Origin of the sequence: Cellvibrio sp. ARAG 10.3, assembly GCF_051846955.1 — a bacterium.
Lineage (GTDB): Bacteria > Pseudomonadota > Gammaproteobacteria > Pseudomonadales > Cellvibrionaceae > Cellvibrio.
In genome coordinates, this window is sequence record NZ_JBPYCU010000003.1 from 1 (window position 1) to 57,671 (window position 57,671).

At 45.7% G+C, this 57,671-nt stretch carries 45 protein-coding genes and 2 pseudogenes (1 of these 47 running past the window's edge); 16 read left to right on the forward strand and 31 right to left on the reverse strand.

Going from position 1 to position 57,671, the window contains the following annotated elements; genetic code table 11:
• Positions 1-180 precede the first annotated feature (180 nt).
• Complete coding sequence (gene ychF / locus ACSV5M_RS04735) at positions 181-1,272, forward strand: redox-regulated ATPase YchF (RefSeq protein ID WP_439174446.1); 1,092 nt, start codon at positions 181-183, stop codon at positions 1,270-1,272.
• 79 nt (positions 1,273-1,351) lie between these two features.
• Here the strand turns inward: ychF and ACSV5M_RS04740 are convergent, their stop codons facing one another.
• The 5 genes from ACSV5M_RS04740 to ACSV5M_RS04760 all read right to left on the reverse strand — a co-directional run bounded on the left by ACSV5M_RS04740 (position 1,352) and on the right by ACSV5M_RS04760 (position 5,268).
• Positions 1,352-1,960, reverse strand: coding sequence for a nucleotidyltransferase (locus ACSV5M_RS04740; protein WP_439174447.1), 609 nt, complete (start codon positions 1,958-1,960; stop codon positions 1,352-1,354).
• Positions 1,957-2,334 carry a winged helix-turn-helix domain-containing protein gene (locus tag ACSV5M_RS04745; protein ID WP_439174448.1) on the reverse strand — a complete coding sequence of 126 codons (378 nt, stop codon included), beginning with the start codon at positions 2,332-2,334 and terminating at the stop codon, positions 1,957-1,959. The genes ACSV5M_RS04740 and ACSV5M_RS04745 overlap by 4 nt, the downstream gene beginning before the upstream one ends.
• 170 nt (positions 2,335-2,504) lie before the next feature.
• Positions 2,505-4,343, reverse strand: a complete 1,839-nt coding sequence (locus tag ACSV5M_RS04750) for a 3'-5' exonuclease (RefSeq protein ID WP_439174449.1) — start codon at positions 4,341-4,343, stop codon at positions 2,505-2,507.
• A gap of 190 nt (positions 4,344-4,533) precedes the next feature.
• Positions 4,534-4,851 (reverse strand): hypothetical protein, encoded by a 318-nt coding sequence (locus tag ACSV5M_RS04755; protein ID WP_439174450.1) that lies wholly within the window; start codon positions 4,849-4,851, stop codon positions 4,534-4,536.
• Between the two features lie 102 nt (positions 4,852-4,953).
• Positions 4,954-5,268 (reverse strand): DUF1016 N-terminal domain-containing protein, encoded by a 315-nt coding sequence (locus tag ACSV5M_RS04760; protein WP_439174451.1) that lies wholly within the window; start codon positions 5,266-5,268, stop codon positions 4,954-4,956.
• 338 nt (positions 5,269-5,606) lie between these two features.
• Between ACSV5M_RS04760 and ACSV5M_RS04765 the strand changes: the two genes are divergently transcribed.
• Positions 5,607-6,881, forward strand: coding sequence for a DUF2254 domain-containing protein (locus tag ACSV5M_RS04765; protein WP_439174452.1), 1,275 nt, complete (start codon positions 5,607-5,609; stop codon positions 6,879-6,881).
• Positions 6,882-6,896: 15 nt separating this feature from the next.
• On the opposite strand, the gene ACSV5M_RS04770 is transcribed toward ACSV5M_RS04765, so the two are convergent.
• Genes ACSV5M_RS04770 through aroA form a run of 3 tightly spaced genes read right to left on the reverse strand, consistent with a single transcriptional unit; the run spans position 6,897 to position 10,486 of the window.
• Positions 6,897-8,663, reverse strand: coding sequence for a TIGR03545 family protein (locus ACSV5M_RS04770; RefSeq protein WP_439174453.1), 1,767 nt, complete (start codon positions 8,661-8,663; stop codon positions 6,897-6,899).
• Between the two features lie 10 nt (positions 8,664-8,673).
• Positions 8,674-9,165, reverse strand: a complete 492-nt coding sequence (locus ACSV5M_RS04775) for a TIGR03546 family protein (RefSeq protein ID WP_439174454.1) — start codon at positions 9,163-9,165, stop codon at positions 8,674-8,676.
• A gap of 31 nt (positions 9,166-9,196) precedes the next feature.
• A complete protein-coding gene (gene aroA, locus ACSV5M_RS04780) occupies positions 9,197-10,486 on the reverse strand; it encodes a 3-phosphoshikimate 1-carboxyvinyltransferase (protein ID WP_439174455.1) in 1,290 nt (429 codons plus the stop codon).
• A 288-nt stretch (positions 10,487-10,774) separates the two neighbouring features.
• On the opposite strand from aroA, the gene ACSV5M_RS04785 reads away from it, so the two are divergent.
• From ACSV5M_RS04785 to ACSV5M_RS04795, 3 genes and pseudogenes are all read left to right on the forward strand, one after another.
• Positions 10,775-11,530 carry a translesion DNA synthesis-associated protein ImuA gene (locus ACSV5M_RS04785; protein WP_439174456.1) on the forward strand — a complete coding sequence of 252 codons (756 nt, stop codon included), beginning with the start codon at positions 10,775-10,777 and terminating at the stop codon, positions 11,528-11,530.
• Entirely contained in the window at positions 11,530-13,044 is a 1,515-nt protein-coding gene (locus ACSV5M_RS04790; RefSeq protein WP_439174457.1) for a Y-family DNA polymerase, read from the forward strand. Before ACSV5M_RS04785 ends, ACSV5M_RS04790 begins: the two co-directional genes overlap by 1 nt.
• Positions 13,044-14,645, forward strand: a pseudogene (locus ACSV5M_RS04795) (PHP domain-containing protein); the annotation flags it as partial. The gene ACSV5M_RS04790 and the pseudogene ACSV5M_RS04795, both read left to right, overlap by 1 nt.
• A gap of 672 nt (positions 14,646-15,317) precedes the next feature.
• Here the strand turns inward: ACSV5M_RS04795 and ACSV5M_RS04800 are convergent.
• The 9 genes from ACSV5M_RS04800 to ACSV5M_RS04840 all read right to left on the reverse strand — a co-directional run bounded on the left by ACSV5M_RS04800 (position 15,318) and on the right by ACSV5M_RS04840 (position 25,678).
• Positions 15,318-15,755, reverse strand: coding sequence for a DUF6194 family protein (locus ACSV5M_RS04800; protein ID WP_439174458.1), 438 nt, complete (start codon positions 15,753-15,755; stop codon positions 15,318-15,320).
• A gap of 140 nt (positions 15,756-15,895) precedes the next feature.
• Positions 15,896-17,332, reverse strand: coding sequence for a vanadium-dependent haloperoxidase (locus ACSV5M_RS04805; protein ID WP_439174459.1), 1,437 nt, complete (start codon positions 17,330-17,332; stop codon positions 15,896-15,898).
• A gap of 163 nt (positions 17,333-17,495) precedes the next feature.
• Positions 17,496-18,908 carry a pyridoxal phosphate-dependent decarboxylase family protein gene (locus ACSV5M_RS04810; RefSeq protein ID WP_439174460.1) on the reverse strand — a complete coding sequence of 471 codons (1,413 nt, stop codon included), beginning with the start codon at positions 18,906-18,908 and terminating at the stop codon, positions 17,496-17,498.
• A gap of 7 nt (positions 18,909-18,915) precedes the next feature.
• Complete coding sequence (locus tag ACSV5M_RS04815) at positions 18,916-20,184, reverse strand: ATP-grasp domain-containing protein (RefSeq protein ID WP_439174461.1); 1,269 nt, start codon at positions 20,182-20,184, stop codon at positions 18,916-18,918.
• Positions 20,184-21,527, reverse strand: coding sequence for a coproporphyrinogen-III oxidase family protein (locus ACSV5M_RS04820; protein ID WP_439174462.1), 1,344 nt, complete (start codon positions 21,525-21,527; stop codon positions 20,184-20,186). The genes ACSV5M_RS04815 and ACSV5M_RS04820 overlap by 1 nt, the downstream gene beginning before the upstream one ends.
• Before the next feature lie 10 nt (positions 21,528-21,537).
• The gene (locus ACSV5M_RS04825) at positions 21,538-22,395 is read right to left on the reverse strand and encodes an amidohydrolase family protein (RefSeq protein ID WP_439174463.1); all 858 of its coding nucleotides are present in this window, start codon (positions 22,393-22,395) and stop codon (positions 21,538-21,540) included.
• The gene (locus ACSV5M_RS04830; RefSeq protein ID WP_439174464.1) at positions 22,396-23,985 is read right to left on the reverse strand and encodes an NAD(P)-binding domain-containing protein; all 1,590 of its coding nucleotides are present in this window, start codon (positions 23,983-23,985) and stop codon (positions 22,396-22,398) included.
• 21 nt (positions 23,986-24,006) lie between these two features.
• Positions 24,007-25,065 carry a methyltransferase gene (locus ACSV5M_RS04835; protein ID WP_439174465.1) on the reverse strand — a complete coding sequence of 353 codons (1,059 nt, stop codon included), beginning with the start codon at positions 25,063-25,065 and terminating at the stop codon, positions 24,007-24,009.
• A 163-nt stretch (positions 25,066-25,228) separates the two neighbouring features.
• A complete protein-coding gene (locus tag ACSV5M_RS04840) occupies positions 25,229-25,678 on the reverse strand; it encodes a MarR family winged helix-turn-helix transcriptional regulator (protein WP_439174466.1) in 450 nt (149 codons plus the stop codon).
• Between the two features lie 149 nt (positions 25,679-25,827).
• Between ACSV5M_RS04840 and ACSV5M_RS04845 the strand changes: the two genes are divergently transcribed.
• The 4 genes from ACSV5M_RS04845 to ACSV5M_RS04860 all read left to right on the forward strand — a co-directional run bounded on the left by ACSV5M_RS04845 (position 25,828) and on the right by ACSV5M_RS04860 (position 28,363).
• On the forward strand, positions 25,828-26,403 hold the full coding sequence (locus tag ACSV5M_RS04845) for a hypothetical protein (RefSeq protein WP_439174467.1): 576 nt from the start codon (positions 25,828-25,830) through the stop codon (positions 26,401-26,403).
• A gap of 27 nt (positions 26,404-26,430) precedes the next feature.
• Entirely contained in the window at positions 26,431-27,318 is an 888-nt protein-coding gene (locus ACSV5M_RS04850) for a hypothetical protein (protein WP_439174468.1), read from the forward strand.
• An 11-nt stretch (positions 27,319-27,329) separates the two neighbouring features.
• The gene (locus tag ACSV5M_RS04855; protein WP_439174469.1) at positions 27,330-27,623 is read left to right on the forward strand and encodes a hypothetical protein; all 294 of its coding nucleotides are present in this window, start codon (positions 27,330-27,332) and stop codon (positions 27,621-27,623) included.
• A 551-nt stretch (positions 27,624-28,174) separates the two neighbouring features.
• A complete protein-coding gene (locus ACSV5M_RS04860) occupies positions 28,175-28,363 on the forward strand; it encodes a carbon storage regulator (RefSeq protein ID WP_439174470.1) in 189 nt (62 codons plus the stop codon).
• 487 nt (positions 28,364-28,850) lie between these two features.
• Here ACSV5M_RS04860 and ACSV5M_RS04865 read toward each other — a convergent pair whose 3' ends face one another.
• The 8 genes from ACSV5M_RS04865 to ACSV5M_RS04900 all read right to left on the reverse strand — a co-directional run bounded on the left by ACSV5M_RS04865 (position 28,851) and on the right by ACSV5M_RS04900 (position 42,689).
• Positions 28,851-30,836, reverse strand: a complete 1,986-nt coding sequence (locus tag ACSV5M_RS04865; RefSeq protein ID WP_439174471.1) for an AAA family ATPase — start codon at positions 30,834-30,836, stop codon at positions 28,851-28,853.
• Between the two features lie 128 nt (positions 30,837-30,964).
• Complete coding sequence (locus tag ACSV5M_RS04870; protein ID WP_439174472.1) at positions 30,965-32,110, reverse strand: FRG domain-containing protein; 1,146 nt, start codon at positions 32,108-32,110, stop codon at positions 30,965-30,967.
• Between the two features lie 380 nt (positions 32,111-32,490).
• A complete protein-coding gene (locus tag ACSV5M_RS04875; RefSeq protein ID WP_439174473.1) occupies positions 32,491-33,615 on the reverse strand; it encodes a Shedu anti-phage system protein SduA domain-containing protein in 1,125 nt (374 codons plus the stop codon).
• A gap of 103 nt (positions 33,616-33,718) precedes the next feature.
• Positions 33,719-35,761 (reverse strand): P-loop ATPase, Sll1717 family, encoded by a 2,043-nt coding sequence (locus ACSV5M_RS04880; protein WP_439174474.1) that lies wholly within the window; start codon positions 35,759-35,761, stop codon positions 33,719-33,721.
• A 143-nt stretch (positions 35,762-35,904) separates the two neighbouring features.
• Positions 35,905-37,317, reverse strand: a complete 1,413-nt coding sequence (locus tag ACSV5M_RS04885; RefSeq protein WP_439174475.1) for an exonuclease domain-containing protein — start codon at positions 37,315-37,317, stop codon at positions 35,905-35,907.
• A gap of 13 nt (positions 37,318-37,330) precedes the next feature.
• A complete protein-coding gene (locus tag ACSV5M_RS04890) occupies positions 37,331-40,417 on the reverse strand; it encodes an error-prone DNA polymerase (RefSeq protein ID WP_439174476.1) in 3,087 nt (1,028 codons plus the stop codon).
• Entirely contained in the window at positions 40,417-41,934 is a 1,518-nt protein-coding gene (locus ACSV5M_RS04895) for a Y-family DNA polymerase (protein ID WP_439174477.1), read from the reverse strand. Before ACSV5M_RS04895 ends, ACSV5M_RS04890 begins: the two co-directional genes overlap by 1 nt.
• Positions 41,931-42,689, reverse strand: a complete 759-nt coding sequence (locus ACSV5M_RS04900; RefSeq protein ID WP_439174478.1) for a translesion DNA synthesis-associated protein ImuA — start codon at positions 42,687-42,689, stop codon at positions 41,931-41,933. Before ACSV5M_RS04900 ends, ACSV5M_RS04895 begins: the two co-directional genes overlap by 4 nt.
• A gap of 208 nt (positions 42,690-42,897) precedes the next feature.
• On the opposite strand from ACSV5M_RS04900, the gene ACSV5M_RS04905 reads away from it, so the two are divergent.
• The gene (locus ACSV5M_RS04905; protein ID WP_439174479.1) at positions 42,898-43,512 is read left to right on the forward strand and encodes an SOS response-associated peptidase family protein; all 615 of its coding nucleotides are present in this window, start codon (positions 42,898-42,900) and stop codon (positions 43,510-43,512) included.
• A gap of 130 nt (positions 43,513-43,642) precedes the next feature.
• Here ACSV5M_RS04905 and ACSV5M_RS04910 read toward each other — a convergent pair whose 3' ends face one another.
• A complete protein-coding gene (locus tag ACSV5M_RS04910; protein ID WP_439174480.1) occupies positions 43,643-43,873 on the reverse strand; it encodes a helix-turn-helix domain-containing protein in 231 nt (76 codons plus the stop codon).
• Between the two features lie 162 nt (positions 43,874-44,035).
• On the opposite strand from ACSV5M_RS04910, the gene ACSV5M_RS04915 reads away from it, so the two are divergent.
• The gene (locus ACSV5M_RS04915) at positions 44,036-44,914 is read left to right on the forward strand and encodes a tetratricopeptide repeat protein (RefSeq protein WP_439174481.1); all 879 of its coding nucleotides are present in this window, start codon (positions 44,036-44,038) and stop codon (positions 44,912-44,914) included.
• 72 nt (positions 44,915-44,986) lie between these two features.
• Here ACSV5M_RS04915 and ACSV5M_RS04920 read toward each other — a convergent pair whose 3' ends face one another.
• A complete protein-coding gene (locus tag ACSV5M_RS04920) occupies positions 44,987-46,501 on the reverse strand; it encodes a hypothetical protein (protein WP_439174482.1) in 1,515 nt (504 codons plus the stop codon).
• Between the two features lie 39 nt (positions 46,502-46,540).
• Positions 46,541-47,485 (reverse strand): hypothetical protein, encoded by a 945-nt coding sequence (locus tag ACSV5M_RS04925; RefSeq protein WP_439174483.1) that lies wholly within the window; start codon positions 47,483-47,485, stop codon positions 46,541-46,543.
• Between the two features lie 585 nt (positions 47,486-48,070).
• On the opposite strand from ACSV5M_RS04925, the gene ACSV5M_RS04930 reads away from it, so the two are divergent.
• The 5 genes and pseudogenes from ACSV5M_RS04930 to ACSV5M_RS04950 all read left to right on the forward strand — a co-directional run.
• Complete coding sequence (locus ACSV5M_RS04930) at positions 48,071-48,742, forward strand: hypothetical protein (protein WP_439174484.1); 672 nt, start codon at positions 48,071-48,073, stop codon at positions 48,740-48,742.
• Between the two features lies 1 nt (position 48,743).
• Complete coding sequence (locus ACSV5M_RS04935; RefSeq protein ID WP_439174485.1) at positions 48,744-50,591, forward strand: Mu transposase C-terminal domain-containing protein; 1,848 nt, start codon at positions 48,744-48,746, stop codon at positions 50,589-50,591.
• A 4-nt stretch (positions 50,592-50,595) separates the two neighbouring features.
• Positions 50,596-51,555, forward strand: a complete 960-nt coding sequence (locus tag ACSV5M_RS04940) for a TniB family NTP-binding protein (RefSeq protein WP_439174486.1) — start codon at positions 50,596-50,598, stop codon at positions 51,553-51,555.
• A complete protein-coding gene (locus ACSV5M_RS04945) occupies positions 51,552-53,501 on the forward strand; it encodes a TniQ family protein (RefSeq protein ID WP_439174487.1) in 1,950 nt (649 codons plus the stop codon). Before ACSV5M_RS04940 ends, ACSV5M_RS04945 begins: the two co-directional genes overlap by 4 nt.
• Positions 53,502-54,110: 609 nt before the next feature.
• Positions 54,111-55,628: pseudogene (locus tag ACSV5M_RS04950) on the forward strand (OB-fold nucleic acid binding domain-containing protein); the annotation flags it as partial.
• 53 nt (positions 55,629-55,681) lie between these two features.
• Here the strand turns inward: ACSV5M_RS04950 and ACSV5M_RS04955 are convergent.
• The 3 genes from ACSV5M_RS04955 to ACSV5M_RS04965 form a co-directional block, all read right to left on the reverse strand.
• Positions 55,682-56,392, reverse strand: coding sequence for a metallophosphoesterase (locus ACSV5M_RS04955; RefSeq protein WP_439174488.1), 711 nt, complete (start codon positions 56,390-56,392; stop codon positions 55,682-55,684).
• A 169-nt stretch (positions 56,393-56,561) separates the two neighbouring features.
• Positions 56,562-57,101, reverse strand: a complete 540-nt coding sequence (locus ACSV5M_RS04960) for an ADP-ribosylglycohydrolase family protein (RefSeq protein ID WP_439174797.1) — start codon at positions 57,099-57,101, stop codon at positions 56,562-56,564.
• A protein-coding gene (locus ACSV5M_RS04965; protein WP_439174489.1) for an ADP-ribosylglycohydrolase family protein crosses the window boundary here: on the reverse strand, positions 57,077-57,671 show its 3' portion. 14 nt of this gene lie beyond the right edge of the window; 595 of the gene's 609 nt are visible here — the last part of the coding sequence; its start codon lies beyond the right edge, outside the window; its stop codon occupies positions 57,077-57,079. Before ACSV5M_RS04965 ends, ACSV5M_RS04960 begins: the two co-directional genes overlap by 25 nt.

The window sequence follows — 57,671 nt, forward strand, 5'->3', positions numbered from 1 at the left end:
AAGCATCAAACAGCATACTCACCACAAGCGGCCTGATGGGTTGCTTGTGGTGGTATCGGAGAGATGGTATCTACAGGTAAAGCCAAACCTAGTGACACGCCGCCTGCGCCTGTATAATCCCGCCCCTGTCATTCTTGCGGCGCACGTCGCGCTGCCCTTATCTTCATACGGAATCACACCATGGGTTTTAACTGCGGCATCGTCGGCCTACCCAACGTCGGCAAATCCACCCTGTTTAATGCGCTGACCAACGCCGGTATCGGCGCCGAAAACTTCCCTTTCTGCACCATCGAGCCCAACGCGGGGGTTGTGGCCGTACCCGATCCGCGCCAGGACAAACTGGCCGAAATCGTCAAACCCGAACGGGTCGTCGCCACCACCATGGAGTTCGTAGATATCGCCGGTCTGGTGGCGGGCGCCTCCAAAGGTGAAGGCCTGGGCAATAAATTTCTCGCCAACATTCGCGAAACTGACGCTATCGCCCACGTCGTACGCTGCTTTGACGACGACAATGTTATCCACGTCGCCAACGGCGTGAATCCGGCGGCGGATATCGAGGTGATCAACACCGAACTGGCTCTGGCCGACCTGGAAGCGGTAGACAAAGCCCTTAACCGCTACGCCAAAGCCGCCAAAGGCCAGGACAAGCACGCCATGGCCATGAAAGCCGTGCTGGAAAAAATCCAGCCACACCTCAACGAAGCCAAGCCGCTGCGCTCGTTTGACCTGGATAAAGAAGAACTGGCGCTGCTGAAAGAAATCAACCTGCTCACCCTGAAACCCACCATGTACATCGCCAACGTGGCGGAAGACGGGTTTGAAAACAACCCGCACCTGGACCTGGTGCGCAAGATCGCCGCCGAAGAAAAAGCCGTTGTCGTCCCCATCTGCAACAAACTGGAAGCCGACATCGCCGAACTGGAGGGTGAAGACAAAGCCGAGTTCCTCGCCGAGATGGGCATGGAAGAACCCGGCCTCAACCGCGTAATTCGCGCCGGTTATCAGTTACTGGGTTTACAAACTTACTTCACAGCAGGTGTTAAAGAAGTACGCGCCTGGACCATCCCCATCGGCGCTACCGCACCGCAAGCCGCCGGTGTCATCCACACCGATTTTGAAAAAGGCTTTATCCGCGCCGAAACCATTTCCTACAACGATTTTGTGGAATACAAAGGCGAACAGGGCGCAAAAAATGCCGGTAAGGCTCGCAAGGAAGGTAAGGATTATATTGTGCAGGATGGGGATGTTATGCACTTTTTGTTTAATGTGTAATGTAGAAAAATCTTTTCTCAACTCCCTAAGATGTTAAATCACGGGGAATTTAATTAAGCCACTGACATCAGTGGCTTTTTTATTTCATCGCATCGAGTAACACCCTCGCAAGCTCAGTTTGTAATTGCTCCATGGTTGTCAGTTGTTTTTGATTTGCGCATTGATAGAGTGTTTCCAGCATTTGATATTCACTACGTGCCTCGTCGTTGAGGCAAAAATCCTGAAATGCTGCTGGTGCGAGCTGGTGTGTAAGCAATATCGCGGTGGCTTGCACAAGGGACTGCCTGTCTCCCCAATGAATAAATGCCGCCAACCGGTCTTTAATTACATCCTCTACCCGCAGTATCGGAATGCTACCGTGGGCCATTTGTGCCACGGTAGTTGTTCGAATTAATTCATTTCCCACTGAGAGTGGCCCCGGAGGAAACTCAACGGTAATGTCGGTGGTGGCATTTACGTAAACACGGCCCTGCTTGCTGAACCCCAGCTCGGCCATAGCCTTGTGCAGTGTTTGGGGTCGCTGGTAATTGGTGTTTACCATATCGATGTCTTTGGTTAGGTAGAGGTTGTGGGTATAAATCTCTACCGCCAAACCACCCACTAACACTACATCGATGCCCTGTTGCTGAAGATGCTCGGCCACAATGGCAGCCAATTCGGTTATAGAAATATCGCTAAAATCTATCACTTCTTTGTTCCGCTATTTATAGCGTTGTCGTGAACTGGTAGCAGCGGTTTACCTGCTTGACGAGGCCGGGTGCGCTGCACCAGCAGAGCGTTAATAATTTTCGCCGGATAGGCTTGGGCAGCAGACTTCAGCAAAGCTTTAAGCGGCTCCAGAAATGGATAGCGCGGATTAAGCTCATAGTTTCGTACTTTGCCAATCAGATGACTGACGATCACACCATCCTCTTCCAGTCGAGCCAACTGCTTCTGTATCGGGTTTTGCGGTACGGCATAAAACTCGGCAATACTCGCACCGTAACCCGGGCCGCATAGCAACAGATAAAGTAGAATCTTTTCCTGGCTTTCGGCTCGTAGAACTCCTTTAAGTACAAACATAAAAGCGCCCCAATTAACCAAACAGGGTTTAATATAAACCATTATTTGGTTAATGAATACCACTAGTTGTTTGACTCCACCCCCTGGGCAGATGAGGCTTAACGCTTAAAAAGTGTGATTACGGCCGATGCACTACACTCTCGAAAATAGCATCATCTTGCCCACTCCCACTACTTCGCCACCAGCCTCTGCACGTAATGATTGTCCCCCGAGGCCGTCAATAACAGATACTCCTGCGCGCGCGTCATCGCAACATATAGCAGGCGCGCCTCTTCCGGCATGGTTTCCTGCGCGCTTTTTAATCCCCCCAACCCTGCTACGATCACGCGTGGAAACTCCAGACCTTTACTGCTTTGACGTGTCACCAGCAACACCTTGTCCGCAACAGGATCGTATTGGCGACGATTCTTTGCATCGCCCATCCACACATTCGGAATAGCGTGTTGGTTTAGTTCATGCATCAGCGCTTCACCGAAACGGTGATAACAATAAATGACCGCCATCTCTGACCAGGCTACGCCAGCGTCATGCCATTTTTGTAAACACGAGCGAATAAACGCTAACTCCTGTGCGCGATTAGGCAACAAACGAAATACCGGAATCTGACCTGACTTTCCGCCAATTTCCGGTTTAACCAGCGGTACCGAATCTTCATCGGCCTCTTTTTCTTGTAGAAACTCTTTGGCGAAGTCGAAGGCGAAATGCAAAATTTCACGGGTGTTGCGGTAATTCAGTTTGAGAATACTGGTGCGTCCACGGGCCTGGATGCCGACACTGGACAAGGTAAAGTTCAAGCTGGATTTTTTCTTATAAATGGATTGTGCATCATCGTAGAGCAACAGTAGCGAATTGGTTTCCGGGTCGATCATCTGCACAATCAGCTTCAACCATTCCGCTTCAAAATCGTGACCTTCGTCGATCAACACCGCGCCATACTGCGCGTGCGGAATAAGCCCCTGCTCTACGCCCTGAATAACACTTAATACCTGCCGCTCCCAGACCGGCGCATCACCTGCTACCAAATCCATGTTGTAGCTGCGCAACTGTTGGCCGCACCAATCGTGAAAGTGGTATACCTGCACCTGTTGCTCAATACCTTTTTCACGAATAAATGCGCGCAACTTGGCTGCCAGAGATATGTTGTAGCACAGCACAAGAATCGGTTTGGATTGGGTTTGCGCGAGATACCAACAACGAAAACCGAGAATCAATGTTTTGCCGGAACCGGCCACGCCATGTACCACGCGATGCCCTTCACCAAAACTGCGCGCCAACTGCTCCTGCTGCATGTCCATGACTTTGATAATGTCGGGTACATCAACCGGCTGTGCATCGCCATCGGCAGGCTCTGCAAACAAATCGCCAGCCACACCGCCGATGCGAATTTCGGGAAATAAATGCGCACGAATTCGATCAATCTGCGGCAGGCTTAATTTTTGCGGAAACTGGTAATTAAACATCGCCCACAAACGCTGCTGGAATTCTTCCTGCTCAACCTTCTCCAGCATTTCGTCCTGGCAAATCACAAGGTGAGCCGGCAACACCGACTCGCCCTCCTCACCCAACGCACTTTGCAATTGCTTGCGCGAGATGTTGGTAAACACCACACCATACCCATAAGGGCACACCAATCCTCCCCGATGCTTGCCCTCAGGTTGCGCCAAGGCTTTATCGCGTTTCAGCTTATTCACAACCTGATAAGCGCACTGGCGCGCTTGCTCAATAGGATTGGGTTTATTCACCACACCATGGGCAGTCAGCAGTGTAAATGTCTGGTGATTCATGGATTGAATCGTCGACAACTTCCAATCCTTCACCTCCAAAAACAACAGGCCACGGCCAGGATGAAGAATAATAAAATCCGGATAACGCCGCGCAACCCCCACTGGCACATCAAACCAACAGAGGTAGTCGTCCTCCAGAAATTTCTCCAACCGCTGACCAAACCGGCGCTCACCGGTAGTCATTTTGGTGGAGCTGGAATTAATGTTGGGGAGGATTGTAGCCATGTTTTAGTCCAGACGAATTACTTTCCATTTGCCACCCTTTTTCGGGCCTCATAGGTCAAGCGGTTTTGGGTCTTGAGCTTGGCAACGGCGCGTTCAACAGCGCTCATAGAGCGTCCAATAGTCGCAGCCACATCAGCCAAACTCAGCTCCGCATGTGTACTTAATAAAGCCAAGATCTGATCTTCAGTTTTTACCCGCGTTTTTGAGGTTTGTGCAGCGTGTTGTTGGGTAATAGCCTCCTCCACTTGTTGAGGCTGCCATTGCTCCAGCTTTTCATAAGCCGCAAACGCATTGCGGACTTCCTGATCTCGCGCGGTAACCCCAATACTGCCTTTCCCTCCAATACCGCTGTCACTTGTTCCAGGCTCAATGTGTTTTGCTCAACAGCAAGTGATGCCTGACTCGTCCTGATTCGATTACCACGCCGCAACTCAGGTACCAGATCTCCGTGATTCACCGCTTTCCATGCACCAATCAATTCAGAAATTTCCGCCACCCGTTTAGTCATGGTGTGAGTAAGCTGAAATGAGGGCTCGTAGGTCATAAATATGCCAATTTATTTCTGTTTGGATTAAGAAAATTTAACTCGCAAAGCATGCCGATTTAGCGCCTAAAGAGCGCGAGCGATCCAATACTGGTTAGCAGACTCGGCGATATACCATTCCCGAGCCACTGAATTTTCTAAATGTATTAAAGTGCGATAGTGAGTCCAATTCAATTCGGGACGCAGTGCGTCGCATTTTTGAAAGGAGGGATAAAACTGGCGCAGGCCATGTAGGTTCGTAACGTCGAAACCTCTACCAAATTCGCGCTGTAGTCGGCTGGAGAGCTGTCGGAGTTGTTGTTTGCCGTATTCGGCGCGCTTCTGACCTTGTTGCTCTTGTTCCCCAATCAATCGGCCAATATGCCAGCAAGCTTGCACCATTTGAGGTTGACCACCCGCTTAACCTGACCACGCGCTTGCTCAATAATCGCAGCAATAGCGCTATAGGGACTATCAGATATGGGCGGCTTATCGGCCATATGAAGATTTACTTTTAATAAGCCGCTTACCTGTCACGCCAGCTAACCTATTGAGCTTGTTGCTATCTGTCTGCTCCATGGTTCATCCATTTAGGTATATCCGTAGATGATAGTAACCGTTTTGCGAGCTGGCGCAAGTATCTGAGCATTACAACTCTCCGCACAATGTGTAATCACAACAGATCACAACCAGCGCCTTGGCTATACTGCGGGTAACTTCATTCCCCCACGGAGCAGGATATGATTTCCAAATGGCGCTGGATCATTGTGCAGTTCAGCCGCAAGTTATGGGTACGTGCGCTGCTTTTTGCCATCCTGGCCGTTATCACTGCGCTGGCGGCGATCTTTCTTAAACATCTGATTCCTGATGATCTGTCGACCAAGATCGGGGCGGATGCGGTCGACAATATCCTGAATATCCTGGCGTCCAGTATGCTGGCGGTCACCACCTTTTCCCTTAGCGTGATGGTCGCGGCCTATACCGCCGCTACCAGCAGTGTTTCGCCGCGCGCGACCCGCCTGCTGATGGAGGACACCACGACACAGAATGTGTTGGGCACTTTTGTCGGTTCCTTTCTATTCAGTCTCGTGGGAATTACTGCGCTGAGCACCGGTGTGTACGGCAACGAAGGCCGGGTGATTTTGTTTGTGGTGACGCTTGCCGTTATTGCTTTAATTGTCGCTACTGTGTTGCTGTGGATTGAACACTTGTCGCATCTGGGACGCGTTGGTGAAACCAGTGAGCGGGTTGAGGAAGCAACGTTGAAAGCGGTACAGCAGCGCATTCAATACCCTTGGCTCGGCGCTGCGCCACTGGCAGACGCGGAACAAATACCCGCCGATGCACTGCCCTTGTATACAGAAAAAATAGGTTACATCCAGCATATTGATGTGGCTGCTATTTCCCAGTGGGCAGAAAAAGCGAAGGCCAGGGTTTACATCACCAGTTTACCCGGCGCTTTTGTTCACCCTAAACGGGTGCTGGCCCGGGTGGCAGGTATACACGAACTCGATCAGGAAAAACTGCAATCCGCATTCTCTATTGCCAACGAACGCTCTTTTGATCAAGACCCGCGTTTTGGATTATCAGTATTAAGCGAAATTGCTTCACGCGCCTTATCGCCAGCGGTTAATGATCCGGGTACGGCGATTGAAATTATCGGGCGGGGCCTGCGTATTTTGTGTCATTGGAAAGAGCCGAACATGGGGGACAGCGAATGCCACATTGAGTATCCGCAGGTATTTGTGCCGCCATTAAAGCTTGAAGAATTTTTTGATGATTTTTTTACGCCCATTGCACGCGACGGGGTAAACATGCTGGAAGTGCAGATCCGTTTGCACAAGGCATTGGATGCGCTCGCGCAATTAGGCGCGCCCTTCCAGCAGATTGCTCGACGTCATGCCCAGCAAGCGCTGCAACGAACCAATACGGTTATGGAATTTGATGGGGACAAACAGCTATTACAGAAACTGGTTGAGAATCTGACGCAGCCGTCAGATTCTCGTGCGCATTGATAAGAGCAGGATTAATTATTCTTCCTTGGCCTTATCGCCACCCAAGCGGTCACGCAAACTGTCTTTCAACCGATCTTTAGCGTTGTCTTTTACGCTGGCGAGTTTCGCATTGAGCATATTATCAATGCTGCCTTGCAGTGCATCTGCTTCGCCGTCCTGCTGATTCAGCATCGCCAGCCATTCGGATTGCGCACCCAGTTCTTCCTGCAGCTTGCTGTCCAGTTGGTTGCGCAATGTGGTTTCGAGTTCGGCGATTTTTGCTTTGGCCTCGCCCAATAGTGCATCACCGAGCAAACGATCCAGAGGTGAACGCACACTGACTTGCGGATCGCTTAGTAAACCTGTCGCGCCCAAGGTCAAGGGAATTTGCGCTTGCTGATTCAATAAGCCTGCAAGTTGCTGAATATATTTATTGCCGCTGCTACTGAATTCTGGCTGCTGCAGCACGACCTGCGCCTGCTGCTCAATTTGATTATCCACCAACTTCAATGAGCCGGTTGAGTTGAGCAAACTTGCTGCGAGGTTGAGTGCATTATCCCCCCCACCGATCTCCATGCTGTCGAGCGCAAAGCCATCCATATCCCACTTCATGTTGGTGACCATGTGTTCGCGAATGGCAAAATCACCATTCAATGCAAACGCGGCCAATTTCGGCAGGCCTTGCACATCCAGGTTAAAGCGTGTGGGGTTATTGATGATGTTGTGTTGCGCGGTAATATCCTGCGCACTGATGGTCGCTTCACCGCCGCCAATCAGCCAGTTAATGCGTGCATTCCGCACCAGAAAATCCGGGTAAGGCTGGCTGGGTAAAGGCAAAATGCGATTGGGCAAGGTGGGTTCCGGTTCGGCCTCAGCAGCATCACCTTTGCCAAAATCTTCAGGAATGTAGGGCTTTACCAAGCGATAAATACTTTCCAATTGCGCGATTCGATCCCCCCACACATCGCCCAGTAAAATCTGGCTGATCGGGGCCAAACCACCTTCACCAATATTGGCTAATTGTTGCAGCTGTTGCCAATCCGCCGCACTGGCATCGCGCAATGCGGTGACGGCATTTTCCAGTTGATCGCGGCTTTCGGTTAATTGTTGCTTCACCTGCCGAACTTTATCGCGTTCGGCCTTTAAAGTGTCTTGCAGTTTTTTCAGTTGCTCGGTTTTGGCGGCGAGGTCTGCTGCATTTTCAATTTTACTGTCGGTGAGCGCTTTGATGTCGGCCTGGATTTTTTCCAGATTGTCTTTATTCGGCAATTGCGACTTCAGCGATTCCAGCTGCTTTTTCTGCGTGCTGGCCTGTTCCTGTAACGCCTCACCCTTGGCTTCGGTTTGCAGGTTCGCGCGTGCCATTAATTCATCGGCACCGGGCAAATCCAGCTGCAGGACTTCTGCCAGATCAACGCGTTCGCTCTCTTCAGCCAATTCACCGCGATACACTTTTCCCGGTGAACGGCGCTCAGTGCCGTAAGCCAAACCGTCAATTGATAAATCATTCACCACGTAATAACCCAGCAAGGCTGGCCAGACTTCCAGCGCGGCATTGGCTTTCGCGAAACTGATAGTGTTGTGGGTGGGCTTGTCTTTGTTGGTGATTTGCAAATCGTCAATCGTGAGCGCCAAGGGTGACAGGCTCAGTGACACATCATCGATATTGACTTCTGCGCCCACCGCTTTTTCCAGCGTGTACACCATACCAATGCGAATAGCCGTACCAGCGAAGACATAGACCAGCAATAAAACCGTCGCCAGCAGTGCAAGAAAAACTAACCATCCCGATTTCCGGATCATCGGCGGCTCCTTAATGTAATTTCTGATACAGCTGAACTAATTTGGTCGCATTGAGCATTTGCACAATCCGTAATTTTTGCAATTTGCTCATCACCCGTAATCGGTACTGGGCCACCAGCAACGAACCAAGCCAGGCTATCGGCAAGAGTAAGAGTAATCCCAGCACAAACGCACCCAGCACCAGGGTGTGATGCAAATGCAATAGCTGCAATGTTTCTGTGGAGGCTAACAACTGCAATAAACCAGGCTGCTGTGCGTATTGCCAGGTCAGGGCTTCCAGTGCGCCACCGAAGATAAACATCAAGCCACTGCACAAGCCCCACATCAACAAAAAGGTGGAAAGGTTGATGGTAAACAGGCACACAATCAGCAGGATCAATAACGTGAGAAAGCCGAAGGGTAACATGCCGGCCAGCAGGCCGAGGCCGATGGCCCAACCGATCTGCCAGGGCGAGGCTTCCGAGTTCAGCACTTTGAGGATTTTAGCTATCAGGGTCAGCATAAGGTCTCACTCCAGTGAAGTCATGTCCTAACTATTTTTCACTCACCACATCAATAAACACATCAAAATACGTGGGGAATGTTTTTGCCGTACACTTGGGATCATTGATACGCACCGGCACACCGCCAAAGGTTGCCAATGAAAAACACATGGCCATGCGATGGTCGTCATAGGTATCGATCGCTGCGTTGGGAATAAGTTTTTCGACCGGCGTCACACGCAGCCAATCCTCTCCCTCTTCCACCTTCGCACCCAGCTTACGCAATTCGGTTGCCATCGCGGCGATACGATCCGTTTCCTTGACGCGCCAGCTGGCGATATTGGTAAGGCGCGACGGGCCGTCGCAGAAGAGTGCGACCACTGCCAGCGTCATGGCCGCATCGGGAATATGATTGAAGTCGCGGTCAAATGCTTTTAACGGCAACGCCGGTGCTGATGCTTCAATCCAGTTCTCGCCTTTGGTGATGTTTACACCAATCGCTGCCAGTGCATCTGCAAAGGCGACATCGCCCTGGATACTGTTCTGACCCACGCCCTGTACGCGCACAGGACCGCGACCCAGCGCGCCCGCTGCCAGGAAATAGGACGCGGAGGACGCATCACCTTCAACAAACATCGTACCCGGCGAGGTGTAGCCATTCGCCGCTGGTACAGTGAAACGCTCCCAGCCATCGCGCTTTACCACCACACCGAATTGCGCCATCAGCTTCAGGGTAATTTCAATATAGGGTTTGGAGATTAATTCACTGACCAGTTCGATACGGGTTTCCTTGCCAGTCATGGGCAGTGCCATCAGCAACGCCGTCAGGAATTGGCTGGACACGTCACCGCGAATCTTGATAGTGCCTTGGGCGGCGATCTCGGCAGGCTTGATCAACAGGGGCGGAAAACCCTCTTGCACGAGGTAAGTAATATCCGCGCCGATCTGACGCAAGGCATCCACCAGGTCGCCGATGGGCCGCTCGTGCATACGCGGCACGCCGTGCAGCTTGTAAGTCCCGCCACTTAATGCCAGCGCCGCCGTCAGCGGGCGAAACGCCGTGCCCGCATTGCCGAGGAACAGATCGGCTTCTTTATTAGGAAAACCGCCGCTGCCTTCCACGCGGTAGTCATGCTCGCCGATCTGGGTCACACCCACACCGAGGCTACGCAAGGCTTCCAGCATCCGGTCGGTATCATCCGACTTCAACAGGTCGCGAATCTCGGTCGTGCCCTGCGCCAGAGCGGCCAGCAGCAAGGTGCGGTTGGAGATACTTTTGGAGCCAGGGAGCTGTACAACGCCCTGCGCGCGGGTAGCGGGTTGCAGATCGAGGAATTCCATTGTGAACCTTTCTTTTGGTGTTTTGTGTCTTGTGACCTTTGGGCAATCACTCGGGATGTCGGGCATCCGGCGGCAATTAGCATGAAAATGAAGTGTGCATGATAACTGGCCCAGCGACGGATGGCATTAACCAGCGAATCGGTTACGGCTTTTTATGACAAACAACGATTCGTCTCTATCCTTTTGACTCCCTCGACGGATGCTCCCAAATGTTCTAACCAACCCGATTGACGCCCCCACAACCCTCTGCACTATACTGTATATAAATACAGTTATCTTGTGCCCGTTATGCATAACACCGCCCCCGACAAACCAGCCACCGCTTCGCTTGAGCAGTTATTGCTCAGGGATGATATGTGGCTGGGCCACTCCCAGCGCTTTACCGGCAGGACGGCGCTGGCCACTGGCCATGCGCTGCTGGATGAGCGGTTATTGCATCAGGGGTGGCCGTTAGGGACGTTGATCGAAGTGTGCCAGCAGGGCATGCAGGGTGAGTGGCTGTTGCTTACCCCGGCGCTGTTACAGGTAACCGGGCTGATTGTGTTGCTTAACCCGCCAGCCATTCCCTTTGCGCAAACGTTTATCCAGGCCGGTTTTGATCTTGATCGTTTGTTGGTGGTCGATGCGGCGGAGAAAAAACATTTTATTGGCTGCTTTACCGAACTGGCGCGCGCCAGCGTCGGCGCGGTGCTCGCCTGGCAACCGCGGGAGAACATCAGTTATACCGAATTGCGCAAATGTTTACTCTCGGCCTCTGACGGTACCGGCTTGTGTGTGATGTTTCGCCCGTCTGCGGCGCAGCAACAAAGTTCGCCGGCCCGTTTACGTTTATTTGCCCGTTTGCTGGCTGATGGGCTGGAAATTACGTTGTTCAAACAAACGGGCTATCTGCAAAAACAACAGCCGCACCCGGTGTTATTGCCACTGCCGGATGACTGGAAACCGGCGCAAGCTTACGCGGCTCTGGATGAAAAAACAGTGGCGACGCCGCACGACGCGGCTCCTCAACGGCTTGCCAGCGTAACGCCATTACGAGGCCAGTAATGCGCTCAACGTCTACACATTTATGGCTGGCTATTCGGCTGCCGGATCTGCCTTTAACGGCAATTAAACCCGATGTAATGACAACACCGGTCGTGATTGCCGATAAAAAGCGCGTGGTGTTTGCCAATCAATCGGCGCAGCACGCCGGGGTGCAACTGGACATGGATATCACCACTGCGCAATTGCTCAGCGGCTGCGAGATCCTTGAGCGACATCCCGCACAAGAGCAACAGGCGCTGCACCAATTATCCGAACAGCTCTATCACTTTACGCCCTATATTGATCGCTATTGCAGCCCCACCAGAGCGCAGTCCGGTTTATTGCTGGAGATCTCCAGTTGCCTGCAATTATTTTCCGGTGTTGCGGGCATTGTGCACCGGATTACCGAATGCCTGAATCAAACGCCCCATGAATTTTTATTTGGGCTGGCGCATTCGGCCAAAGCGGCCTGGCTACTTTCCTTTGCCGAACATGTCATTACCGGAGAGGAAACCAGACCGGAATTTCTCCAGCGACTGAATGCGTTGCCGACAGATGTTTTATTTGATTTTCCCGCCGCACAAGCCTCGTTAACCCGCATGGGGTTTTTCACCCTGGGTGATATTGCCCGGCAAATTACGCACAAATCCCTGCGCAGTTTCAAGAAACGCCTTGGACAAGAGTTTGCCGATACGCTGGCCGAGTTGTTTGATATTGATCAGGATTTTTCACAAAGCGCTTTGTTTGATAAACCCAGAGATATTTATCGGCCCGATGAATGGTTCGAAGAAGCCATTCATTTTGAATACCCGATTACCCTTGTGGATCAGCTAAAACCGGCATTTGAAAATTTATTAAATTCGCTGGGCACTTACTTGCGTAAGCGGCAACAGCAATGTCACGTCATTGAATGGCATATGACGGATATCTATCGACGCCAAGCACATATGACGGTGAGCAGTGATTTACCGCAAAGCCAATGGCAATTGCTCTATGACCTCACGCTTATCCAGTTTGAAAACAAAGAGTTGCCATTTGAGGTGGATGCAATCAGGTTGCTTTGCCAAGATACGCTGCCAATGCAAAACCGCAACCAGATACTCGACCTGGATCAAAGCCGTCGTCGCAAGGCCTCATCCTCAGATTTTGCTGTCACTATCGCCAAGCTGAAAGCGCGGTTAGGTAATGGGGCAGTTTATAAGCTCAGTTACTACGATAGCCGCGTACCGGAACTTACCCAGGTTTTCCTCGCGCTTGCAGAAAAATCCTGCCAGGCATTGCCCGACATGTATAAGCACAGCTTACGCCCAAGTTGGTTACTCAAAAACCCGGAGCTAATTGAAGAGCGCCGCCAGCGGCTGTATTGGCAGGGTTACCTGGCGCCTTTGGTGGGGCCGGAACGGATCATCGGTGATTGGTGGCGTGAACCTGTGGCACGGGATTACTATCTGGCGAAACGTCAGGACAATGTCTCGCTGTGGATTTTTTTCAACCTCTACGATAAGCAATGGTATGTGCAGGGAGTGTTTAGCTGATGCGCTACGCTCACTTACACACCATCACCAACTTTACGTTTTTAACGGGTGCATCGCATCCCGATGAATACGTTTATCGCGCACACGAATTAGGTTATGACGCGCTGGCCATCACCGACGAATGCTCACTAGCTGGCATCGTAAAGGCTTATGTGGCCGCAGAACAATTGAGCATAAAGCTGATTATTGGCAGCCGTTTTACGCTATCCAACGGCATGCGATTAATTGCCATTGCACCCTCAAAAATGGCTTATGCAGAGTTGTCCGGTTTTATTACGCTGGCACGCCGGCGCGCGGAAAAAGGCGCATACGAAGCCCATTTTGAAGACCTGCGTTTTCGCTTGCGCCATTGCCTGGTGATTTGGTTAGCGGATATCAACGAAACTATCGCGGATACAACGGCAACGGAATTAGGTAACGCCTTTAAAAATCGATTATGGATTGGCATTAACCACCAATTTTATGGCGGCGAACAACGGGATTTTGAACGCTGGCATCAGCTCAGTCTGAACAAGCATATTCCTTTGGTGGCTTGCGGCACGGCATTGATGCACAGCAATGAACGCAAACCGTTACAAGATGTGGTAACAGCCATTCGTCACAACACGCCCGTGCAGGAAATGGGTACCCGGTTGGAACTGAATGGCGAGGCTTATTTAAAATCATTTCACCAGCTGGCGAGGTTGTATCCCGCCGCATTACTGAATGAGACCTGTGTGATTGCAGACCGCTGCAATTTCTCCATGGACGAATTGCGCTATCAATATCCGCGCGAGTTAGTACCCGACAACTGTTCACCTATCCAATATTTACGTCATCTGGTCAATGAAGGAAAACAAAAACGCTGGCCCGATGGCGCGCCGGATTCCGCAGAAAAATTACTGGATAATGAATTGGAGACCATTGAACATCTTCAGTATGAATATTATTTCTTAACCGTGCATGACATTGTCCGGTTTGCGCGCGAACAGCGCATCCTTTGCCAGGGTAGAGGATCGGCAGCCAATTCTGTGGTGTGCTACTGCCTCTTTATTACTGAGATTGAGCCTGGACAAATCAATGTATTGTTTGAGCGGTTTATTTCACGCGAACGTGACGAGCCGCCGGATATTGATGTGGACTTTGAACATCAACGGCGCGAGGAAGTTATTCAATATATTTATCAAAAATATGGCCGCGAACGCGCCGCCATTGCCGCCACGGTAATTACCTATCGCAGCCGTAGCGCGGTGCGTGATGTTGGCAAGGCGTTAGGAATGGATGAAACATTGATTGATCATCTGGCAAAAAATATTGCCTGGTGGGATAAAAGTACAGACCTGCAAAAGCAGGTGGAATCTATCAGCACCGAGGTCAACCACACGTTATTGATGCACTTCTTTAACCTCGTGCAACAAATACGCGGCTTCCCCCGGCACCTGAGCCAGCATGTCGGCGGCTTTGTGATCTCCGAAACCAAAATCAGCGACCTGGTGCCACTGGAAAATGCGAGCATGCCGGACAGGACGATTATTCAATGGGACAAGGAAGATCTCGAAGCCATGCGTTTACTGAAAGTGGATGTCCTGGCGCTGGGTATGCTCAGCGGACGACACAAGAGTTGTCCAAAACGACACATAAGCTGTCCAAAAACGACACATGAGTTGTCCAAGCGACCGTATATTTTTCAATGGGTTACGAATTTTTATGACGCTAGGACAGGAATCTGTCGTCGTGGACTCCCCATGGTTGCGATGGGAGGCCTGAAGTAGTTGTCGCACTTTTCACGCTTGTGGAAGCGGAGCAGGATACTAAAAGGGTACGACACGGACGGATTGGTGCAGGCGGTGCGAAAGACCATAGCACTGTTGAATGTCTGTCAGTTGCCGTCCATCACTACTGCTGGCCTCTCCATCGAATGAATCAGCAAGCGGTAGGTCCCTACCAATCTGATGCGCTACGAGAGCCCGTAAGGCACGGATTTTAGAGCGCATGAAAGCTCTCGAGTTTGCTAAGAAACTGTTCTTTGCAAGAGCCGCGGGCGGATATGAAATGAAAACTCTGCATTCGACTTCCGGCAAAAAGACGGAACCCCTGTTGGTAAAAACTTCCGATACGAATTGTCTTGCCTTTATCGAAACTCTCGACTAACGACCCTCGTAGAAAATACCTACATCACATAATCGGATGTATTAAATTCGGAACGAGAATTTCTAGTTGAATTCCTGATAAAAGTTACCAGTTCAGCTTGCGCGTACATCGGACAGTCATTCTGTTTATTTAAAAATGGAATATCACTTCGCTTTTTTCGTTGCAAGACTATATGCGATATCAATAAGCGGGAGAATATTATCGAAACTCTCCTTGCTAGGCGACAAAATGCAAACCCAACCCATCCACGCGTAGACAGGATGAGGAAAAAGCCTATTCAGTTCGGTAAAGTCATAATCTAACTCCACAATTTTTCCTTTTGCAGGACGAGCCGGCTTTTCACCGAACAGTGAAACATACTTATCCTTGCCAACCCCTATGCTAACGCGGAAAACGTTTGGCCTGTTCAAGTTAGACGATGAATCGTTTTCTCCATCCTTTTCTTTAATGGTAGTGAAATAAACACCGTTAGGTAATCTGTTTCCAGGGTTGTAGAAAAATGACGTCTCCCCCCATGTTTCCCTTACCACTATGTCTTTATATCGTGATTTTATTTCGTAAATAATTTCTTCAACTTTCATTCGTAATTCACTTTAATATGCGGGTAAAACGCACATTTCAATAACTCATGTGCGTACTATTGCAGGTGCTTTATCGCTTTGATCGAATACATCTATTAAAGCGAACGATCCCGCTTTAATAGATGTAGATTTTTATCAACTTACTTGTCGTTTGTTTTATGGCCGGCAAACAGAGCCATAGAGTATTCCAGCGTGTCAGCGCCCAGTTTACTTCCGATATTACGAGCTGGTAAATCACCGTTACGGAAATGTATGCCGCCATAAAGACGGGATAACCCTGCCTCATCTGCAGCATCAGTAAACGTTGGCCAACTCAACGTCACTGGGTATTGAGGAACGATGCCAGGCTCAACCGTTGAGGCTCCGGCTGGAATTACAGCCGAATAGCCAAACACATCGCTTCCAGTATAACCCCGCAGAACGGCAGCGGCAGCTGAACTGAATGTACTATGTCCTGAAACGCACTCTGCAAACGGAGGAGTCACAACAGTAGACGGCTGATAAGGGGTCCAGTCTGCTCCTGACATCAATACACTTCCCATCCCTGGACCTCCCCAGGCTTGGATAACCTCATTGCCGTAGAGATAATGAACAGCTGTAACTGGCCTTACATAATCGTATTCACGTTTTGTGTGCCAAGCCCAAATGCCAGCATTAAGCAATGCATTATTGAGAGCAAAAAACATTTTCACGTCATCATCAAGCTGATGGCCGTCACGACGAGATACATACTGAGCGAATAGATTCCAATGGCCTGGCGGTAATTCGGAATGCGGGCCATCCGCCCAATATTCGGCGATTACTTTTTGTTGATCAGTCAAGTTGGCACTGTAACTAATCACCTGATCCACCTGCTCCTTATACTCCTTACTGTCTACTGCTGGTGGTGCATCAATCTTGTATTTACGAATCGACTTAATCTCAAATGGTTTCACCTTTCCCCAGTGAGGAGTCAAGAATTTTTGCTCTACAACAACTCCATTTGCGTTTCGAACAGCAAGGGGCTGCCAGCGCCCACCGTCAACGATTTCATACGGAGTATTAACGGGTCTATACCCTGTGTAATCGCTATAAGCACCAGGAGCCAGATCACCCTTCTGATTTGAGCCATCTTGATGACGATATTTAAGAACCGCATCACATGCAGTACGCGCAACTTTTACAGGACTATCCTGAATGTTGCTGGATTCTGTAGGGCTATATCCTAAAGTACTCATAAGCGCATCAAATTTTGGTTTGCTTTGAGGAAACAAATCAACTGCTGCTTGATAATAAGCAAAGCTAACGGCCTTATTTATATTGGCTGGGGTCCGGTGCTGAGCTTTTTGTCTTAAACTTTTTCCAGTATGGGCAGCCAAAGCTTTTTCATCATATGCAGCCCAAGCATCGTAAGCGCATGTCGAAGTGACGTGTAGCGCTCTTGATGCAATGGTGGGGCCGGGAGAATTGTCTCTGATTGCTTGTAGCACCGCGGAGTTCCACTGTAAAACCAAATTGTCAGACGCTGCGAATGCAGAAGGGGCTATGGCCACCAATGATAAGACCGATATAAAAGCGGTGTTTGATAAGGCCTTCATAGAAGATTTCCTTTTCTGTATAGGTTGTTAATCAATGAGTGAGATTACAAATTTTTTTGTGGCATTCCCAATATGGGAAAATGGATCTTTTAATAAAATAATATTTTCGTCGATACCTCCGTAAGTTGAGGTGGCAATTTTAATTGAGTTTGGAAGAAAATATTTATCTTGTTGAACTCAATCGATCATAGGCGACGCAGATTTCCTGATAAATACTTTTTACTTTTTCCGGGCTAATTTCATAATTGCTAAATGCAAACCTTAAGTAATATTCGTTATTCCAGTTGAGCAAAGTTGGATAACAAATATTATGGCCTTGGCAGAATTCAACAAGCTCCTTTTCGATACCCATATTTGCGGTTTTGAAACAAATAACAGGTAGCTTGCTATTTTTTTCCAGCAAAATAAATCTGCTATCAGCATTTATCAGAGATTGGAACAACGCTGTACAATCCAGAACATTCAAAAGAAGCTTTCTATAGCCATTAAAGCCAAGCCCACGGAGCAACATCCAGATTCCCAGAGATCTGAATTGACGCGTCCCATATAAGTTTTGCTGGAACAGATCCAATTCTTCCTTGTCTTCCCAATATCCGCCGCCAGCGGAGCATGAGTCATATAACCTTCGACCATCCTTTACCAAAAGACAGCCTACTCCGAATGACATAAACATCCATTTACAGGGATCAAACGTAATCGAATCAGCGAGCTCAATGCCTTTCATCGATTCACGAATTTCTGCACATGCTGCATAAGGCAATCCGGCCGCTGCATCCACATGAAACCAACATCTGAATTCTTTGGCTATCGCAGATAACTCTCTGATCGGCTCAATTGCAGCAGTAGCGGTAGTTCCTACCGTGCCAATGATTGCGATAGGGTGATAACCCTTTTCCAGGTCAGACTCAATCGCTAACCTCAATTCTTCTAAATTAACCAGTCCTTGTGAATCAACGGAGATCTTTACCAAATTCCTGCTACCAATGCCCAGGAAATCAATCGACTTGTCTATAGAGAAATGAGAGTCATTAGAGCAGTAAACACGGCATGATGATGAAATGCCGTTGAGCTTGGAATCAGGATTTGCTGCATCCCTCGCAAGCTTCAATGCTATTAAATTCGCGATGGTTCCTCCACCCGTGAAAATACCACCAGGAAATTCACTGTCTGGTTGCGGAATATTGAATAAATTCCTGAACCACGTGAGAACCTCTAACTCAATTTTGGTAGCCGCCGGGCCCGCTCGCCACGCCCCCGGTGTTTGATTTACCCCTAGAGCAAGGAAGTCACCAATCACTCCTAAAGGATGCGGTCTTGGAGAAATGTAACCAAAATAGGCGGGACTGAACACATTACAAAAATTGTGTTCGAATCTAGCAAAAAGTTCTTCCAATAGATTATCTATTTTCTCTCCATTGAGAGGTGCTGCTGAAATCTCGCTTGACTTACAATTGCTAGCGACTAGGGAAATCTTGTTGGGATCATCATAGATCCCGCTTAAAAATTCGGATATCTTCGCAATAGATTCAGAAAAATAAGAAACGGATCTCTCCGATTGTGTGGATTCGCCAGCCATGGTTTACTTACTCTATTTCAATATGGATTGATTTTGTTATGGTGAAATGGCTTTCTAAAATCCGATCCCTATCGGTCCCGCTTATCAGGTAGTAGCAATAATGTGGCTGCGCAGACTCAGGCATCGCTCTCACCGGGTCTCCAACGTTATTAAGAACTATAAGCTTTTCGAGCCCAGGTATAGAGTCAATATCGACGTCGCGTTTGACGCTAATGAGTCTGCCAGACTTTTGATATACAACCCCACCAAACAAAAGAGATTCAGCAGAATTTCTCACAGGGATAAAATCGAAGTCAATGTTACAAGACAGCTGAGCGAGCAAGGAGTAAAGATTGTTTCCTGTTAACCGCTCAACTAATTGCGCTGTATAACCTCCACCCGGTCGAAGTCCTGCTTCCAGGATTTTAGGAGTATCTCCATCGTACCTGATTTCGACATGAGCCACCCCTTGAGTAAATCCCATTGCTCTTACGCCTTTTATTGCCAGATTGATTACCCGCTCTGTTTCCAGAGAGGTTAAGCTTGCCGGGCTAAAAGATGCGGTTTCAGCGAAGTAAGGACCGCTCGATGGAATTTTTTCTAAAACAGCGAGCGCCAAATCGCCATGCTGAGGCGACAGGAACAGTTCAACACTAACTTCTTTGCCCGCGCAATATTCCTGCAACATGATAGTTGCTTTTGATAGTCCGTAGGCGAATCGATTCCTATCCTCCAATCGACTAATGTCTAGGCTTCGACTTACCATTTCCTCCAGCTTTGTAAAAGCAGTAATACATTCGCCTTCTGTAGCAAAAGCGATGACGCCTTGGCTGTTCATTGAATCGACTAACTTTAAAACGCCTTTGCCGCCAAATTTGTTTTTTGCTAATCTCCACGCCGAGCCTGCATCATATATTAGATACGATTCCGGGCAGGCAATTCTTAACGTATTCCATAGTAGAAATGACGAAAATTTATTTCTACTACTAACAGCAGTACCTACTGAGTATCCCGTCAAACCAAGATCAGCATTTATTCGCGCTGTCTGAATAACGGTTCCTTCATTCAACGGTATGAACGCATCGATTTTTAAGGAGTTCGGCAAACTGGAAATCCTTTCATATAGAGATGCATAATCGGTAAACTGAGCCCGAATAACGTGCTCAACGCCGTCAACTACACTATCAAAATCCTCGGGTACAACGAGAACAACGCGAATTCCCGTTCGCGTTATTGAATCAATCATGTATTGATTAGGATAGGCGTGAATAATCCCAACTCGCTTTAAGACGCTCATCAGAAATTACCAGTCCTTGTGCCTGCTTTATTTGATAGCGCTATAACAGCTCGATCACCAACATCACGCTGCGCGGCTTCAAATAAATCAACTGTCATATTGTTAGTCCAGACCTTTCCTTTTTCGGACACTTTAAATGAATTTGACTCCTCAAAAATGAGCCCGGCACTCAACCAGTCGGCCAATAGTTTTGGCGAAATGGTGTTCAGTGCTAATTCACGTTGCTTATCAATCTGGAGGAACTTGGGAAACAAAACCGCGCCACGATTTTCTGGTTTTGACAAACGACTGGATATTTTTTCAATCGCATCATCGCCTGCTTCGACTGACTCCATATACTTATTAACATTTCCATACTTCATGTATGAGAAGCCATCAATATATCCTCGGGCGGAAGAACCTACGGCCAAGGTTTCGGCGGAGTGATCGCCAGATCCACCACCCCAGAGCAAGCGGAAGTACTCACACACATTTTCTTTCTTCGAGTAAACCTGATCAGCTACATTGTTGTAACCATTCGAAGTGAGTCCGCTCTTTATTTCCTCAAACAGCGCAATCATTATGTCATCAGAGGGTTTTGGAGGGACTTTCCCCTCGTCCATTTCACGAACAAATTTCGGAGGGAACGCAAAGTAGTGAAGGTTGTAATAATCAACACTATCAAAGTCATCTTGTAAGAATCTACGTATATCATTACGAACATGGTTAATGTCTTGCCCAGGCAAGTTATACATCATGTCCACATTAACTTCATTGAACTTAAATTCCTGACTATTTCTTCTCAGGGTTTCGATATCTTGTAATGTAGCGGCAATATTGAAGGTTGTCCGAAGATTTTCATCGTAGGTTTGAAGCCCAAAACTTATCCTTCCAACACCATGTTCTTTCAATACTTCTAATCGATAGGGATCACCTAGTGTTTTAGGCTCTCCTTCAAAGGATATTTCAACATCATCGGAGATGTTGAAACTTGTTTTGATCGTACTCAGTATTTTTGCAATTTGTTGAGGAGAAAGGACTGACGGAGAGCCTCCACCGAAGTATATGGCTTTGATCAGAGAACTCTCTGCACGCGGCTTCCTTGAAGTATTCACGATATCCAAACACAGTGCATTTGTATAACGCTCATAGACTGATAAGTCCTTATCCACACGAACATGAAACGGACAGAAACGGCACATATCCTGACAATAGGGTATGTGGACGTACAATAAGGTCTCAGTGGATTTATCTACTATTTTTTCAAAGGAACCCGCAAATCTTCCTTTATCTGGATGTGCCTTTAATTCCAGCTCTAATAGCGGATAAAAATAATAGGTCAGCGGAAAATATGATGTATACATCTCGATTTCCTTATGCGAATTCGGGTTCGACTTGATTGAGTTGGATACCGGCAAGCAAGCGTTCTGCATTCCCTCGAAATATTCTATTTAAATCATCGGTAGATATACCAGATTCAATTAGCTTTTTCTTAACGGCAGAATACGCTCCACAAACGGGCAGGTCAGAACCAAATAAAATCTTATCCTTCACAGCACTATCAGATTTCAACCAGTTTAAAACTTCAGTCGCGGGCACTAACGCGGTATCTAAGTAAACGTTTGGATAAGTTGTAGCTATCTCAATAGCCTCTTGGTACCAGAGAGGTTTACCGCCATGAGCAAAAATAATTCTCAACCCTTCAAATCGCTCCGCCAGTTGGCGAAACTCTTCGGGCCTAATATGCTTTTGTTCAGTGTCTTTCTGACCCGTAAATCCCGTATGGAATATGATAGGCTGACTGGCTTCTTCACACAGTCCATAAAGCGACATCATGGTATCTGTGAACGGATTGAAGTCGTGATCTGCGGGATAAAACTTATAACCGCGAATACCTCTCTTCTTATCCTTTTTCCACTCTCCAATTGGATCGTCGTGATGATTAGGGTTGATACTGCCAAATGGGATGAAGAAATCATCATTTTTGCAGAAATCCAGAATGAGACTACTATCGATAGAAAAGTTAGTTCCCGGACCGCACTCTGCAAGAATAACTGCCCGTTCAACGCCATTTAGCATTAGATAATTTTTTAATGTCTCAGGATTAGAGAAGATGTCTTTAACATCTACTTCTTCTTCGAATGGAAACTTTGTTAGCAGCCCCTGAATATCATCTCTTAATAACGAAAACTTTCCAGCATGCACGTGAAAATCGATAATTTTGGGGTCCATTTAAACTGCCTCCAATGCTTCGGTTTTGACGTTGCTGATATTGTTATTAACTGCCTTATGTAAATAAGCCACCAGTGGAACTATATGCTCTGGCTCTTTCCACTCAGCGGATAAATCTTCGATAATATGATGCTCGCTCAACAAAGCGTTTGCGTTCATGTGCCTTATTACAGGATGCAAGAAATTCGAGTCCTCTGCCTGCTTTGCGTTGTCCCTCGCAATTCTCGCTACAGCAAATGGGTTATCGAATTTCTGCTGCCCAAACTCCAGCGTCAATACATACATTTCACGTTTTGCAAACAGAGGATCTGTTTTAATGTAGTCCATAGGTAGATCCTTATAGCAAACAATACCATCCCCAGATCTAACATAAGCATCACACAGAAATCCCGGCTGCTGCCACAGGGAAGACGTTTGGTTCACCCTATCAATGATGTCAGCTGCAAACACATCTGCGATGGCAGGTAGTTTAACTTGCGGAAGTTCCTTTCCTTCGTATTTGAACATAAGCAAGTTAAAAAGTGATCGGACGTTGTATCTAAATCCATGTATGAAGCCAGACATGAATTTTTTATAATCAAGATATTGAGTAATAGTTCCTGCAAAGTACAAACCAGGCACATTCACAGACTCCCAATTTGGATTTTGGGCTGGAAACTTGTTTCTGGCACAAAGGGCGGGCTTACAGCTTTCGTCGAATATTGAGCTATCAAATCGAAAGCCAGTACAAACGATTACATGATCATATGTCAGCGTCTCCACTTCGTCTTCGGCATGTCGATATTTAAATGTAACCGAAAATTGTTCACCATTTTTCTTAATGCTTTCGATATCAGCATCGAGAATCGCGTTCTGTGACTTCAACTGATATGTATCAAGTAAATTGTTATTTACAGCTCTCAGGTGACCAACATAATGAGTTGACCAAGCCATTTTGAGAGAGTTTGGGCTACATAAGTGAATGACAGCAGCTGTTTCCACAAGAGAATCGCCAGTTTCAAATGCTGAATTTCCTTTTCCAAGAATGAGTACTTTTTTGTTCTTATATATGTCTGGATTAGTATCCATATCACAATAATTGGTTGCAGCTTCAATTCCATCAATATTAGGAATCCACGGCTTGCTAACACCGGTGGCGACAATAACTCTTCTTGCTCGATAGATATTTTCAGAAGCAGTCTTTATTAGAAATTCGCTTTCTGATCTTTCGACAGAAGTTACTGCACTGTTATATTTTATGTTGAGAGAAAACTTTGCCGCGTATGCGCCTAGATAATCCACCATATTCTCTGCAGCAGGAAAATATCGCTGACTAAAGGAAGTAAATGAACATTCATCGTCATCTTCTGTCAGAAGAGAATTCCAGTCCCAGCGTAAATTTATTTCCTTGTCACTATATCCGGTATACACTTTGTTAATCGAAATCAATTTACCATGTCGAGGGTGCGTTTTAAAAAACGAACCAGCAACGTCTCCTGATTCAAGAATCACATAGTTTTTTCCATGCTTCTCAAGGTAATAGCCTAGCTGTAAACCCGCAGGGCCAGCACCAATTATCAGGTAATCAATCATTCCTTCTGGGATTAACATAAGATTTTCTCCAATTAAGTTTTACTCTATTTTTATTCCAACGATTGCATGTTTTTCTGCGGACGAACGGGTTATTTGAATATTTTTGTATCTGGATTTTTGCAACAACTCATGAAAGTGCTTTTCAGTGCGGTGCATGCCTCCAGTTTCTAACATCATCGCAATATCCTGCATAACACCAGGGAAAGGACCTGACCTATTGTCATCAAGAATTCTGTCTAAAATTATTACTCTGCCACCGAAGGGTAGTTTTTCCCATATTCTCCCGAGCAGCTCTACGCACTTTTCATCACTCCAGTTAGACATTACATAACCGAGCGTATAAGTATCGCCAGAGGGCAATTCATCAACCCAAAAGTTGCCGGCTTGAAAGGCGGCCCGATCTGTTACGCGATTTTTCATTAGATTTCTTATACAGAATTCTTCGACGTCTTGAAGGTCATACACAACGCCGATCAAATCCGGCTTCTGTTTAAGCGCTGCGACGACGAATGCACCGGATCCCCCGCCAACATCAATGAGTTTTCTGGTTTCATCAAGAATTCCTTTTTCAACAAGTTCCTCAGAGACCGTATAACTGAGATTCCACATTGCATCATGAAATGCTTGCGCTTTTTCGCTCTCACTAAACAAGTTTTCAAAAGGATGTGTTGCGAGACGCTTGTTTGCACCGAGAAATCTCTGCCACTGCGCGTCACCGGACTTTAAAGCTTCAGGAAGATATTCTGCTAAGGGAATGGTATTCCCAATAAAATGATCAAAGATCGAGCCCAAGTAAGACTCATGGCGGTAGTCGAGCTGATCTTTAAATTGGTTGGGAATTCTGTATTTCGATAACTCATCACACTCGACAAGCCCCCAAGCGGCTGCCGCATCAAGAACCCGGCGTACTGATAAATGGTTTAACCCAAGAGTTGTTGCAATTTCATTAGCGGATAACGATTCATCATCTACCAACAACTGGTAAACACCTGCCCGGTGCAGAGTCATTAATACTGATGTGGCCACGAACCCGTAGAGAGCGGCCGAAAGAGGTGACGACTTAAAAGCATGTGGCGTTTGGGGCACGGAGAGCTGCATCAAAATGTCCTTTTGTGCGTTATTACATGTTGCTTACTGAACGGGGCGCGATAATGTCGCATCAACAGTTGATATGTCAACTGTTTAGCTGTTAAATTTGGATGACGAACGAATTCGGACTCGGGTGAGGCTAAGAATAAGAAAAAAGGGGATAGGCTGGAGGCTACACTTTGCTGGAATTTAACTTGCGCAGAAGTTCCACTGTACTAATCAGCTCGTTGATTTTCGATTGAGGAATCGCCTCCCGAAGCTTTTCATCGGCCTTCTCCATTACGGATCGTATATTTTCGCGCAGCTCAAAGCCCTGTAAGGTCAAAAACACTTGGGTCTGCCGGCGATTTGCTGGTGAAACCAGTCGCTTTATCAAGGCAGCGGACTCCATTCTACGAAGCATGCTTGATATTGCCGAATCGTCAATTTCCAGCGCCTTAGCAAGCTGACCAACCAATACACCATTATCCAGGTCGCATAGTTCCAAGATATAAGTTTGCTGGGCTGAAACACCATCGGGAAGATAATTTTTATAAAACTCTGATATTCCTCGCCACCCGCAATAGAAATTAAAACAAACTAGCTCTTTCAAAATGCCGGAATCTATTTGCTCTACACTCACGTGCCCCCCCTAATACTTGCCGATTTGCGTGCCTTGCAATCTTAGCACAGATTATTACAAGCACATTAATTGTTGACACGTTAAATGTTAATGCATTAACTTACGCCGCGTTTCACAAAGACCACCAGTAATCTAAGGATTAGTTGCCAATGAAAAAGCTTTTATCCTCTTCGCTGCTCTCTGCAAGCCTTCTCTTGACTACGCTATCTCCCCTAGCGGCAGCTCAAGAAGCACTGGATATACATATCAAATATCTGGATCTCTCCAGCGAAATAAGCCTCAAACCCATAGCCCCAATGTCAGAACTTCAGATACCGCAGGTAAAGATACGCCCAGCTGCTGCTACGGCATCATTAACTGCGCTTAACCTCAATGCGACGGCATCTCAAAGTGATTTGGATAAGCTGAGCTCGGGAGTGGTGATTGCGGTAGCTGCTAAATTGAAGCAAGGGCGAGGGCTATCTGACCAGTTGGATTTTAAATCGCTGGAAGCCCCCATTATTCGTAAGCACAACGGAACCGTCATTGTGTCCGCAGGTTTAGCAGACTCCACGGATTCACCCTTCGACATTCTGGAACTAATTCATTTTCCAAATCAGGAAAGCTTCGAGCGGCTGATGAATGACGAGGCATATGCACCAGGTAAAAAACTGGGCGATCTGATGTCGAAAACGTATGAAAAAGATGTTGCTATCGCTCAGGTAGCAGTCGTCGGTGAAAATTAATATTTATTCAACCAGGAGGTTAGTGTTATGCGTAAATCCCTTTTTTCAACTTTTTTTATTTCCTTTCTATTGAGCAATGTCAGCATTGCAAAAGACACGACAGAAGCTCGTTGGGACACCGTTTCCAGCAATTTAATGATGCCGTATGGAATTCTTGTTAAATCCCAAAAGGTATTAGTTAGCACCATTCCTACCATTGGAAGTATTGACGAAGAAACCGGAGCGTTTTATGAAAAAACCGCTTTAGCTAATGGTTCTCCGGCTGGCTTCATAAAGGCAGAAAATGGCTACGTGGTAGTTGAGAATGGAACCGGACGGTTGCTCGCGTTTGATAAAAATTTTAGCGATTCCCAGGTAATTGCTGAGGGATTAGGTGACCCCATTACGGTTAAAGAAACTAAAGATGCTTATCTGGTGGTCGATTATAATTTTGGTTTGCCTAATGGCCGCCTCATGAGCATCAGTAAAAAGTCAAAATGGCCGGTCTCCCCTAAAATCCTGCTTACCCTCGATGGCCCTGGAAGTTTTTATGTCGATAAAAACGATCTTGTCTACATTTCAAAATTCGACTCAGGCGATCTTATCGAGTTCAATTTGAAAACCAAATCTCAGCGTATCGTCGCAACTGGCTTAGGCCGCCCATTAGACGTAGTTCGGGTGAATAAGGAAGGATTTTTGGTCAGTGACTTCGGTGGTTTTGATACTACAGGGCGCCTACTTTTCGTTAGCAACGAAGGTGCTGTGGTCACGTTAAATAGCGATTCTATTGCAAATCCAACAGGCCTCTTCCTTACAGAAAAATTTGTATACACCACCGACATGACGGGCGGGAAACTGCTAAAAGCTCGCACATTTAACTTGCTGTGCAGCTCCAAGCAAGCGAATGATTTAAACAAGAAATTTTGCAAGAAATAACCAGGAGTTAAATGATGAAAGAAGCAATTGAAGTAGTAAAATTTCGCTTAGCAGCGGGCGTTACTCAAGGTGATTTAGAATCAGCATCTAAAGCCGCGGGGGAAGCGTTAGCGACCTTTGAAGGCTTTATAAGTCGCGATTTGGGTCAAGGTGAAGACGGAACGTTTATCGATGTGGTTCGCTGGAGAGACATGGATTGTGCTCAAGCTGCCGCCGAAAATGCAATGAAAAGCTCTGCATGTGGCTCCTTTTTCCAGCTAATAGATCCAGAATCAATAGATATGAGCCATTTCAACAAAGTCTAGTCCAAACTGCCTCGCTGCCTCGCTGCCTCGCTGCCTCGCTGCCTCGCTGCCTCGCTGCCTCGCTGCCTCGCTGCCTCGCTGCCTCGTGTTAATGGGGCAGCGAGATAATATCCAAGTGAACAGAGATGAGGTGAGCCAGCAATCTTTGCCGGGTCAGCAAGCAGAGTCTTTGGCGTAGCCCCGCGTGAAATCTCAGTTCGTTCCATTAGATAGTCAGATCAAATCCCCTCAGTTAATCTCTATCAAAAATTATCCTCAAATAGGGGGGAAACAATTACGGTTCAAGTATTTCTCATATATAATAACGTGACAACTCATCCCTAGCAGGCGCCGTTAAGTTGGCTCTTGTCTGGGAAGGAAAAACCACCCTCGGGTGGTTTTTTCGTTTGCGGGCTTGTGAAATCAAAGCAATAAGGGCGGGCAGTGACTCGATACTGCGGGCAGTCAACATCAGCATTTTCCTGCGAATTAATAGGAAATTGGCCTCTTCATTGATGGGCTACAACATGTTACCGTTACGTCTTTAAATAAAGGAAAAGGAGTTTGAAACCATGCTGATTTTGGCTCGATACGAAGCGGAAGAAATTCATTTGCACACGAATGAGGGATTGGTAAGAATTAAAGTGACCAGCGTGAGCCCTCAATCCGGATTGGTTCGTTTGGGCATAGATGCCCCAGATTCTATTGATATAGTTCGAGCCGAGATTGACTTCCTGGATCCAGCGCCGAGCAACCTGTGACAGATGTCCTTAAGGGGAAAACGATGCCTGATATGAAAGACGAACTTGATGCTCTGCTAGCGCGTATTCGTTCTCCAAATACCCGCAAAGCAGGTGACGCTTTATTCTCAGCCGATCCTTTGGATTTGTCCTTGTCATATTCGCCAGACAATTTCGTTAGACATGATTCCCGGCCTGACCTGACATTAACTGATACTAGCTGTAAGAAATCGTAACTATTGAGCAATGGCACGGGCATCTAAAATTAACTTTGCCCATTGATAAAACAAACAATACAGTTTTACAAAATCTCGCACAATCTTCTAACGGCCAGAAGCGGACATCCATCGAGGATTCTCACTCCCAATAAATGCGTGAAAAATTTTGTCCATCCAGAAAAAACCAAAGGATAATTCGCTACATACATCGGCTACACTGGTCTCGTAGAGTAGGGATTAATTGAAAATTATCCATAATCGAGGTTTCGAAGGTATAGCTGAAAAAATCACTAAGTGAAGAACCTTCTTATTTCAGCAATCCAGCCCGGTGTTAAGGCTGTCTTTTTATCCTCATTTTGCTTACATTGTTCGACATATTCACGTGCGAAAACTATCTTATTTTCGCCTTTATTTTGCTTAAAAAAGTCGTCTAGATCGAGATTTCTAAAGTTCTTAATAAAATCTGTATTTCCTGCCTCACTTTCGACATGCGAAATTTTATATAACGGATTTACGGAAATCGCATCTATTGTGTTTTTGAAAAGGATTGGATTTAGAGCGCTTTCAATGCTTGTAGCGCTAGTATCGCTATTGTCCAGGGTTAACAACTCAGTTTCCAAATGCGTCCCTTTATTACTTAATCTTTTAATCGTAAGCGTTGGGCTCCCGTTCCTTATTTCCTCGCAACGAATTTGATCAGTGTCAATAATGCAGAAAACCTTTCCTTGGCACGTATCTTCTGAGACTGGGTTGAGTAGATATTTGTAGAGTCTAATCACTTTACTCTGACCCCCCATAGGAAGGATTCGAAGTCTTTTATTTTTTATTTCATCACTGAAGAAATATTCAAAATAGATCTTTTCACTTATACCTTCGCAAACGATCCAGTTATATGGCGGTGCACTTTTTAAAGAATAGAATATGGACTGAACTAAATCATAAGTGCTTTTCAAGATAAAATTATTGGGAATTTTATTGCCCGATTTTTCAACGGCGGATGCAATTTCTGACCTGTAGTGGTACAAATCGTATGTCTCAAATGAGATTTTATTTTCGTTAATATTTAAAAAATGTCCATACCCTTGGCTTACGACGGGAAGAAAGCCGTACCAATGAGTGGTAACAATAATTTGATTTAACTCAGAAACCTCTTTCAATTTTTCGAATTGGTCATAACATAGTGCTGTATGCAACGAATTTTCTGGTTCATCAATAGCAACTATAACCATAGTTTCGCGATCAGGATTGCGCTTTAGAAAAGCGTACACTAAGTTTATCAGCGCTTGCCTCTTTTCTCCGGCGCTTAACTCACGAACCTTTGTTAGCATATCCCCATTTTGTTTGTTGAGTACACGCTTCTGAAAATACACCTCGATTATCTTATTAACAAGATCCGATTTCGTTACACTGTTGTTTCGCCGTTGACCAGTATCATAGCAATATTCTTTGTTTAAAATATTCTCTATTTCTTGTACAAAATCATCCAGCGTTTTATTTATTCCGCCTTGATTTGTAAAATTTACTGACGTTAAGGCATGCTCAATTTCATCTTTAAGTTTTTTATCAAATATTTTTTGCATTTCCTGTGTTTCAATTTTAGTAAAGCTCTCTACTTCAATCTCAACTGGAAAATAAACGTACGAGAAAGCCTCTTTCAAATATATTGATGTGGAGCGCCAATCTTTTTGTGAAAGCTTTGTGTTTAGAAGCTCACGCTGCTGCTGAACCAGTTCACGCCGCTGTGTCGATTCAAAGAAGTCATCATTTAGTTCGAGAATTTGGATAAGGAAACCTTCCTCACCATGGAAGCTGGCAAAATACGGCTTTGGTGTCGAATTTAGATTCTGTTCGCCGAATATAAATAGGTAGTGCGAATCTTCAGAGTACGCCCCGCTCTTCATAAGCAGTTCGCGTAGCTCGAAAAACTCCTTCATCGATCCTTGTACTGCGGAGTTTAAATCCTGACGCTTCACTCTCCAAAAGTAATCACTCAAAAGCTCAAATTGCTTTTTATGATTTTTAAGCTTTGTCTTTTCAATTAAAAATACGGGCGCTACAAAAGGCTCATTCCCAATCGTATTAATCCCGTCACTAAGCGCACCTTTGTTAATTGGATACATTTTATTGTTAAAAAATGAATCTAAAGCTTCCAATATAGAGCTTTTGCCTGACCCGTTTTCTCCCACATAAGTCACGAACTTATATAAATGACCTACGGGAACAAAATTGATGCCTTTGTATGCCTTTATATGTTTCAAAAATAATCCTATTATCATTAGGACTCCTTTATTTATTTTTTCGATTTTGATTATGACGAAGATCGACCGCAGGTGAGCCTTGGCAAACGTTATATAGAATATTTGGCTAGCACCGGAAGTAACTTTCCAATCTGATATGTGCCGAATCAGCGGTAGTCATGAAGATACCTAACATATCTTGATAGTCCATCTAAATCTGGAAAGACGGTCGCGTGGTGCACTCCATATTTAAACAATTTTTCTAGAAAATATTTTTTCTTATCTGCACGGATGATGATTTTTTTAATCCGATCTGTTTTTAGATTCATCATGCTGGTTGGATGAATTGTGAAAACACCTGATTGGGCGGTTACACGTCTCGTCGAGTGGGAAGGAAGCACGGCTACTATATCCTTCAGATTAGCCAGATCGATTTCCTCTTCTTTTTTAAAACTTCCGACATCATAGATGTAAATTGCTCCATCAAAAGGGGACAAGCTTTGTACGGCAAAATAGCAGGCGATTAATGGGCTAAAACTCCAATCTAACAATCTGGTTGGCAAACCATGATGCTGCGCAATAGTTAACCACTCTACTTCGTTTTGGGGCGGTTTATCGAAGTGAGCCTTAGCATGTGTTTTGAATATCCACATCATCTTTTTTTCCCTGACATCAGCAACATCGATGTCACCATGCCTGAAAAGAGAAGGTAACAAAGCATGTTCATGATTTGATACACCTCTGCAAAGAGCAGTTTTACTTATACCATTCAGTGCTTCATCAAGCTCTGCAAAAGTGCCCGCATAACTCAAATTTTGCCCAGACTTATAGATACTAAGATCAGATGTTATCGCGTCAGATTTTTCGTTAGTAATAGCTAGATAAAGATCTGCAAGTATCTCGCTTTCTAAAAGAGTCCCGTGCAACTCTGATTGAGATGTATCTATAAAATATCTTGAATACAACTCAGGAAGGTTGTTTTTCTGATTGTGATGCTTTTCATCTGCAAGACGTAAGATATCAGTTATGTCATTGTCAAATTGAAACGGCTTCCCAATTTGCATACTGATCTCATGTTGGAGGAATGAAATCACATGCCCGGCATCGTAGGTTACCAATTCAGCCCCATGAGTAAACGAGAGAAATTCGTTAAATATCCTCGAGAAAACAGGCTTATCTTCAAGCATGGCCTCAGTAATTCCATGCCTCGCAGACGCAATGAGTTCAACCGACCGTTCTGGATTTACATATTGATGATAGTGGCGCCCGGTCAGTTGTCTACCTAAGAGCTCTACACAACCGATTTCGATCACTCGGTGACCGGCCGATAATTCACTGCCAGTCGTTTCAATTAGAATGCAAACTTGTCTCAAAAAACGCTCCAAATGTATTTTTTGCACTATCCGAAAGTACTATTGCTCGACTCAGATATAGTTAATCTCGGATTCGTCCGTAGCAGAAGTAAAAATCTATATCAAATTTACACTGCTGCACTCGATCGATCACGACATATGGCCAAAGGGATCAGCAATCAATAAGGCTACATATTCTGAACGTCCGCTTTGGGCACAACTGAGTCCGTCTGGATACATTGAAAATTACTTCAGATCAATTACATCGCATAACGGCCAATACCAGATTTTTGATATGCTCTGCCATTAAGCTTTGAATAGTCACATGGGGTCTCTTCGCATTAAAATGGAATTTCATCTACATCAGATTCAACTAGAGGTTTTTGACATAGAAACACTGTGAGAACACGATCTGCTATTCGATACAATTGGTCAAATGTAATGACTTCAATTCTATTTAGGTGCCCATTAAGGCTGCGTAATGCTTTCTGATGCTTTTCATCGACATCTCTTCCGACAATAACTCGTGCCCTAATTTTAAGAGTGTCTTCATTGTCTTTGACAATAATCTGATCACGATTTCTTTCAACTTCCTCAATGTAGCGTATCACCTGTCCAATTACAGTGCTTAGCTTGGAAGACGGATAGTAAGAGTCGTGTGAATTGTCGTATCGAAAAAGTGGTTCACGTAGTGCGGTTTTAATTTCAATAATTTCCAGAAAATTATCAACTGTTCTCCGGAGCATATAATCGAGGTTGTCGTCTCGTGTCCATGACCTTCTAGATAATAGTTCACTGTATTCGCTACCAAACATCCAAGGGTGTTTTGAAAGAAGATTTTGAAACGCTGCTTCTGGAGTTGATTCGTCCGCTATAAGAATAGCCAATTCTTCCAGTGCTTTTTTGTATTCAATATAGCGAGATGCAGAGCCTATATGACGCAGAGTTTCCTCTGGACTACTTTCTAGTGCTGTTACAAAGTTAGAAAAATCTGAAGACCCGACATCCAGCTTCGATAGTAAAGTTCCCGCCAAATTAAGCTTGTCGCTGTCGATGATATTCGGTAAGGAGTTTAGAATATTCTCAAGCTTAATGTAGTCTTCATCTCGTATAACTCTCAAATCACTCTTAGCACCTTTTAACTCACCACTGAGAATTGCATGCAAAAATTCGTATAGTCGCTTTATTTCGTCAGGACTATCCCCCTCCAATCGAGTTGATTTATCAGGTTTAGCGAACCAACCAGATTTAGTTTTATCGATATGATCAATTCGTAGAGAGTAGTGGTGAAAGTCTTTGGTTTTTGGGTTTAGCACCTCAGTTAAAGTCGCTATTCTAAACGCTCTAGGGCCATCTTTAAGATCAACTTGTGTTATTTGTCCGACATTAGGATTGCTAGTTGTTTGTTTAATTTTAAGCTTAACCTCCTCTAAGGAAGTGTCAGGAGGCAGATGACCTGTTTTCATTTTCTAATATCCTTAGTTCTTTAACTTAAAAACCAGCTCTCCTTCGTCCGAAAAAATCAAATTATTCGGATACAATGGATACGTTGTGGGGTTTTGAACTATGTCAGGATATCTGACGAATGTGCTCGTCAAATCGATCCTCGATATGCCCCTCTTTTACTACTCCTTTTATCGCTTGACGCAAAAAAACTTCAAGATCGCGTTGCGTTAATACGAGTATTAATCCAGCTTGGTTTTTATTCGCAACGGTACTGATATGGTTGAAGTATGAACTCTTAAGCGATTGCCCCCTAAAGGCGATGACACCAAAACGGCCGAATGTATTACTGAAATAATAACTAACTTGATGAAAATCATCTGCGTGTAGATGCTCGTAATTTTTACATTCCCACACAACTTGCGTTGCACCATACTTTTCTCGCACCACCGACCAAAATCCTCCTGCTGCGCGGTTTGACGCAACCCAGTCCCTAATAGAGCTGCCTTCGTAAGTTCTTACTTTAGGCTGAATATTGCTCAATGATCGAAAAAAACAAAGCTGAATAACCTTTCCAACTATTTCCTCGAACTTAGTTGCCCCATCTTTGCCAAGCGGGAGCGTTTGTAAATCTTGAAGTGTCGATTGAAGCTCCTCTTTATAGGAATCAAATCGATAATTCTCAGGAAGGTCTTCAAGCATGCCCTCGTGCTTAAGTGCAATTTCTTCGCTTAATTTTTGAATGAGTATTGGACGTAAATTCAGTGCGGATTGATAAGTGGGATGTATAGTAATATGAGTGTCAGACTCAATCGGAAGTTTCGCGTTTGAGTCCTTTCCTGTCTCCTTGTAGATCACCTTTGATTTACGTTTTAAACCAAAGAAGCCAATATCAAATAGCAGCCCAATAAATCTGAATGCGGTCGTATAGTCATAAAACCAAGATGCACAATGCTTCTTTACTTTTTCATCCACTAAAAGTTTCGATATAAAATCTTCGACGCCCACTAATGTATATTCATTTCCAAGACCATAAAAAGATTCCAGAATTACAGAGATGTTGGGATAGTTTTCAGCGAACTCATCTCCTAAATCTTTCAAGCGGCTAGTGCTATAACGAGTCGAGGCGGCATGCAAGTCCTGATCTGTAATTTTATTATGTCCGTTGCTCACCGCTGATTCTATTGAATAGCTTACAAGCATGACCATATCGCGAGGGCGCTGTTGACACAGCGTAAGCACAGCTTCAGCACTTTTTAATGATTCCGCCTCCTCAAAAAAATGGCTCCAAGCTTCACCTCCCAGTTTCGGTTTAGTATTGAATGGTCGTACTAACCTGCGCTCGACAAGCTCTATTAGTTTTGGCTCAGACCAATCTAAGAAAACCACCGCGGTTTCCAGGCGGGAAAATTCATTATCCAAAAGTCTGATTCGGTCGTAAATATTTTCCCGAATAAAAATGTAGGGGCGAACGTGCTTTGTATTCGCGGCAAGTCTAACACTCGCGTGCATTAATGCCATGAGGGCAATCATTGCTGACTCTGATCCATCCCAAGATTCGTCAAGTCTGTCTATGAGTAACAACGTACTTCCTGATAAGTTATCGTATCGATTTAACTCATCTGCAAGCTCTTTGCTTCGATTTATCTGTCGAAGCCAAAGTTTATCCTTAGAATTTGAGTATGCATCAAATATCTCCTGAGTTAAGTTGAGAATGCGCTGATCAAAATCACAATCCTCAATTAGATTTCTTTCCTTAGATATTGAAGGCGGAAGATCATTGCTATTTATTTGCTTACTTTCGAGATAATGCTTTACGCATTCATCAATGAGTGCCCGTTCCATTGTGTGCATTAAGGATTTGAACGCGCGCTGCCTTGTGTCCCTAAATTCCTCATGCGCGAGAGGTAGACGCAATAAGTCAAAAATATGAGGCGTTATAGAAAAAGTGTTTTTCGGAAATTTTCTTTGAAGTTCATAGGTTATAGCGGTTTTGCCCGCGCCGCGCCGCCCGACAAAAAAACATTTTCCAGCATCTGGATCTAAAGCAGCCAATGTAGCAGGAGTGTTAACAAATAGCTGAGGATCGTTACGAATAAGATCATATTCAGCAAATGCCTGCCCGAGCTGAATTCTTTCCAAAGCGTTTTTAGGTAAAATGACTGGCATGCGTGTTCCCTATAAGTTATTCGAATTGTAGCGCTTGAGTATAGCGCACTGATTAAGGAGCCCATGTCCGCTTTGGGCACACAGCAGTCTTACCCTAACCATTGAAAGGAGTCAATTACTCGGCATTACTCCTTCTACACCGGTTAAATCTTCGCATTTATTGGGACTATCTTGACCGATGGTTTTTGCGATAGTACCGAGGTTACGAGATAGCGGTAGATGTCTCTATCGATTTGCTTTTCGCAGTCTTTGTTGGCCATTCGTTGAATCTCATCCATACAGTTCGCAGTGCCCAATACACACCAGTTGTTTATTAGTAAAAACTCTTCTTGTTCAGGATCGCTGCTTTCCGACAGTACTACAGGGCCATTGTATGGCCAAGCTTTTAGGGCCAATCCAGAAAGGCTTTCGAGCAGTTTGACATTATGTTGTAGTAGTTTCTGTTTGCCCACACAATAGCCCGGGCATCTTTTTAGTTGATGACTGGAGCAGCCTCGCTTATTAACTGGTTCTATTCCGCATACCTGATAGCATAGCCCATTTTCATCGCATATCGCCTGGATAGCCTCTTTGGCTTTTTTGTTAGACTGGAATAGTCCATAGAGCTTGTTGCCTGTACCGGGCATTTCTGACACCGGAAATATTTTTGGCATCAGTAGTCCATCGTCATGCTCTGCCAGGTGGATACTGTAAAACGTACTAACTCGACGTAGCTTACGATTGTAGATCGGTTGTAGTTCTTTTACCTTCCTGGATTCCAGAATGAGGGCCGACAATTCCCCTGGAGTTTTATCAAAGGTAACATTTCGGGTTTGTTGACAGATTTTCATTTCCCTGGAGGACTTGTGGTCGGCCGTGAAATGGGAGAGCACGCGCTTGCGGATATTCACACTTTTTCCGATGTAAAGTAGCTCTTTGTTCTCCCCCCAAAAATAGTAAACACCCGGTGAATTGGGTAAATCCGCTATTAAGCTCGCATCGAAATTGGAAGGCATACTTTCCTTACGGTGTTGATGTTTTATTGCCTCTCTAATTGCTATTTCGCCCTTCTCCTCTTCGGCAATAGTCATAAATTTGTAAGTCGCTTTGGCATCGTCGAGCGCGCGGTGTCGATGAGTGACGTAAATTTGATGACGAGCGATAATTTTCTCAAGACTATGTCCTTCACGATCCGCGTAGAGAAATCGGGAGAGTTTGACCGTGCACATTAACTTTGATTTGAACGTGTAAGCCAGCCGAGCAAATTCGTTGCGAATAAACCCGTAGTCGAACCGGACATTGTGTGCGATAAATAACTTGCCCTGCAGGCGTAGAAGGATCTCTTTGGCAACCTGTTCAAAGTAGGGTGCTGCTTTTACCATGTCGTTAGTGATGCCGGTTAGCAGCTGGATACCCTCCGGAATATGTGCCCGTGGATTAATGAGTGTGGACCATTCCTTTACGCCATCTTCAGTGACTTCGATAATTCCGATTTCAGTAATGCGATCATAGGTCACGTTCCCTCCGGTGGTTTCGATATCAACAATGGCACAAGGTATTGGAAAATATTTCAGCATAGCTTTATCCGCGCTAATGAAAGTCCCGCGACTTAAGTGCAAGATTGTGCAATCTATCGGTTACGTTCTGCACATGCCCCGCGACAATATGAACGATAGGTACCGCCACACCCTCGGTTACGACTTGCACGATGCCTTTAATAATCAATAATTTCCCTGTCAGGATTTCCCGACGAAATCGTTCCTGGGTTGAACTCCATACTATGATGTTACTGGTTCCTGTCTCATCCTCTAGCGATAAAAACATCACACCGCTCGCTGTGCCAGGGCGTTGTTTTCCCGTTACGATCCCGGCAATACGGACAAAGCCATCATTTCGCAAATTCACCAGATCTATGTGGCGTTTACAGCGATTGAACGGATATTCCGACCTTAGTATTTCCATAGGGTGTGTACGTAATGTAAGCCCAATAGATGCATAATCATCCATAACGTTTTTTTCCAGGCTTGGGCCACTCATCAGCAAGTCATCTTCGATGGATTCGCTTTCGCCCAGCAATACTGAGTTAGGCAATAAGGCAGATGCCTGCCAGCGCGCACGATAGCGATCCCCGGCGATAGACCTGAATGCATCCGCTGAGGCGAGGCTACTAATATTTGCATCGCTGAGTTGGGTACGACTGGCGAACTCTTTAATTGAAGAAAATAGAATGTCGCCACGAAACGTTTCGATGGACTGGGCGGCTTCTGTCTTCAGTGAGCTTACCGAATTGAACCCGAGCCGAATTCCCCGATTGCCTTTGCTGTCGATTTCCAACCTGCAATCATAGTTGCTTTGATTAATATTCACGGGCATGACAGAAATTCCATGGCGACGGGCATCCTGAACTAACTGTGATGGCGAATAAAACCCCATTGGCTGGCTGTTAAGCAACGCGCAGTAAAATGCCGCGGGGTGATGGCATTTGATCCAGCTGGATACATAACACAGGATTGCGAATGACGCAGAGTGACTTTCAGGAAACCCATAACCACCAAAACCCTTAACCTGTTCAAATAATTTATCCGCAAAATCCTGCGTGTAGCCGTTGTTGAGCAACCCTGTTTTGAATTTATCCTCGAACAACAATAACTTTGAATTTTTTCCCCAATTGGTTATGGCCCGGCGTAATTCATCGGCCTCACCGCCGGTAAAGCCTGCCGCAGTCATGCTGAGCCGCATTACCTGTTCCTGAAAGATGGGCACTCCTAATGTGGGTAACAATACGTCTTTGATTGCTTCACTTGCGAACGTAATGGGTTCTTCGCCGGCTCGACGCCGCAAGTACGGATGTACCATGTCGCCTTGTATCGGGCCTGGACGGACAATAGCAATTTCAATGACCAGGTCGTAAAAACATTTCGGCTGTAGCTTCGGAAGCATGGCCATTTGCGCGCGCGATTCAATTTGAAATACGCCTACGCTATCACCACGACTAAGCATTTTGTAAGTCTCAGGATCTTCTCGTGGTATATCTTGCATGGAGCGAATGACGGGATCGTACGTTGAAATTAATTCCAGCGAACGACGCAGTGCGGACAACATTCCCAATGCGAGTACATCAACCTTCAATAATCGCATGTGCTCCAAATCATCCTTGTCCCACTGAATGATAGTTCGATTCGGCATGCTCGCGTTTTCCAACGGTACTAAATCGCTGATCCGCGATTCTGAAATAACGAATCCGCCGGTGTGCTGGCTCAAATGCCTCGGAAATCCCAATATTTGCTGAACCAACTCAAAAAAATGCACAAGTAAGCTGTTATCTTTTAACGTCAGCGTTTCAATACGTTTTTTTATATCGGTATCGCGATCCCACCAGGCAATATTTTTGCTGAGGTAATTAACCAGCGATTCTTCCATACCTAGTGCTTTACCGACTTCCCTGACCGCACTTTTGCTGCGGTAGGTGATTACGACGGCGGCGATAGCTGCTCGCTCGCGGCCATACTTTTGATAAATGTACTGAATGACTTCTTCACGGCGCTGATGTTCAAAATCAACGTCAATATCTGGCGGTTCGTCGCGTTCACGAGAAATAAAACGTTCGAAAAGAACACCGATTTGCCCCGGTGCAATTTCTGTCACGAATAGGCAGTAACAGACAACGCTATTGGCGGCTGAGCCGCGTCCCTGGCAGAGAATTTTTTGTGAACGAGCAAATCGCACAATGTCGTGCACGGTGAGAAAGTAGTATTCATAAGCCAATTCCTCAATCAGCTCCAACTCTTTCGCCAAAAGCGCTTCGACAAATTCAGGCACACCGCTAGGCCAGCGTTGATGTTTACCTTCATCGACTAAATTTTTTAAATGCTGGATGGGCGTCAGATTGTCTGGAACAAGCTCACGCGGATATTGGTAGCGCAGCTCATTCATTGAAAAATGGCAAAGGTCCGCGATCACACACGTTTCATCCAGTAATTCCTGTGGGTACAATCTGGCGAGTTGATGTAAGGATTTAAGATAGGCCTCGCCATTCAGTTCCAACTTTGTTCCGAGTTCCTGCACCGGTGTTCGATGGCGAATCGCGGTTACGACATCTTGTAGTGGTTTGCGTGAGTCGCAGTGCATAAGCGCTTCCCCACAAGCAACCAGCGGTATATTTTTATCGAGACCGAGTTGAAGCCAGCGCACAAAATCATCGTGTTCACCGCTGTGCAATTGATGATTGATACCAATCCATAACCGGTCTCGAAATGCATTGGTTAATTCATTGACCACATCTTCAGAAATGTTTTGGCCGAGCTTTACCGTCCAGATAATAAGGCAGCTGCGTAACCTGAATCGCAGATCTTCAAAATGCGCCTCATACGTGCCTTTCTCAGCACGACGGCGTGCAAGCGTAATAAAGCCAGACAGCTCCGCATAAGCGGCGCGTGATGGCGCAATCGCTATTAACTCCATTCCATTGGATAGTTTGAAGCGGCTACCAATAATCAATTTGAAATTGAGTTCTTCGGCTGCAACAAACGCTTTGACGATGCCTGCCAGTGAACATTCATCCGTAATGGCAATCGCGTCGTATCCCAACTCATGGGCCTGGTATACATATTCAGCAGGATGTGAGGCCCCGGTGAGGAATGTAAAATTTGTGGTGGTGAAAAGCTGTGCGTATCTCATCAGGAGAACACCCCGTGCACAAACCATTTCTTGGTATAGAGATCATGGAAGATCCACACTCGAAGATTGTCATGGCGAATCGCGAGGTAATAATCCCTGGCGATCTTTTCTTTCCACCAATGGCTGACGATACGTTCTGGACCCACGTGAGGCGTGAGGTAACCGTCCCAGTATAAACGCCTGTCACGTTCTTCAATGGGTTCAGGTTCAGGCAACAACCAGGTTGGTCGCAGGGCGCTCAGGTGAACATCTGGTATGTCTTGATTGCACCGCTCTGCCAGAGAAATGATTGAGTTTGATAACTCAGGAATGCAATTGTCTTTATAACTTAATTTATAAACTGCTGCGTCACCCAACCGGGTTTTAAGCTTTGCGATAACGACGGCATAGTCTTGAACGCTCTTATTTTTACGCTTGCTCTGGTCGAAATCCAGGATCAAGCTTCGATGCAGTATTGGCGTTGTGTTGCGGCATTCAAGCGTGATCGTATCAACTTCGAACGGAAGCTCCTGATTTTCAAGCTGGATTAGGGTCAAGTCATAGAGTAGTTGCCAGTGGCTCTGGGGTGTATCGCTGTTTACGTTAATTGATTTTTTCTGTTTGTATATGTCGGAAATTCGCCACTCAATGCCTTGGCATTGCTGTTGGCGTTTGCGCAAATAATCGCTTAACTGCTGGAGTAAATTTTCAATAGCGGGTTTTAGCTGATCAACAATAGTAACGGGGAACTCAAATTGATATTCCTCTTCAAACCACTCATCAGGTTTATAGTTTTCGCGCGGCTTTTCAAATAATGAGCTTTGCAAAAAATCCTGATCAATATCATAGATTTCACACAGCACATCGGTGAACTCTTGTCCTAATCGTTTTTTGAAGCTGCTGATGGATTTACCGGCAATCTGGATAGCAAGATCGCCGAAGGTGCTAAATCCGGTTTTAGATAGCGCTTCAGCTGCTTTTGGATAATCAAAAAATAATTCTATGGGTAGTCGATTTAGTCGCTCGATAAAATCCTGCTTGGTTTCATCACCGGTAATTTCGTAATACGTAAATGAAAGGTACCAAGCCGCTTTGGCCGAATGGGCGAGGCCGAAATCAAAACCGTAGGGTGTTTGCTCCAGGAACAGGTTTATCTTGTCGCAGAACGCTTTAAGCCCGCCAAACAATTTGAGACAACTGGAAATTTCCAATAGCAATCCGCACTGCGCTGCACCTGAGCTGCAATAACGGGTGATATGAGGACTGAATTGATACAGCTGCTCCGAGAGTTCGTGGAGCGAATCTTCTTCTTTGCGTCTATTGCGCTCAACAATCTGTGATCCGCACAGCAACTGAGCCGTGGTCATATCTATGCCCAGATCGGCACCGGCCTCCTCAGCCAGTGGATTGACATAAACAACCCGCTTTTTTTCGACGACGACTACCGGTGTTTCATCTATGCCTTCCATTTTGAGTGCAGTGAGCGGGAGATCAAAAAAACGGATGGCTAACCAGAGTCGTTTATAGGGTGCATTCACGACTTCTCTCGCAGTGGTGTCACAGAGGCGAGACGGGGAGGTTTAGTGGCTTGCTTGTCGGGTGCCGGAATTTGACAAAGCGCCGAATAAGGCAGCACCTGCTTCCAGCGCTTGGGTAGCTCTATCACAACGGGCTTGGCTTGCTGCGTCTGCAAATAGCCACGTTGCTTGAATACTGTTAGCTGCAAACCGGCAGGAATAATCTGCGCAAAGATGCGCAGGGTGGCAGGGGAGTTTTGCTGTTGCGCGGATGAGTTTCGTAACATAAACGACAAACCCGTGCTTTCAGACGCGGCCAGTTGGCACTTACGCAGTTCAGTATACGTAAGGGCATCGTCGGGCTGCCATGAAAGCAATGCCCCAACGCTTGCGCGAGCGAGCTCAATGAAACATGCAATAAAGTGGGCTTTATTCGCAGCCTTCACGACGACAACACGCTCGAGGTCAATCCCGGCTTGTACGAGTGCATGGCAAAAGGGGATTGCCGGTGGATTCAGCAAAACGATCAACCCAGGAACTTCCAACAAGGCCGGGGTGAAGAGCCTCCATTCGGCCTGGCTGTGGGCCTGGCACACTTCAACTAGACTTGATAAAGGCCAACCTTCATTCAGCAGCGCATTATCCAAATCTTCATGGCCAGTGGGTACCGCCGCACGAGCGGTGAACCGTTGGGAGTGGCCCATCCACATATCATCGCGAAGCAGTAGCTGCTCAAGCGATACGTGGGGGGAAGATTCTGGTGGCGTCTCATTCATGATTGTCACTATACTGTATTCATATACAGTATAGTCCAGCAATGGACTGTATAGTCAACCTGAACATTTAGAACTTTTTTGTGTGACGAACCGGAGCGATATTACATGTGCGGTTATTTACGGCGCCATATTGGGCCAAAAGACCTAAAAGAGTTTTTAAAGCTTATCGGGATGCCCCAACTGGAGCTCCAGTTTCCCGAGGACGGCCGTGCCCAGCACTTCTACCCAGCCTGGGGTAATGTTCCGGAGAGACAAATTAAAGACCTGGATCATTCTTGAAGATGGCAAGCTCAAAACGGTCGACGCCACCTGGTGGTATGGATGCTCAGAGCGCGGTGATACGTTATGGGTCAACAATAAGATTCACACATTCAATGCCAGAAACCTGCATCAGGACTACTGGCAGCCGGCCATACGTCACCACCGGGGAATTGCGGTAAGCACGGGTCTTGGCGAAGCGATTGGTCCAGTAGGCAAGGAGCAACGATTTTATGTTCAGAGCGACCGCCCTCTGCTGATGGGATGTGTCTATAAGCATTTTTCGAACGGAAGATACAGTTGCGCCGTCATAACACGTGACGCACATCCGCGATTTAAGGCCTTTCATGATGACGCCTTCCCCCTGATGTTGCCTTATGACGAAAGCTTTCTAAATCTTTGGCTTTCCGACACGCCACCAGACCACCCAGCAATTGCGGCGCTGCTGAGATCACCCAAAATCTTTACGAAGCTGACTGTCACTCCTGTAAAAACATACAAGGACGCTGTACCAAAAGGTGACCCCGTGGTGGTCCAACCGGACGAATGGGTGATGAGTGCCTAGGATGCAGTCGAGATGAATCGGAGGCTTTATACGCGGGGCATTCTGTAACTCGTCGAAACTATGAGAGGGCTACCGCAATGGTAACAACAGCGCAGCGCTCCTAACCAGAAGCTTTTATGAAAGTAACTTACTAACGAAAGAAGACAAATCCATCGCGAGGATCGATCTGCAAAGCCTTGCAGTAAACGGCATATTCGTAAACATCCAGCCTTTTTTCCATTATCTCAACCTTCTGAACAAAGGAATGCGGCTCCTCTAAGCGCTCAGCTAGATCTCTCATACTCAAACCCAATGCAAGCCTGGCATCTTTCAGCCATGCGACAAGGTCTGCATATTCGGGGGTTGAGATGGTCTTTTTCATTGTACCTATTATTGGTACACTGCAGTGATGTACCCAAATTGGGTACATCAACTGAATAGCGGCCCCTAAGGAGTAGCATGAAGCGCTTACTTGCGATAATCAGCATTTTGCTGGGTTCCACGCCTGCGTTGGCAGGTGTAGGTAGACGAAGGTGTTGCGGCATTGATTCGAGGCGAGTACGTAAAGGCGTTTAAAGAATTCGAACCAGAAGCAAACGCCGGAAATCCCGTAGCCCAAATGTCACTTGCCAGCCTCTACTTACGGGGGAATGGTGTGCCTCAAAATTTGGAAAAAGCGTTTGCCTGGAATCTGGCAGCAGCAAAACAAGAATTGTCGGAAGCGCAGTTCCGGGTGGGAGTGGCGTATCAACTTGGTGAGGGCGTTCAACAGAATTCATACGCTGCTTTCAATTGGTATGAACGGGCAGCTGGTCAACATCACCCTGCGGCACAAGCCTATCTGGCAGCTATGTATTGGGACGGTGAAGGCACCACCAAAAACCTCGAGGCTGCAATAAAGTGGTTTACCCTGTCGGCAACCAATGGAAACGCATTTGCCCAAGTCAGTCTCGGTAAAGCTTATCTGGCGGGTATTGGCGTGCCGCAGGATTTTTCTCAAGCTATCAAATGGTTTACACAGGCGGCCAGAGTGAAACATCCGTCCGGTATGTACTACCTGGCAGAGATGTACGAGCAAGGGATTGGAATAGATAAAAATCTCGCCAAAGCCGAAAACCTTTACCTGGAATCAGCATCTCGCGGTGACGGATCCTCATACTATAAATTAGGCATGCTCCATTCACAGGGGATAAACAACGTTAGTAATCCAACGCTTTCCTATGCCTTATTCAATGTTGCCGCCTCTAAAAGTACCCGCTTTCAAAAAGAAGCCGCATATCGTCGTGATTTGATCGCCGCAAAATTAACTGAGAGCGAATTGCGTCAAGCCCAGAACCTGTCAGTTGAATTGGTACAACCTGGAAAATTTAGCGAACTAGTCACCATCAAATTGTTCACTGAAATGCCGAATGATTTGCAATAGATAACTCTTGTGAAGTTAGTGCGCCGGTGGAACAGTGTAATACAACTCACAACGTAACCGGCGCAAATCTTTCTAAAAGAAATCGTCGCGGTTCTGAACGATAAGATACAAATCTTTTTGTAAGTATTTAAATGAAAATTTCGCATTATTAATGTGACCGATTTTCTGTAGCTGACTGCGCTGGATAGTTCCAGCCTTGTCACGAAACACTGCTGATAATCCTGGGCTTTCAGTTGAAGGAGTCAGCCAGACATCCCCTAACACATCATCCTTTCCAACAATTGTTCCCCCGTCCAACATAAGGGTTGCGTTGTTCAGCAGTTCAACATTTACCGACACAAAAACTTTCTCCTTATGCCGGATATCAAACGCCTTCACCACTTTTGAAAGCCAACCCACATCGTCTTTCCTTACGATAAGCTTTTTAAGAAATTCGTCGTCTTTCAACAACGACTCAAACTCATATCTCTCCGGAGTGAGGAGCGAACTCTTCCCCTTACCAAAATGTAGTTGCAGGTCAAACGCGTCCGACACAATAAAGCCATGCTCAGCTTCAATGAGGTAAGCGAGAATATCGATTGCTATCGGCTGTTGTTTTTCAGCGAGCTTTTTCGACTCATAGGTTTCAAACATTAAGTTTGTCGATGGGTGTAGGTGCTCAAACAAATCGAACATATGGTAAAGCCAATGGTCATGGGAACCGGGGTTACCTTTTAGGAAAGTTATGTAGCGCTTTAGCATCTCCGAATCTATATCACGCGCTGCGAGAACCAGCGCCATTTGATGGTCAATCTCATCGATGTGTTCCGGTGTGATATTTTCATTAGCGTACTTTATGGCAATCGGAGCGCCTATATTTGCCAATAGCTGGAATGCTTCATTCTTTAGCGGGTGAGTTTCCGATGCCAAAATTCCTCCGGCGACATTTGCTAAGGAGGTGTCATGGGAGAACGTCCTAAGCAAGTCTCGCTGCTTTTCAAATTGATCTCTAAAGCTGACTTCAGTAAAAACCTTAGCTAGTGCGACGCCACCTTTGTCGAATGAAAACTTCCCCACGCCCAATTGATAGGGTGCGTACAGTAACGTCAAAACAGTGGAATAATCGGATGATGAAGTGTCTGGGGAATTTGCAATTCTAATTAGATCTGCACGCTCTTTGTCAGTTAGGGAATAATCACTCGAACGATGTCCCTCAGCTTTGGCTCTTTGTAACCTGATGTAAAGCGAATCGATGAGGTATCGATCTTTAATATCTACAAGGCTTTTCATGATCGGTGTTTCAACTTCTTCATAGGACATCCACCGATCAATTTTTTCGCTGGAATAATCGACCAACTTTGTTCGCAAATCATCAAACCCAAAATACGCTAAAACGCCGAAAACCCCAACTAATGCCGTTCCGAAAAGACAGAAAACGCGGACAACTTTTGACATTGCCAACTCGCTAACATTTGCGTTTCTCGCTGTGATCTTGTCTTCGAGTCGATCAACATGAAAATCAAATTCCCTTTTCAATTGCTCATGTAATTTTGAATATTTTTCTTCTATCTCTATAGTTGTGCTAGAACTCGAAACGTGACTGTTCATAGGAAGTATCTATCTAGTTGCTTGAAAATCGTAATTAAATTATCGGAGTTGATGGTCCGACAGTGTATAAGGGTCGCGAATATCCCCGAAGGATATTGCATCATAAATGATGTGAGCGAAGGGGAAGTTCAGAAGGAGATCGAATTTTTCTTCAAGCTCCTCAATTGAACATCGGCTTATCGGTAGAAGCCGATCATATAAAAATTGCAGAGCGTGTTGATCGGATGAAAATTTCACATCGTTGAATGCCGCCTCGTGCAAAAGATAACGTCCAACGCGAGTGACAACCGAAAAATCCCGCGAGCAATTCGGAAGTATATCCAGACACATGTCAGCGATCTGGTTGTGCAGCTCTTTCCTCTCAGGGCATTGGAGTATGAGCGTGAAAACTACCTTGCGAAGAAACTCTGCTAGATGCCGAAACGGAGAAAAAATAGCGAGGCGAGCAATGAGAAAATCAGCCGCCCAAACGATATCGCAATAAATCGTATAGTGCTTTAACCATAGAGCGCCCTTGGCCTCCCTCAGTATGGCTTTCAGTTCTTGCGTCAATAGTAACAGCACGCCTAATGCATCCAGGGTGCTAATGCGCGCGATCGATTCGATCTCGCCGTACGAGGACACCCGTTTTCTTTTTGTGGGCTTACCTAGTTTATCTAGGTACGAAATTTTCTCCCGAAGTGCCAATGGTAGGCGTGTGATCGCCTCGTTAAGCTGAGCACCGGACAATTGGGGGTTATCGATGATATCCCAAAAGAAACTTCTCCAAGCTGCACTGGATCCGGGGACTAAACGATCAAACAAGTCGACCATGGGCTGAGGGGCCACTCGTTCAAACTTATAGATTTTCTTTAAGGATGAATATAAGTCGCGATCCTCAGTGTGCGCACTTGCCAGTTTCGATAGCTCGTACATCGTCGTATTTGATAGAACCGCCAAATTCCAGGCCCAATATCCGGAGGCCAATACTCGAAAAAAATTCATTTCATCACTCCTTTCCCTGAAGGTTAATAAGAAGGATTATGGTTCAAATTATAAGTCGTTGAAATATAACAAATAATCCTTCCCATTTACCAAATCCTCCACACAATTTTGACCCTACCTGGTGCCGATTCAACTGTGTATGCTCCGGCGGCGGGATTTAATGTCTCGAAATCGTGTTTTCTTTCGTGGTTTATCAGCGGAATTGAGAAACGGCGATGATTCGAGCAATGCTCGAATAACGTTTTTAAAATGACATTATTAACGAATAGTGAGCGGGCATGCGCGGGTCAATGGCGCATAACAACTCGCCCAGGATTTATGTAATCAACAACAATTGATAGGAGAAAACACATGTAAAAAAAACCGAACAATGACTTGTTCGGCTTTTCGGTAACGCGGTACTGCGAATGAGAACCTCAGTATCTGCGCTTACCCTCCAGCTGTCAAGTCCCCCGTGCATCGAATTCAGATTTTCGACGCGACCACTCACCCTAAATTTGGCCGCAACTGGCCAAGTCAGGGGTGGACTTAATCCCAAATACCTGCCGCGCAAATTTACTGAGACGCGGCTGGAGGACCTTGTTAATGAGCAATTCCCAACTGTTGGACCAAATCCAGTGCGCATTCAAACTTTCCCCAAACCTTGCTGGTGCTATTCACGGAGCACGACGAGTTAGCGAGGGTCAACGAGGTAAGAGCACCACTGTTTTTCCATCTCGCAAAGTCGGCGGAACCGCGACGCTGGAGAGCCGCCTGGAGTTAGCCTATGCACTCGCATTGGAACAAAATCCAGACGTCATTCAATACCGCACAAATGCAATCAAAATTCAGTTTGATGAAAAGCGTTACGTTGTGCCCGATTTCATTATCAAAAATTCACGCGGATTCTATGAAGTTCACGAGGTGAAAGCTTCAATTTTGAATCTTACCGAGCGTGATCAACTTAGGTATCAACGTGTCGAGAAAATACTCGCGGCGAACCGAATATTTTTTAAAATTGTTGATCAACATCAACTTATGGACCGAGAACACACTGATCGACTGCTCCACCTCTACTCAAGAGGCCATCGTTATGACTGGAGTCCGCTGCAGATTTTTACGGCACAAAAAATTCTAGGGCAAACACAATTTGACACGCTCTCCGATATTCACTCGGCGCTAGCCCGAGAAGGTATTGATGAATCGTTGGGAGATTTTCTTGTGTTTCATAAAAGAGTAAAAATCAATGACGCAACACTGTCTAACTGGAGATCGTGACATGAAAAATAATAACTATGAAATTGGTCACTGCTTTTTGTTTTATGGAAGTAGTTATCAAATTGCTGACATCTCTTATGGCGCAGTTCGTTACTGTGCAATCAAGGGCGGAACCACTTTTCGCGTCTCCAAAGAAAAATTCGACCAGATCCAAAAGCACGAAAAATTTCAATGGGATACCTCAAATATACCAGCCGACACTAACATCGATAACATTAAGACGCGATGCAGGCGACAGTCCTATATATCTGCAGCGATAAGGGAGCTGGTTAATCCATGCAATCGCAGGCATTTGGAAAAATTAATACCGGTCGTTGCCTCAGAAATAAATGATGATTCGCCTCCGTCTGCAAAAACGCTCTCCCGTTGGGTAAAGCGGGAGCAGACTTTAGGCCGGGACATTGGAGAGAAGACACGATCAGGAAATGTCGCGCTTCGGTATGATCCTCTAGTCGAACAACTGATATTGGAAGCTATTCAAAAAATATATCTGACTAAACAGCGACGTTCTGCAAAGGACGTAGAGGCGTATCTAATTGGTCGGCTCATTGAGGCTGGGATTGCAGATCCTGACGATGCATCTCTTTCGATTCCCACTATTCGAACTGTCCAGCGCCGCATCCAGAAGTTGGATCCTTATGTCGTGATGCGAGCGCGCCAGGGGGAGCATGCCGCACAGAGGTACGTTACCTCAGCTGGCAGGACACTGCGAAGTTACACGGCGTTAACCATAGTTCAAATCGACACACATGTTATGGATGTCATTGTCGTTGATGAGGTCACCGGTGAACCGATCGGCCGCCCTTATCTAATTTGCATTATCGACATTGCAACACGCATGGTTGTCGGTTATTACGTGAGCCTTTTTCCTCCAAGCGCCACGACCACGCTCGCAGCACTTAGACACATGTTAATACACTACGGTATTCCGGCTCAGATTGTGCCGGACAACGGAGTTGAACTAAAAAACACGTCCGTCTCCAGGGTCTGCAGCGTCTTGTTCATCACAATTGTAAGGGCGCAGGTGCGAGATCCTAACGGGAAAGCACATATCGAAAGCTTTTTTCGGACGCTGACCTACGCATTAACGCAAAAAATTCCTGGAACGACCTTTTCAAACCCAACGCAACGAGGAAATTATAACTCGAAGGACAATGCGTGCTTTACGCTGGAACAGGTTAGGTCTTTCATCCATGAATGGATCCACAATGTCTATCACAAAAGTATCCATCGCACCACTGGGCGGGCCCCGGAGCTTGCGTGGAAGGACGAAATTAAAACTGTTGCTCCTAACAAATTATCAGAGGCGGAAGTAGAGGTACTTTTAAGGCAGCCACATAAAAGAACGATTCACAACGGCACTATTGTTTTCGAGCATCTGATTTATTCATCACACGCGCTTGCCGTGTTCGAAGGTGAATTGGTGACGGTGATGGTCGATGAGCTTGATCTTTCTTTTGTTTATGTTCAACACCCTGAAAATGGCGACGTCAACATCAAAGCGGACTCTACGGATCCTGCTTACACATCAGGGTTAACAATATATGAGCACCGTGAGTCACTGAAGATTAAAAGTGAAATGTCAAAAAAGGACGTCGAGGAGATCGGGAAATATTCGCTGCAATATGCTCGGTATTTGTTGCTGGAGAGAATCAACGAGGGAACCAAAATCGCAAGAAAATGGCTCAAATCCATTCTCAATAAAAAGGGTGATGCTACATCGACGCCCGCCCATCCCGTTGAGTACCCCGCATACACACATAACAGTCCTGCTGACACTCAAGCCATTGATGAAATGAGCTTGGAACCTGATGAAGAATTTACTTCAATCAAACTTTCTTTGGATTAAAAACATGAAAAACAACATCTCAAAATACTACGAAATGGTCGGAAAAATTGACGAGATCATTGTCTGTTATCCGGATTGGCAAAAGGCGTTAAAGGGCATTCGCGAATGTGTTGCGAAAACACCTCACTACCGAGAATCCGTCAATAGTTTATTGCTTGCTAACGCTGGTGCAGGGAAAACCACTATTTGCAATATCATTTCCGCGGAAATGCCACCGTATTATCGACAGGACGAGGACGGATTAAGGAGGATAGTTCCGGCATTCTATTGCGAAATTCCATGCCCTACGACCATTAAATCATTAGCGTCAGCCATGCTGCAGAAACTGGCCGACCCAAATCCCAACGTGGGTAGTGCCATCAGCATGACCAGGCGACTCATACATTTATTAAAGAGTTGCGAGACTCAAGTTGTATTATTCGACGAGCTACATAATATTTTTGACTTAACACGTAAATCCAAGACGTTGAACTTTAAAGTGGTTGGCTGGCTCAAGAATCTCATTAATGAGACAGCAGCTTCCTATTGTCTTGTTGGAACCAACGTATTTGAACCTCTCCTGCGACAAGATAAAGAACTATCAAGACGATTTAAATATACGTTTAACCTCAATTACCTCACTCATAACTCAACCAAAGTGTCAGGAACCCTGAAGCCTTTTCTACATGAAGCCTGTAAGCAGATCAAAATGCTCACAAAAATAGATGGTCTTGCGTACTTGACCACAGAGATTGGACTCATCCAGGTCTACGCGGCGACCCGAGGCAATCCTTCATTTATTATGGATCTGATTAAAGAGGCGATCTTGTTAGTTTTCCTACGTGATGATACCAGTGTCACTGCACAGGATTTTGAAAAAGTTGTTAACTCAGGCATTACATCGCAATGTCAATTAATTCAGGAGAATCCATTCACGCTGACAAAACACGAGGTTCAAGCAAAATTAGGAGCACGAAAGAAATGATCGCGTTTAAGCCAAATTATTATCTGGATGAGAGTCCAGCAAGTTTTTTGACAAGAATATCGGACGGAATTGGACACAATAATGTGATTGATATGATGAGGGTCCGCAGCGACATTAAATGCTACAGGGATCTATCTGCCGTTCTGTCAGTGCCCAATCGTTATAAACGTCTAATGGAGTCAATCGGCATCAAAGATGGCTACCCATCGCCGGTCGCTGAGAATCCCGGCCCGGGATATAAATACAGAGTCTATGAAGGCTTTAATCTTGTGTATTCCCATTTTCACGGAGATTTAGCAGCATTTTGTCCTCATTGCTTGCGCTCTAAAAACTATTGGAGAAAGAGATGGTCTTTGCGGATGTATACGGTCTGTGAGCATCACGGATGTGAGCTGATTAACAAATGTCAGAAATGCAATCTATGCCTATCGATAGCAAGATGCAGCATTCACATCTGTCCAGAGTGCGAATTCGATTTCCGAAGATCGAAAACGTCGCGCGTTAATAAATCAACTCAGCAGGTTATCCAGCGAATATTTGGGGACGAAATTAACCCTGAGGGCTTTGAAATAATGCGCAGTATTTTTATCTCCGTGGATGCTGTATTTAGAGAATTAAAAACTGATGCTTCGAAAATGGATATTACACGACTGATAATGGAATCCGCCGGTGGCGCTGATATCCAGCTCTGTAGGATACTCGCTGAAACGAGCTTCAACACACATCCTCGCATTCAATTGATTCCTTTACTCATGAACCGTCACTCAGCTTCTTTGGTCGAGGCTGCACTTAAAAAATTGAGGATAGCTAATAAAGCGAGCCCAAAAAAATGGTCGGCAACATACCTTACCCTGTCCGAAACATGTAAAGCATTGAACGTCTCCCAAAAAGTCTTAAAGCGGTTAATAGGTTGGAATATTTTATCGTTTGTTGACGACAAAAATTCAAAAAGAATTCCTTCGGACTCACTAATTGGACTATTGGAAAAAACTCCAGAAGAACTCAGAGAGCTCATTGATAAGGCCTCTGGTAACGACGCCCGAGAATTCCGTTATGTGAGTGGAGCACAAGCAGCAGAACTCTTGGGTGTGAATGAAACTATTGTGTGGGGGTTGGTTACAGCAAGACATTTACAGAGATCTGTTCAAATGGTGGGCGGATACAAGCGAAATACCATCGACAGGAAATCGATCGATCACTTTAAAAGTAAATATATAACCCCCGGAGTTATCGCACAAAGATTCGGTGTTCCAAAGCAGAATGTTAGCCAACGTCTGAGAACATTGAAAATTTATCCCGTATCAGGCCCCTCGATCAACGGAGCAATCACAAACGTTTTTAAAATATCAGACGTTGCGCCATTGACGAAATCCATCGTTCAATCTGCCAAAGTTTGCTCGGTGAAGTCCTTGAGTGCCGGACGTCCAAAAATTAATAAGGCGGATTACATTTCGATGAAAAGCGCAGCGGAACTGCTGGGCGTCGGAATCCCAGCAGTGACCAAACTAACGCGTGAAAAAATTCTCAATCGCGTCAATCTTCCTCATCAACGCGTACTCATTGAGAAGAAAAGCGTTTACAAGCTAATAAAGAAAATTAACGATCCAAATTACGTCAGCTTGCAGGAGGCGCGTCAAAGTACGGGGATTGATGTCACACCTTTCTGGCACCACTTTGTCAACACGGGAATAGTGAAAGTTATTCAGTTGTATTCTTGGCAATTAATTCATAAGCGATGCCTTAAAAAAATTAATGATTTGTTAACAAAATATGTTATTGAAACCGAAGGAAATAAAATGCTAGGAAAGGGTCCAAAAGGGCTGACGTCCCTTCGGCGCGCGGGAAAAATCGAGTTCAAAAAAATCAAGGGAAAACGTCGTGAAGTTTATTTCTACTCCATCGAAAGCATAGAAAATTTAAGGAGAGCGAAGTTTGCCGAAGATTAAAATGGTTGACTGATCCTGACATCTTTTTTCAATCGATCCCAATCGGAGGGCTGGGATCGATATTACCTAGACGGTGAGCATCCAACATCGACTTTTATCTTATGGAGTAATAATCTTCCAGCGACGAGAATCGCAGTTGAGCGAAGCATTGAGAAGTTCTAGGTGACTGAATTTTCTAAATAAGAGTGATAAAGAGGTGAGGCCTACTTTACTTCTACGGAGCCATTTCCTGGGAATAACAAAACGACAAGGACGGCCAAGAAGTTGTATCTCCGAATAGACTGGCCGGATCCGTCTGTGGGACTACGCTCCAAACCAGACGGGCGACCATTTATTTCTGTGTAGGACTGAATAGCCAAATAGATTAATGACGTTAGTCTACCACACTCGGCCAGCTTAGCTAATAGTGCCTTGGTGGGCTCGGTTTAACTTCTGCCGGTTTATCAACAGATGGTGGAGCACCGGAACACGTTCTTGGACAACTGTTGTGTCGTTTCGGCGGGATTTGGACGTCAGTTGCGTCGCAGATATTGGACAATGCGTGTCGCAAGTTTTCCTAATCTGTTGATTTGTATAGAGCACTGTGGGCAACTTATGTGTCGTCCGCTGATGCTCTCAGCCTTGCGCCGTGCGCTGGATTACATCACGACTTACGAACCGACTATTCGCTCGATACAGGATATTCCTAAAGATGATCCCGCCACCTATAAAATGCTTTGTCGTGGCGATAGCGTCGGCGTCTTTCAAGTAGAGTCGCGCGCACAAATGGCGATGCTGCCGCGTTTAAAACCCGCATGTTTTTACGACTTGGTAATACAGATTGCTATTGTGCGGCCCGGCCCCATTCAGGGGGATATGGTGCACCCCTATCTGCGTCGTCGCGCAGGTAAAGAAGCAGTCACTTATCCCAACGAAAAGATTGAAAGTGTCCTTAAAAGCACACTGGGCATCCCCATTTTTCAGGAACAGGTAATGCGCTTATCCATGGTTGCCGCCGGTTTTAGTGGAGGGAAAGCCGATGAGCTTCGCAGAGCCATGGCAAATTGGGGAAAAAATTCCAAACTTTTATTGTTTGAAAAAGATTTTAAAGATGGGTTGTTGAATAATGGTTATACACAGGAATTTGCCGACCGATTGTTTGAACAAATCAAAGGCTTCGGCGGCTATGGATTTCCAGAAAGCCACTCCGCCTCTTTTGCTATTTTGTGCTACTTATCCAGCTGGATTAAACGGCATCATCCGGCGGCGTTTTATTGCGCATTGCTGAACAGCCAACCCATGGGATTCTACAGTCCCTCGCAATTAATTCAGGATGCCCGCAAACACGGCCTCACAATTTTTCCCATCGATATCAATCAAAGCCGATACGAATACACACTCGAACCAGACCACCGGGGTAAGTGGGGAATTCGCTTGGGATTTATTGCCGTGGGATCGCTTAATGCAGAAAAAGCGCAAGCGATTGAAGTGTTCCGCGCGCGAAAACCTTTCACCTCTTTGCACGACATCATCAAACGCACCAACCTTAATGATACCGACCTCGAATGCCTCGCCTCTGCCGATGCCTTTCTCAACATCGCCGGCGACCGCTACCACGCTCGCTGGCAGGCATCCGCCCTATTACCCCACTCAGAACTATTGGAAGACAGCGAAAACGATGACGACCCTTTATTAATGAATGGCCCCACATTGGAAGAAAATGTGATGGACGATTATGCCTCCATCGGCTTAACACTGCGTGCACACCCGATGGAAATCCTCAGACAGGAATATCCTTTTAACCGCTGCAAACGCCACGCCGAGTTAATTCACTTGCCACACAAAGGCTTCGTCCGCATCGCCGGTATCGTCACCGGCCGACAACGCCCCGGCACCGCCACCGGCGTTATGTTCGTTTCCCTGGAGGACGAAACCGGTACCAGCAACGTCGTTGTCTGGAGCACAACGCAGGAAAAATTCCGAAAAGAATTATTGACAGGGAAATTGCTGATCATCAAAGGCACCGTCGACATACTGAAGGATGAAGAGGAGGTTGGTGCTCCGATTATTCACGTACTTGCTGGCCATATTGAAGATGTGACGGATCGACTGCAAAACCTTGCGTTAAAGTCGCGGGATTTTCATTAAAGAGTGGTATTAAAAGCGGTTGAATTTAGAGGATGCTGCATTAACAGATATTGTTACACATTAACAAATTGTAATGGTTCAATTAAACCAATACGCCCGGTCTGATAAGCACCTAGATCCATAAACGTTCGATTGGCAATCGTGAGGTAATCCTCAACAATTGTATGACCATGAAAAATGTGATGAATATTCGCTACCGGCTTAATCTGACTTCTATTGTCCGACGGAAAATACGGCTGAGCCTTATTCCACAACATATCGCTGGTCAATCGATTCGCTTCAATCTGATTCGAGGGAATTGACAACAACAGCTCACGTACATCATACCAATCACACACATCAGGCAACTCGGCATGAATTAATCCGATAGTTTTTCCATCGGCTAATGCTATTTCGATACCAATGGGCAAGTCACGAAAGGCTTCATAATAAGGAGCCAACAAATCATAATCCATATCCTCCGCCCAACTGCCACCCCACATCATCCACTGCTGCCACAACATGTCGGATCGCTGCTCGAAAGCATTGATCAACATCCGCTCATGATTTCCCTGAATCGCGAAAAACCAAGGCTGCTTCAACCAATTCAGCGCCAAACTTGATTCATCACCGCGATCGATCAAATCGCCCACACAAAACAAGCGATCTTTATTTTTGTCAAAACCGATAAGCGCTAACTCTGCTTCAAGCAGGGAAAAATGACCGTGAATATCTGAACAGATGTAATCGTTACCGGAGGTATTTGGTGAGAAGGTTTTCAGCATATAACGCTCTGCGATAATTTAATGAGCAACCTAATGCGCCCACGCAAAAAAGGATTATGGGGAGGTTAAATTTTATCAATCGATAATATGCAAATTTCGACTGAAACACCTTATTTCAGTGGTTATTCCAACCTGTCTGAAGTTAGTAAGCCCCCAAACTCGCTGATAATCAAAATGACTTCCTTTGTAAAACAAGCGGCGGAATATCACACACACCATAACGTAGCAACCGGTCTGCATAAACATAAAAAATATGATGAAGCGCCAACTTCTTTATCCATGCGGGGTTAATCATATACTCTCCATAGTATGCACCAGCAAGCTGCCCATATACCGCCGCCACAGTATCTGAATCTCCCGCCAAGTTAGCAGCTAGAATGGCACCTTCTTCAAAAGTCGAACTATTGAAAAAAGCCCATATAGCAGCTTCCAGCGTATCTATTACATACCCAGTGGACCTGATCTCTGTCCTTGTTTTTTTATAAGCATTTTGTGCAACCTTTACTATAGACGGCTGCAATGCATTTTCATCCCAAGCACATGGGAAGGGTTCAAATAGCTGCGTAGCTAATTCCTTTTTGTCACGCCCCAAAATGGCTCCAAATAGTAGCCCACCAAAATACCTGCACGCATCGACAGCTTCTGGTGCTTTATGGGTTGTTTTCGAACTCGCTCCACACGCTTCTATGCATGCTTTGGCATCACCCAGAAAAAAAGCGCAGCAGGCGCAACTCTCATTAACGAGCCATTACCCGCAGAGTTAGGGCTAGGGTCTCCAACATTGGCCTGCTTGGATAATTCAAATTTCTCAAGCGCCCTCAAGACTGTATTGCCAATATCAAAGCATTTACCATTTACACTAAAAGTTCCTTTACGCCACCATTCAGAATAAATCTCCATTTGATCTTGGGGACTGAAATACTCTTTGCGCAACAAACTATGTGCGAGACAAATCGCCATACTAGTGTCATCTGTCCATTCTCCAGGCTTGAGATTGAAGGGACCTCCTCCTACAAGATCCATCACTTTCGGAGCCCTATCCCTTTCACTGAATTCTAATGTAGACCCGAGAGCATCACCTAACGCAAGCCCTAACAGGCAACCTCTATATTTTGAGGCAATATCGGAAGAGTTTTGACCGATGAAATCCAAATATTCTTTAGCTTTTTGTGGGGAAGGATTTTCCAGTCGGAAATTGAGGTAAGAATTGATCCATGGTGATACCACTCTACTGCCCTCAGAAAGCCGATCATTAATCATCGGGAACTGCAGACTGTTG

What these genes read in the sequence shown, in the direction of transcription:
- ychF (WP_439174446.1), top strand. Translation starts at nt 181, where the DNA reads ATGGGTTTTAACTGCGGCATCGTCGGCCTACCCAACGTCGGCAAATCC.
- ACSV5M_RS04745 (WP_439174448.1), bottom strand. Translation starts at nt 2,334, where the DNA reads ATGTTTGTACTTAAAGGAGTTCTACGAGCCGAAAGCCAGGAAAAGATT.
- ACSV5M_RS04750 (WP_439174449.1), bottom strand. Translation starts at nt 4,343, where the DNA reads ATGGCTACAATCCTCCCCAACATTAATTCCAGCTCCACCAAAATGACT.
- ACSV5M_RS04755 (WP_439174450.1), bottom strand. Translation starts at nt 4,851, where the DNA reads ATGACTAAACGGGTGGCGGAAATTTCTGAATTGATTGGTGCATGGAAA.
- ACSV5M_RS04760 (WP_439174451.1), bottom strand. Translation starts at nt 5,268, where the DNA reads ATGGTGCAAGCTTGCTGGCATATTGGCCGATTGATTGGGGAACAAGAG.
- ACSV5M_RS04765 (WP_439174452.1), top strand. Translation starts at nt 5,607, where the DNA reads ATGATTTCCAAATGGCGCTGGATCATTGTGCAGTTCAGCCGCAAGTTA.
- ACSV5M_RS04770 (WP_439174453.1), bottom strand. Translation starts at nt 8,663, where the DNA reads ATGATCCGGAAATCGGGATGGTTAGTTTTTCTTGCACTGCTGGCGACG.
- ACSV5M_RS04775 (WP_439174454.1), bottom strand. Translation starts at nt 9,165, where the DNA reads ATGCTGACCCTGATAGCTAAAATCCTCAAAGTGCTGAACTCGGAAGCC.
- aroA (WP_439174455.1), bottom strand. Translation starts at nt 10,486, where the DNA reads ATGGAATTCCTCGATCTGCAACCCGCTACCCGCGCGCAGGGCGTTGTA.
- ACSV5M_RS04785 (WP_439174456.1), top strand. Translation starts at nt 10,775, where the DNA reads ATGCATAACACCGCCCCCGACAAACCAGCCACCGCTTCGCTTGAGCAG.
- ACSV5M_RS04790 (WP_439174457.1), top strand. Translation starts at nt 11,530, where the DNA reads ATGCGCTCAACGTCTACACATTTATGGCTGGCTATTCGGCTGCCGGAT.
- ACSV5M_RS04800 (WP_439174458.1), bottom strand. Translation starts at nt 15,755, where the DNA reads ATGAAAGTTGAAGAAATTATTTACGAAATAAAATCACGATATAAAGAC.
- ACSV5M_RS04805 (WP_439174459.1), bottom strand. Translation starts at nt 17,332, where the DNA reads ATGAAGGCCTTATCAAACACCGCTTTTATATCGGTCTTATCATTGGTG.
- ACSV5M_RS04810 (WP_439174460.1), bottom strand. Translation starts at nt 18,908, where the DNA reads ATGGCTGGCGAATCCACACAATCGGAGAGATCCGTTTCTTATTTTTCT.
- ACSV5M_RS04815 (WP_439174461.1), bottom strand. Translation starts at nt 20,184, where the DNA reads ATGAGCGTCTTAAAGCGAGTTGGGATTATTCACGCCTATCCTAATCAA.
- ACSV5M_RS04820 (WP_439174462.1), bottom strand. Translation starts at nt 21,527, where the DNA reads ATGTATACATCATATTTTCCGCTGACCTATTATTTTTATCCGCTATTA.
- ACSV5M_RS04825 (WP_439174463.1), bottom strand. Translation starts at nt 22,395, where the DNA reads ATGGACCCCAAAATTATCGATTTTCACGTGCATGCTGGAAAGTTTTCG.
- ACSV5M_RS04830 (WP_439174464.1), bottom strand. Translation starts at nt 23,985, where the DNA reads ATGTTAATCCCAGAAGGAATGATTGATTACCTGATAATTGGTGCTGGC.
- ACSV5M_RS04835 (WP_439174465.1), bottom strand. Translation starts at nt 25,065, where the DNA reads ATGCAGCTCTCCGTGCCCCAAACGCCACATGCTTTTAAGTCGTCACCT.
- ACSV5M_RS04845 (WP_439174467.1), top strand. Translation starts at nt 25,828, where the DNA reads ATGAAAAAGCTTTTATCCTCTTCGCTGCTCTCTGCAAGCCTTCTCTTG.
- ACSV5M_RS04850 (WP_439174468.1), top strand. Translation starts at nt 26,431, where the DNA reads ATGCGTAAATCCCTTTTTTCAACTTTTTTTATTTCCTTTCTATTGAGC.
- ACSV5M_RS04855 (WP_439174469.1), top strand. Translation starts at nt 27,330, where the DNA reads ATGATGAAAGAAGCAATTGAAGTAGTAAAATTTCGCTTAGCAGCGGGC.
- ACSV5M_RS04860 (WP_439174470.1), top strand. Translation starts at nt 28,175, where the DNA reads ATGCTGATTTTGGCTCGATACGAAGCGGAAGAAATTCATTTGCACACG.
- ACSV5M_RS04865 (WP_439174471.1), bottom strand. Translation starts at nt 30,836, where the DNA reads ATGATAATAGGATTATTTTTGAAACATATAAAGGCATACAAAGGCATC.
- ACSV5M_RS04875 (WP_439174473.1), bottom strand. Translation starts at nt 33,615, where the DNA reads ATGAAAACAGGTCATCTGCCTCCTGACACTTCCTTAGAGGAGGTTAAG.
- ACSV5M_RS04880 (WP_439174474.1), bottom strand. Translation starts at nt 35,761, where the DNA reads ATGCCAGTCATTTTACCTAAAAACGCTTTGGAAAGAATTCAGCTCGGG.
- ACSV5M_RS04885 (WP_439174475.1), bottom strand. Translation starts at nt 37,317, where the DNA reads ATGCTGAAATATTTTCCAATACCTTGTGCCATTGTTGATATCGAAACC.
- ACSV5M_RS04890 (WP_439174476.1), bottom strand. Translation starts at nt 40,417, where the DNA reads ATGAGATACGCACAGCTTTTCACCACCACAAATTTTACATTCCTCACC.
- ACSV5M_RS04900 (WP_439174478.1), bottom strand. Translation starts at nt 42,689, where the DNA reads ATGAATGAGACGCCACCAGAATCTTCCCCCCACGTATCGCTTGAGCAG.
- ACSV5M_RS04910 (WP_439174480.1), bottom strand. Translation starts at nt 43,873, where the DNA reads ATGAAAAAGACCATCTCAACCCCCGAATATGCAGACCTTGTCGCATGG.
- ACSV5M_RS04920 (WP_439174482.1), bottom strand. Translation starts at nt 46,501, where the DNA reads ATGAACAGTCACGTTTCGAGTTCTAGCACAACTATAGAGATAGAAGAA.
- ACSV5M_RS04925 (WP_439174483.1), bottom strand. Translation starts at nt 47,485, where the DNA reads ATGAATTTTTTTCGAGTATTGGCCTCCGGATATTGGGCCTGGAATTTG.
- ACSV5M_RS04930 (WP_439174484.1), top strand. Translation starts at nt 48,071, where the DNA reads ATGAGCAATTCCCAACTGTTGGACCAAATCCAGTGCGCATTCAAACTT.
- ACSV5M_RS04935 (WP_439174485.1), top strand. Translation starts at nt 48,744, where the DNA reads ATGAAAAATAATAACTATGAAATTGGTCACTGCTTTTTGTTTTATGGA.
- ACSV5M_RS04940 (WP_439174486.1), top strand. Translation starts at nt 50,596, where the DNA reads ATGAAAAACAACATCTCAAAATACTACGAAATGGTCGGAAAAATTGAC.
- ACSV5M_RS04945 (WP_439174487.1), top strand. Translation starts at nt 51,552, where the DNA reads ATGATCGCGTTTAAGCCAAATTATTATCTGGATGAGAGTCCAGCAAGT.
- ACSV5M_RS04955 (WP_439174488.1), bottom strand. Translation starts at nt 56,392, where the DNA reads ATGCTGAAAACCTTCTCACCAAATACCTCCGGTAACGATTACATCTGT.